50 protein-coding genes (2 of these 50 only partly in view) are annotated in these 56,313 nt (G+C 69.9%); 9 read left to right on the top strand and 41 right to left on the bottom strand.

Annotation, left to right across the window (positions count from 1 at the left end):
* Positions 1-1,123, top strand: partial view of an MFS transporter gene (locus tag P8934_RS06905; RefSeq protein ID WP_278033510.1) — the 3' portion only. 239 nt of this gene lie to the left of the window's left edge; 1,123 of the gene's 1,362 nt are visible here — the last part of the coding sequence; the start codon falls outside the window, past its left edge; it ends in the stop codon at positions 1,121-1,123.
* 7 nt (positions 1,124-1,130) lie between these two features.
* Here the strand turns inward: P8934_RS06905 and P8934_RS06900 are convergent, their stop codons facing one another.
* Both P8934_RS06900 and P8934_RS06895 read right to left on the bottom strand, forming a co-directional pair.
* The gene (locus P8934_RS06900) at positions 1,131-2,957 is read right to left on the bottom strand and encodes an SEC-C domain-containing protein (protein ID WP_278033509.1); all 1,827 of its coding nucleotides are present in this window, start codon (positions 2,955-2,957) and stop codon (positions 1,131-1,133) included.
* An 85-nt stretch (positions 2,958-3,042) separates the two neighbouring features.
* A complete protein-coding gene (locus P8934_RS06895; RefSeq protein WP_278033508.1) occupies positions 3,043-4,287 on the bottom strand; it encodes an AarF/ABC1/UbiB kinase family protein in 1,245 nt (414 codons plus the stop codon).
* A gap of 119 nt (positions 4,288-4,406) precedes the next feature.
* Between P8934_RS06895 and P8934_RS06890 the strand changes: the two genes are divergently transcribed.
* The 3 genes from P8934_RS06890 (at position 4,407) to P8934_RS06880 (ending at position 7,914) form a co-directional block, all read left to right on the top strand.
* Positions 4,407-6,326, top strand: coding sequence for a DNA topoisomerase III (locus P8934_RS06890; RefSeq protein ID WP_278033507.1), 1,920 nt, complete (start codon positions 4,407-4,409; stop codon positions 6,324-6,326).
* Between the two features lie 16 nt (positions 6,327-6,342).
* Entirely contained in the window at positions 6,343-7,278 is a 936-nt protein-coding gene (locus P8934_RS06885) for a 2-dehydropantoate 2-reductase (protein WP_278033506.1), read from the top strand.
* Positions 7,279-7,341: 63 nt separating this feature from the next.
* Entirely contained in the window at positions 7,342-7,914 is a 573-nt protein-coding gene (locus P8934_RS06880; RefSeq protein WP_278033505.1) for a hypothetical protein, read from the top strand.
* 101 nt (positions 7,915-8,015) lie between these two features.
* On the opposite strand, the gene ppc is transcribed toward P8934_RS06880, so the two are convergent.
* Genes ppc through cysM form a run of 5 tightly spaced genes read right to left on the bottom strand, consistent with a single transcriptional unit; the run spans position 8,016 to position 16,158 of the window.
* On the bottom strand, positions 8,016-10,664 hold the full coding sequence (ppc, locus tag P8934_RS06875) for a phosphoenolpyruvate carboxylase (protein ID WP_278033504.1): 2,649 nt from the start codon (positions 10,662-10,664) through the stop codon (positions 8,016-8,018).
* Entirely contained in the window at positions 10,661-11,545 is an 885-nt protein-coding gene (gene mazG, locus P8934_RS06870) for a nucleoside triphosphate pyrophosphohydrolase (protein WP_278033503.1), read from the bottom strand. Before mazG ends, ppc begins: the two co-directional genes overlap by 4 nt.
* Positions 11,542-13,827, bottom strand: coding sequence for a GTP diphosphokinase (gene relA / locus P8934_RS06865; RefSeq protein WP_278033502.1), 2,286 nt, complete (start codon positions 13,825-13,827; stop codon positions 11,542-11,544). The genes mazG and relA overlap by 4 nt, the downstream gene beginning before the upstream one ends.
* Positions 13,820-15,259: a TRAM domain-containing protein gene (locus P8934_RS06860; protein ID WP_278033501.1), complete on the bottom strand. Its 1,440-nt coding sequence runs from the start codon at positions 15,257-15,259 to the stop codon at positions 13,820-13,822. The genes relA and P8934_RS06860 overlap by 8 nt, the downstream gene beginning before the upstream one ends.
* Before the next feature lie 2 nt (positions 15,260-15,261).
* Complete coding sequence (gene cysM, locus P8934_RS06855) at positions 15,262-16,158, bottom strand: cysteine synthase CysM (protein ID WP_278033500.1); 897 nt, start codon at positions 16,156-16,158, stop codon at positions 15,262-15,264.
* A gap of 118 nt (positions 16,159-16,276) precedes the next feature.
* Here cysM and P8934_RS06850 point away from each other — a divergent pair, with 118 nt between their 5' ends.
* The gene (locus P8934_RS06850; protein WP_278033499.1) at positions 16,277-19,012 is read left to right on the top strand and encodes an ATP-binding protein; all 2,736 of its coding nucleotides are present in this window, start codon (positions 16,277-16,279) and stop codon (positions 19,010-19,012) included.
* On the opposite strand, the gene acpS is transcribed toward P8934_RS06850, so the two are convergent.
* The 11 genes from acpS to rpoE all read right to left on the bottom strand — a co-directional run bounded on the left by acpS (position 18,952) and on the right by rpoE (position 29,583).
* Positions 18,952-19,329 (bottom strand): holo-ACP synthase, encoded by a 378-nt coding sequence (gene acpS, locus P8934_RS06845; RefSeq protein ID WP_278033498.1) that lies wholly within the window; start codon positions 19,327-19,329, stop codon positions 18,952-18,954. The two genes, P8934_RS06850 and acpS, sit on opposite strands and share 61 nt — an antisense overlap.
* Positions 19,326-20,126: a pyridoxine 5'-phosphate synthase gene (gene pdxJ / locus P8934_RS06840; RefSeq protein WP_278033497.1), complete on the bottom strand. Its 801-nt coding sequence runs from the start codon at positions 20,124-20,126 to the stop codon at positions 19,326-19,328. Before pdxJ ends, acpS begins: the two co-directional genes overlap by 4 nt.
* 118 nt (positions 20,127-20,244) lie before the next feature.
* Complete coding sequence (gene recO / locus P8934_RS06835) at positions 20,245-20,961, bottom strand: DNA repair protein RecO (protein WP_278033496.1); 717 nt, start codon at positions 20,959-20,961, stop codon at positions 20,245-20,247.
* 99 nt (positions 20,962-21,060) lie between these two features.
* Positions 21,061-21,960 carry a GTPase Era gene (era, locus tag P8934_RS06830; protein ID WP_133635833.1) on the bottom strand — a complete coding sequence of 300 codons (900 nt, stop codon included), beginning with the start codon at positions 21,958-21,960 and terminating at the stop codon, positions 21,061-21,063.
* Positions 21,957-22,661: a ribonuclease III gene (rnc, locus tag P8934_RS06825; protein WP_106229244.1), complete on the bottom strand. Its 705-nt coding sequence runs from the start codon at positions 22,659-22,661 to the stop codon at positions 21,957-21,959. The genes era and rnc overlap by 4 nt, the downstream gene beginning before the upstream one ends.
* A gap of 98 nt (positions 22,662-22,759) precedes the next feature.
* A complete protein-coding gene (lepB, locus tag P8934_RS06820; RefSeq protein WP_278033495.1) occupies positions 22,760-23,563 on the bottom strand; it encodes a signal peptidase I in 804 nt (267 codons plus the stop codon).
* 14 nt (positions 23,564-23,577) lie between these two features.
* On the bottom strand, positions 23,578-25,395 hold the full coding sequence (gene lepA, locus P8934_RS06815) for a translation elongation factor 4 (RefSeq protein ID WP_278033494.1): 1,818 nt from the start codon (positions 25,393-25,395) through the stop codon (positions 23,578-23,580).
* A 181-nt stretch (positions 25,396-25,576) separates the two neighbouring features.
* On the bottom strand, positions 25,577-26,998 hold the full coding sequence (locus P8934_RS06810; protein ID WP_278033493.1) for a DegQ family serine endoprotease: 1,422 nt from the start codon (positions 26,996-26,998) through the stop codon (positions 25,577-25,579).
* Between the two features lie 72 nt (positions 26,999-27,070).
* Positions 27,071-28,069 carry a MucB/RseB C-terminal domain-containing protein gene (locus P8934_RS06805; protein WP_278033492.1) on the bottom strand — a complete coding sequence of 333 codons (999 nt, stop codon included), beginning with the start codon at positions 28,067-28,069 and terminating at the stop codon, positions 27,071-27,073.
* Entirely contained in the window at positions 28,069-28,776 is a 708-nt protein-coding gene (locus P8934_RS06800; protein WP_278033491.1) for a sigma-E factor negative regulatory protein, read from the bottom strand. Before P8934_RS06800 ends, P8934_RS06805 begins: the two co-directional genes overlap by 1 nt.
* 201 nt (positions 28,777-28,977) lie before the next feature.
* Positions 28,978-29,583 carry an RNA polymerase sigma factor RpoE gene (gene rpoE / locus P8934_RS06795; protein WP_278033490.1) on the bottom strand — a complete coding sequence of 202 codons (606 nt, stop codon included), beginning with the start codon at positions 29,581-29,583 and terminating at the stop codon, positions 28,978-28,980.
* 303 nt (positions 29,584-29,886) lie between these two features.
* On the opposite strand from rpoE, the gene P8934_RS06790 reads away from it, so the two are divergent.
* A complete protein-coding gene (locus P8934_RS06790; protein ID WP_278033489.1) occupies positions 29,887-30,966 on the top strand; it encodes a 3-deoxy-7-phosphoheptulonate synthase in 1,080 nt (359 codons plus the stop codon).
* Positions 30,967-31,079: 113 nt separating this feature from the next.
* Here P8934_RS06790 and dinG read toward each other — a convergent pair whose 3' ends face one another.
* Together dinG and rhlB are read right to left on the bottom strand one after the other, a co-directional pair.
* Positions 31,080-33,221 carry an ATP-dependent DNA helicase DinG gene (gene dinG / locus P8934_RS06785; RefSeq protein WP_278033488.1) on the bottom strand — a complete coding sequence of 714 codons (2,142 nt, stop codon included), beginning with the start codon at positions 33,219-33,221 and terminating at the stop codon, positions 31,080-31,082.
* A 6-nt stretch (positions 33,222-33,227) separates the two neighbouring features.
* On the bottom strand, positions 33,228-34,502 hold the full coding sequence (gene rhlB, locus P8934_RS06780) for an ATP-dependent RNA helicase RhlB (protein ID WP_278033487.1): 1,275 nt from the start codon (positions 34,500-34,502) through the stop codon (positions 33,228-33,230).
* A gap of 169 nt (positions 34,503-34,671) precedes the next feature.
* Between rhlB and P8934_RS06775 the strand changes: the two genes are divergently transcribed.
* Complete coding sequence (locus P8934_RS06775; RefSeq protein ID WP_133635842.1) at positions 34,672-34,923, top strand: hypothetical protein; 252 nt, start codon at positions 34,672-34,674, stop codon at positions 34,921-34,923.
* 2 nt (positions 34,924-34,925) lie between these two features.
* Positions 34,926-35,753 carry an exodeoxyribonuclease III gene (gene xthA, locus P8934_RS06770; protein WP_278033486.1) on the top strand — a complete coding sequence of 276 codons (828 nt, stop codon included), beginning with the start codon at positions 34,926-34,928 and terminating at the stop codon, positions 35,751-35,753.
* Between the two features lie 30 nt (positions 35,754-35,783).
* Here the strand turns inward: xthA and P8934_RS06765 are convergent, their stop codons facing one another.
* The 9 genes from P8934_RS06765 to P8934_RS06725 form a co-directional block, all read right to left on the bottom strand.
* Positions 35,784-36,878, bottom strand: coding sequence for a hypothetical protein (locus P8934_RS06765; RefSeq protein WP_278033485.1), 1,095 nt, complete (start codon positions 36,876-36,878; stop codon positions 35,784-35,786).
* A 19-nt stretch (positions 36,879-36,897) separates the two neighbouring features.
* On the bottom strand, positions 36,898-37,683 hold the full coding sequence (locus P8934_RS06760; protein WP_278033484.1) for an energy transducer TonB: 786 nt from the start codon (positions 37,681-37,683) through the stop codon (positions 36,898-36,900).
* Complete coding sequence (locus P8934_RS06755) at positions 37,680-38,090, bottom strand: biopolymer transporter ExbD (protein ID WP_278033483.1); 411 nt, start codon at positions 38,088-38,090, stop codon at positions 37,680-37,682. Before P8934_RS06755 ends, P8934_RS06760 begins: the two co-directional genes overlap by 4 nt.
* Complete coding sequence (locus P8934_RS06750) at positions 38,083-38,616, bottom strand: MotA/TolQ/ExbB proton channel family protein (protein WP_278034010.1); 534 nt, start codon at positions 38,614-38,616, stop codon at positions 38,083-38,085. The genes P8934_RS06755 and P8934_RS06750 overlap by 8 nt, the downstream gene beginning before the upstream one ends.
* A complete protein-coding gene (locus P8934_RS06745) occupies positions 38,600-39,988 on the bottom strand; it encodes a MotA/TolQ/ExbB proton channel family protein (protein ID WP_278033482.1) in 1,389 nt (462 codons plus the stop codon). Before P8934_RS06745 ends, P8934_RS06750 begins: the two co-directional genes overlap by 17 nt.
* Positions 39,985-40,791: a DUF3450 domain-containing protein gene (locus P8934_RS06740; protein WP_278033481.1), complete on the bottom strand. Its 807-nt coding sequence runs from the start codon at positions 40,789-40,791 to the stop codon at positions 39,985-39,987. The genes P8934_RS06745 and P8934_RS06740 overlap by 4 nt, the downstream gene beginning before the upstream one ends.
* 245 nt (positions 40,792-41,036) lie before the next feature.
* Complete coding sequence (locus P8934_RS06735) at positions 41,037-41,648, bottom strand: superoxide dismutase (protein WP_278033480.1); 612 nt, start codon at positions 41,646-41,648, stop codon at positions 41,037-41,039.
* A 193-nt stretch (positions 41,649-41,841) separates the two neighbouring features.
* Positions 41,842-42,768 (bottom strand): FAD-binding protein, encoded by a 927-nt coding sequence (locus P8934_RS06730; protein ID WP_278033479.1) that lies wholly within the window; start codon positions 42,766-42,768, stop codon positions 41,842-41,844.
* Positions 42,769-42,782: 14 nt separating this feature from the next.
* Positions 42,783-43,544: an electron transfer flavoprotein subunit beta/FixA family protein gene (locus tag P8934_RS06725; protein ID WP_278033478.1), complete on the bottom strand. Its 762-nt coding sequence runs from the start codon at positions 43,542-43,544 to the stop codon at positions 42,783-42,785.
* 394 nt (positions 43,545-43,938) lie between these two features.
* Here P8934_RS06725 and P8934_RS06720 point away from each other — a divergent pair, with 394 nt between their 5' ends.
* Entirely contained in the window at positions 43,939-45,582 is a 1,644-nt protein-coding gene (locus tag P8934_RS06720) for an electron transfer flavoprotein-ubiquinone oxidoreductase (RefSeq protein ID WP_278034009.1), read from the top strand.
* Between the two features lie 120 nt (positions 45,583-45,702).
* Here P8934_RS06720 and P8934_RS06715 read toward each other — a convergent pair whose 3' ends face one another.
* The 12 genes from P8934_RS06715 to fabG all read right to left on the bottom strand — a co-directional run.
* Positions 45,703-46,533, bottom strand: a complete 831-nt coding sequence (locus tag P8934_RS06715) for a sulfurtransferase (protein WP_278033477.1) — start codon at positions 46,531-46,533, stop codon at positions 45,703-45,705.
* Positions 46,530-48,752, bottom strand: coding sequence for an ATP-dependent helicase (locus P8934_RS06710; protein ID WP_278033476.1), 2,223 nt, complete (start codon positions 48,750-48,752; stop codon positions 46,530-46,532). Before P8934_RS06710 ends, P8934_RS06715 begins: the two co-directional genes overlap by 4 nt.
* Complete coding sequence (locus P8934_RS06705; RefSeq protein WP_278033475.1) at positions 48,749-49,321, bottom strand: DUF1285 domain-containing protein; 573 nt, start codon at positions 49,319-49,321, stop codon at positions 48,749-48,751. Before P8934_RS06705 ends, P8934_RS06710 begins: the two co-directional genes overlap by 4 nt.
* A gap of 46 nt (positions 49,322-49,367) precedes the next feature.
* Positions 49,368-50,213: a TatD family hydrolase gene (locus P8934_RS06700; protein ID WP_278033474.1), complete on the bottom strand. Its 846-nt coding sequence runs from the start codon at positions 50,211-50,213 to the stop codon at positions 49,368-49,370.
* 47 nt (positions 50,214-50,260) lie between these two features.
* Entirely contained in the window at positions 50,261-50,596 is a 336-nt protein-coding gene (locus P8934_RS06695) for a PilZ domain-containing protein (protein ID WP_106229220.1), read from the bottom strand.
* A 29-nt stretch (positions 50,597-50,625) separates the two neighbouring features.
* Positions 50,626-51,621 (bottom strand): DNA polymerase III subunit delta', encoded by a 996-nt coding sequence (locus tag P8934_RS06690; protein WP_278033473.1) that lies wholly within the window; start codon positions 51,619-51,621, stop codon positions 50,626-50,628.
* On the bottom strand, positions 51,618-52,250 hold the full coding sequence (tmk, locus tag P8934_RS06685; RefSeq protein WP_278034008.1) for a dTMP kinase: 633 nt from the start codon (positions 52,248-52,250) through the stop codon (positions 51,618-51,620). Before tmk ends, P8934_RS06690 begins: the two co-directional genes overlap by 4 nt.
* Positions 52,251-52,435: 185 nt before the next feature.
* The gene (mltG, locus tag P8934_RS06680) at positions 52,436-53,440 is read right to left on the bottom strand and encodes an endolytic transglycosylase MltG (RefSeq protein WP_278033472.1); all 1,005 of its coding nucleotides are present in this window, start codon (positions 53,438-53,440) and stop codon (positions 52,436-52,438) included.
* Positions 53,441-53,455: 15 nt separating this feature from the next.
* A complete protein-coding gene (gene pabC, locus P8934_RS06675) occupies positions 53,456-54,277 on the bottom strand; it encodes an aminodeoxychorismate lyase (protein ID WP_278033471.1) in 822 nt (273 codons plus the stop codon).
* 17 nt (positions 54,278-54,294) lie between these two features.
* A complete protein-coding gene (fabF, locus tag P8934_RS06670; protein ID WP_278033470.1) occupies positions 54,295-55,533 on the bottom strand; it encodes a beta-ketoacyl-ACP synthase II in 1,239 nt (412 codons plus the stop codon).
* A gap of 199 nt (positions 55,534-55,732) precedes the next feature.
* Positions 55,733-55,966, bottom strand: coding sequence for an acyl carrier protein (acpP, locus tag P8934_RS06665; protein ID WP_008956801.1), 234 nt, complete (start codon positions 55,964-55,966; stop codon positions 55,733-55,735).
* A gap of 132 nt (positions 55,967-56,098) precedes the next feature.
* A protein-coding gene (gene fabG / locus P8934_RS06660) for a 3-oxoacyl-ACP reductase FabG (protein WP_278033469.1) crosses the window boundary here: on the bottom strand, positions 56,099-56,313 show its 3' end. 529 nt of this gene lie beyond the right edge of the window; the window shows 215 of its 744 coding nt (coding positions 530-744); the start codon falls outside the window, past its right edge; its stop codon occupies positions 56,099-56,101.

Below are 56,313 nucleotides of genomic sequence, written 5' to 3'. Positions count from 1 at the left end.
GGCCCTGCCGCTGCTGACCCGTACCCTCGGCCAGCGCCGCGGCTGGATGCTGCTGGCCCAAGCCATGATCGCCGCCGGCCTGGTGGGCCTGGCCGGGGTCGACCCGGTGGGCCACCTGCCCCTGGTGGCCGCCTTCGCCCTGCTGGTGGCCTTCGGCAGCGCGACCCAGGACATCGCCATCGACGCCTTCCGCATCGAGTCCGCCCCGGACGATGTCCAGGCCGCCATGGCCTCGACCTACATCATCGGCTATCGCGGCGGGTTGCTGGCGGCCGGGGCGGGCGCCCTCTACGTGGCCTCGCTGGCCTCCTGGGAGGCGGCCTACCTGACCATGGCGGCGCTGGTGGGCATCGGCGTGATCACGGTGCTGCTGCGTCCGGAACCCGAGCGACTCTCGCTGACCACCCAGCTGATCCACGAACCGCGGGTGCGCGCCTTCCTGCGCGCCTCCCGCGGACGGGCGAAGCCGCTGCGGCGGCTGGGCGCCTGGGTGACCGGGGCGATCGTCTGTCCCTTCACCGACTTTTTCACCCGCCACCGCCGCAAGGCGCTGTGGCTGCTGCTGTTCGTGGCGGTGTTCCGGATCAGCGATCTGGCCATGGCCTCCATGGCCAACCCGCTCTACATCGACCTCGGCTTCACGCTGGCCACCATCGCCAATGTCACCAACGTCTTCGGCATCGCCATGAGCATCGGCGGCGGGATCCTGGGGGGGCTGCTGGTGGCCCGCTACGGCATCGGGCCGATCCTGGTGCTGGGGGCGGTGGCCGCGGCGCTGACCAACCTGCTGTTCGCGGCCCTGGCGCTGGCCGGCCAGAGCCTGCCGATGCTGGTGATGGCGATCATCGGCGACAACCTGGCCAATGGCCTGGCCAGCGCCGTCTTCATCGCCTTCCTCTCGAGCCTCACCTCGCGTGCCTACACGGCCACCCAGTACGCCCTCTTCTCGTCGCTGATGACCCTGCCGGGCAAGTTCCTCAGCGGCTTCGGCGGCCTGGTGGTCAGCGGCGAGGGCTATGCCACCTTCTTCCTGATCTCGACGCTGCTGGGGCTGCCGGCCGTGCTGCTGGCGATCTGGATCAGCCGCGACCGCGAGCTGGTGCCGGCGCCCGAGGTCGCCTGATCGCCGCTCAGCCGTCCAGCCGCGCCTGCAGCCAGTCAAGCGCCCCCGGCGTGGTCCGCCACTGGTCGCGCATCAGGGTGCGATACTGCCACGCCTCGGCACGGGAGCCGGGGTCGGCGACGCCCTCGCCGCCGCCGACCGGACGCGGGTTCTCGGCGCACAGCATGGCCATGGCGTGGGGGTTGTGGCGAGCCACCTCGCCCAGTGCCTCGGCGGCCTCGTCGCGGCGCTCCAGGCGGTAGAGCGCCAGCACCCGCCCCATCAGCAGTCCCAGTGGCGGTGTCTCGTCGTCGTCGCCTTCGAGCTCGCGCTCGCTCAGGGCCAGGGCCGCGCGGTCGCGGCCCTCCCGGAGCAGCTGGTCGAGGACCAGCTCGCGCAGGCCCAGGCTGTCCTGGTCGTCCAGGGTAAGCAGCCGTTCGGCGAGCTCACGGGAGCGCGCCCGGGCGCCGCGCTCCATGCCCACCACCAGCGCCAGGCCGGTACGCAGCAGCACGGCGTTGTCGGCGCTGTCCCACAGGAAGGCCCCCTCGCCCTCGGCGCGCACCTGCTCGAGCCAGCGCTCCAGGCGGCTCGCCAGGGGCTCGAACAGGCTCGGCGCCATCCACGGCAGGCTACCGAAGCGACTGGCCAGCGCCAGCGCTAGGGATTGCACCACGGCGGGCGCGTCCAGCCACTCGGGATGGGCGCAGAGCGCCGGCAGCCACTCCCCGGCATGCGGCCAGGGGTCCTCGTCGAAGCCCATCGGGGCGTCGCTCTCGACCCGCGCCCGGAAGACCTTCTGCCAGGCGGCGAACAGGGTGTCCTCGCGGGCGGTGGTGTGGTACTCGAGGCCGCCGTCGTCAGCGCGGTGGATCTCCAGGCGCGGGGCCACGGGCAGCGACTCCAGCAGCGCCTGCAGAGCCACCAGCGGCTCGGCCAGGTCCTCCTCGGCACTGAGCAGCTGGTCGGCGAGGGTCGCCCCGGGGTTCTCGGCCAGGTCGGCCAGGAACTGCAGCTGGTCGGGGTCCAGGTCACCCTGGCGGGCCAGGCGCCGAAACCAGAAGCGCGAGCGCTCGGCGGCCTCCTGCTCATGGCCCTCGTGGAGCAGCAGCATGGCCTCGATGTAGGCCAGGGTCGGCGAGTCGGGCAGGGCCTGCTGGGCGCGCACGAAGGCCGCCCGGGCGCTGTCCAGGTCGTCGTTGTCCAGGTGCATCAGGCAGAGCCGCTCCAGGGCCACGCCGCGCAGGAACAGCGGCCCGCGGTCGAGCACCGCATCGAGCAGCGCCTCGCGCTTGCGGTGGAAACCGCGCTCCTGGTAGAGGTCGATGAGGATCTCGAAGGCGGGCTCGGCCTGCTCGGGGAGGGTCAGCCAGTCGGCGCGCTCGAACAGCGACTCGAGTATCTGCTGGGCCCGCCCGCGCTGGCCGGACTCGGCGGCGATCAGGCCGGCCTCCAGCAGCGCCTGGGCCGGGGCCCGGCCGCTGGCCAGGGCGGCCTTGAGGGTCTCGCCCTTCCAGTCGCGCAGCGAGAGCATCCACATCAGGTGCGGCGGCACGTGGCCGGGCAGGCTGACCGCCCCGCAGCAGTGCTTGGTCTTGCGCCCGGAATCGCACCAGCAGGGCTCGTTGCGCCCGGGCCGGGCCAGCGGCTCGGCGGCGAAGTCAAGTCGCGCCAGCGGGGTCTGCGACCACAGCTCCGGGGCCAGCGCCTGGGCCAGCGCCAGGTTACCGCCGACCAGGGCCGGTCCCTCGTCACGGGCCCAGGCCATCAGCGTGGGGTAGCGCTCGTCCTGGCGAATGGCCGCCAGGGCACCCGAGGCAAAGCCCAGCAGCTGTTCTACCCATACTGCCAGCATCGCGCACTCCAACCTTTGGAAAACGGCATAGTCTACCAGTCCGGCGCCAGGCTGGGCAGGTGGGTCGGGCGCCTGTCCGGGAGGGTCAGGCGTGCCCCCTGGCAAACAGCGGCCGGGTGCGCCCGGCCATGTCGAGTCGCGCGCCGAGGCGCACCAGGTTCCAGTAGTGGCCGTTGAGGGTGCGCGACAGCAGCAGCGTGTCCGCCGGGGGCTGGAGGCGGTCCATGGCCGCCCAGACCTTCGGCGAGAGCTCGCGCAGGCGACGGTGCACCCGCACGTCGCCGAAGTCCTGCTCGCCGGGGCGGAAGAGCGGCTCCACCGCCTCGGCCGCCTCGCGGTAGAGGGCCAGGGGCGCACCCTGCCCCTGGCGGCCGCCCATCTTGAGCAGCGCCTCGTCCATGGCCATGGGGTCCTTCGCCAGGGTGGCCTCCAGCAGCTGCATCATCGCGGCCAGGCGTGCCTCGGGTACCGGGATCACCGCGCCCAGGTCGTAGACGACCAGCTGCCCCTGGTCGTTGACGGCAAAGTTGCCGGCGTGGGGGTCGGCATGCAGTTCGCCATGGGTGAAAAGCTCCTCGGTGATCCAGTCCGCCAGGGTCTGGGCCACGCGTTGACGCAGGGCGTCATTGCCGGCCTCCAGCTCACGTAGCGGCGTACCAGGCTCGTAGCGCATGGCGAGCACCCGCTCACCGGAGAGCTCCACCAGCGGCTCGGGGATCACCAGGCTGTCGAGATAGGCGTAGCGCGCGCGGTAGCGGGCCAGCGCCTCGGCCTCGGCGTGGTAGTCCAGCTCGCCGCGCAGGCTCACCGCCAGCTCCTCGAAGAGCGCATCCAGGCGTGCCTGGGGCACCTTGAACCAGCGCCCCAGGCGCATCAGGCGCCGCACCTGCGCCAGGTCGCTCTCCAGCACCTCGGCGAGGCCGGGATACTGCACCTTGAGCACCAGGGTCTCGCCGTCCCGGGTCGTGGCGCGGTGCACCTGGCCCATGGAGGCGCTGGCAAAGGGGGTCTCCTCGATACTTTCGAACACCGCCGCCAGGTCGCCGTACTGCGCGACCAGGGTACGGCGGATACCCGCCCAGGGCATCGGCTGCGCCTGGCGCTGAAGGCGGGCGAGTTCCTCGGCGAGATCCGGCGGCAGCAGGTCGTCCCACTGTGACATGATCTGGGCCAGCTTCATCGCCGGCCCCTTCAGCTCGGAGAGCCCCTCGAAGAGGGCCTCGCCCAGGGCCCGCCAGTCGGCCTGCCCGCCCATCCGGGTGCGGATCAGCGCCCCGCCGGTGCGGGCCCCGAGGCCCAGCAGGCGGCGGGTACGGCCACGTTCGCGCATGCGCTCTCTCCCGTGATCACTATTGTACAAGCATTGTACACATCCTGGTGCAGCTTACACCTGGCGAGGCGCGGAGAATACTGGAAGAATGTCCATGTCATTCACCGCGACGAGTCATCATGCGACTGATCATCGCCGAGAAACCGAGCCTGGCCCGGGCCATCGCCGAGGCCCTGCCCGGCTCGCCCCGCAAGCAGGAGGGCGCCCTGGCGGTGGGTGAGACCACGGTCACCTGGTGCCTGGGCCACCTGCTGGAACAGGCGCCGCCCGATGCCTATGACCCCGCCCTGAAGCAGTGGCGCCTCGACCAGCTGCCGATCCTGCCGAGTCGATGGAAGCTGATGCCTCGCCCCAAGGCCCGCGGCCAGCTGGCGGTGATCCGTCGGCTGCTGAAGTCCGCCCGCGAGGTGGTGCATGCCGGCGACCCCGACCGCGAGGGGCAGTTGCTGGTGCAGGAGGTGATCGAACACCTGGGCTGGAAGGGGTCGGTATCGCGGCTGCTGGTCAGCGACCTCAACCGCCCGGCGGTACAGCGCGCGCTCGCCCGGCTCGAGGACAACGGCCGTTTCGAGCCGCTCTATCGGGCGGCCCAGTGCCGCGCCCGGGCCGACTGGCTCTACGGCATCAACCTGACCCGCGCCTGGACGCTTACCGGCCGCCAGGCCGGCCATGACGGCGTGCTCTCGGTGGGCCGTGTCCAGACCCCGGTGCTCGGGCTGGTGGTGCGCCGCGACGCCGACATCCGCGACTTCGTCCCCAAGCCCTTCTTCGTGCTGTGGGCCGACCTCGCGGTGGCGCAGGGCCGCCTTCGCGCCTGGTGGGTACCCGGGGAGGCCCACCGTCTCGACGACCAGGGACGCCTGCTGGACCGGGAGCCGGCCGCCGCCCTGGCCGAGCGGCTGCCCGGTGCCGAGGGTCGGCTCACGGCACTCGAGCGCCGCGACAGGCGCCAGGCCGCCCCCCTGCCCTACTCGCTCTCGGCGCTGCAGGTGGACGCGGCACGGCGCCATGGCCTCTCCGCCAAGGCGACCCTGGACATCTGCCAGCGCCTCTACGAGCGCCACCAGCTGATCACCTACCCGCGCTCGGACTGCCGCTACCTCCCCGAGGAGCATTTCGCCGCGGCGCGGGCCACCCTGGAGGGCGCCTGCGGCCAGGACGAGACCCTGCGCCAGTGGCTTGCCGGGGCGGATTTCTCGCGGCGCTCCCGGGCCTGGGACGACCGCAAGGTCGGCGCCCACCACGCCCTGGCCCCCACCGGCAAGCCCGCCGACCTCGCGCGACTCGAGAAGGCCGAGGCCGATGTCTTCCGGCTGGTCACGCGCAATGTCCTGGCGCAGTTCTATCCCGCGCTTTCCACCCGCGAGGTGAAGGCGGAATTCACCATCGTCGGCGAAGGCTTCCGCGCCCGGGGCCAGGAGATCCTCGACCCCGGCTGGAAGCCGCTGTTCACCACCCGTGACGAGGCGCCACCGCTGCCGCCGCTCACCGAGGGCGAGGCGTGCCGGGTCCAGGAGGCCGGCGTCGAGGACCGCGAGACCCGACCGCCGGAGCCCTTCACCGACGCCAGCCTGATCAAGGCGATGATGAACATTGCCCGCTATGTCGAGGACCCGGCCGTGCGGCGCACCCTGCGCGAGCATGACGGCCTGGGCACCGAGGCGACCCGCGCCGGGATCATCGAGACGCTGGTGGAGCGCGGCTACCTGGTCCGCCAGGCCAAGGCGCTGCGTGCCACGCGGCTCGGCAGTGCGCTGATCGCCTCGCTGCCCGAGGCGGTGGGCCGACCCGAGCGTACCGCGCTCTGGGAGCAGCGCCTGGGTGCCATCGCCGAGCAGGGCGAGGCCCCGGCGCCCTTCCTCGCGGCCCTGGTCGAGGACCTGCATGGGCTGCTCGCTGCCGCCGATGCGGCCCGGATGCGCGAGGCGCTGCACAGTGCCCGGGGCGAGCAGGCCCCGGCAGCGCGCTCGCCCCGCGGCACCCGGCGCGGCGGGTCGCGCCGCAAGGCAGCCACGGCTCGGCGCCCTCGTCGCTCATGACCCCGGGAGGTGCCCCATGACCCGAGAGACGCACTGGATCGTCGGCCCCGGCGCCCTGGGGCGGCTGATCGCCCTGCGGCTGGCCGGCCGGGTCCCGGTGAGGCTGGTCGGCCGACGCCGGCTTCCCGGCCGCCAGACCCTGATCACCCCGGAGGGCGAGCCCCTGGTCCAGGCGCTTGCCATGTCACGGATCGATGCCCTGCCCCCGGAGACTCCGGCCGTGGTGCACCTCACTACCAAGGCCCACGGCGCCGAGGCGGCCCATGCCGCCCTGGCCGCCCGGCTGCCCGCCGGCGTGCCGCTGGTGCTGTGGCAGAACGGCTTCGCCTGTCAGCCTCGGCTCTCCGAACGCCATCACGGCCCGGTGCTCTGCGCCACCACCACCGAGGGCGCCCATGTGCAGGGCGACGATCGGGTGACCCATGCCGGCCATGGCCACACCTACCTCGGCGCCCTGGACGGGCGCCATGCGGAGCTGGCCGGGCCGCTGGCGCGGACCCTGGCCGACGCCGGGCTGCCGGCCGAGGCGGTCGCCGACATCCGCGTGCGGCTATGGCGCAAGCTCGCCGTCAATGCCGCCATCAACCCTCTGGTCGCCCGCTTCCTGATCCGCAACGGCCAGCTGCGCGACCGTCCCTTCCGGCCCATGGTCGAGAGGCTGATCGCCGAGGTCGCGGCGATCCTCGAGGCGGAGGGCGTCAACGCGCCCGGCGGAGACGGCCTGGAGGGGTGGCAGCAGCTGGTCTGGCAGGTCGTCGAGGCCACGGCGAGCAACAGGGCCTCCATGCTGCAGGACGTGCGGGCCGGCCGCCTCACCGAGCACGAGGCGATCCTTGCCCCGCTGCTGGACGCCGCCTCACGACACCGGCTGTCGGCCCCCTGCCTGGATGGGCATCTCCAGGCCCTGCGCCGCCGGGCGGCGGGATTGGCGGAACCTCCGGCGGCTTGCTAGGCTTGGATGACAATGATTCCGGGCCGGCAGCCCCCGCGTGCTGCCGACTCAAGGTCGGGGAACATGCATCCGGATTCACGCCTCGCCATCGCACTGGCCAGCGTCCTGGCGCTGGTGGCGCTGCCCGCGCAGGCTGACTCGGCCATGCCCGCCTACGGCGGCATGGCACGGGATCTGGTGCATCTCGACAACGGCATGATCGTCCAGGGCAGCGACGTCGAGACGCCCGACGGCTATACCTCGGGCTTCCGCCTTATCGCCGGCTTCACGCCACACCACCTGCCCCGCCTCGACCTCGGCGCCGAATTCAGCTATCGCGAGAGCGATAACGTGCCGGTGTCCCTCGCCGATGGCCAGCAGCTTCTCGACACCACCAGCCTCGGCGGCAGCCTGGTGGCCGGCATCCGCCTGGGGCCACTCGGGCTCTACGCCAAGTCGGGCCTGGCGGAGTGGCAGGGCGACCCTGTCGGCGGCGGCGACCAGCTGCGCGAGGGCGGCGGCACGGCCAGGGTGCAGGGCTTCGGGGCCCGCCTGCAGCTGCGCCACCTGGTGAGCCGGCTGGAGTTCGAGGAGATCGATGCACCGGCCATGAACCACCTCAACCTGATGACCGCCTCGCTGCACTTTCCCTTCTAGCGGCAAGCGGCAAGTCAGACCGAGACGCCTCCCTGACGAAAAGGAGCAAGCCAAGGGTTTCCTTGACGCTTGCTCCTCGTGGCTTGACGCTGGCCGACGGCCTAACCTGTATTGCGCAACCCGGCGGCGATCCCTGCCATGGTCACCATCAGCGCGCGGGAGAGGTCGGCGCTGATCGCCCCGTCGGCATCGCGATTACGCTGCAACAGCTCCGCCTGCAGGCCGTGCAGCGGATCGATGTAGGGGTTGCGCACCTCGATGGCCTGGCGGATCAGCGGCGTCTTCTCCAGCAGTTCCTGCTGGTCGAGCACCTCCAGCAGCGCCTCGTGAAGGCGGCCGAAGCGGGAGCGCAGCCGATCCCCGAGGGCCTTGAGGGCCGGCTCGTCGACCAGCCGGTGCTCGTAGTAGGCGGCGATGCCCACGTCGGCCTTGGCCAGCAGCATCTCCAGCATGTCCAGATAGGTCCCGAAGAAGGGCCACTGGTCACGCATCTCGCGCAGCACCTCGAGACCGCCCTCCTGCTCCAGCCGCTGGCTGAAGGCCTCGCCGCTGCCGAGCCAGGCCGGCAGCATGAGGCGGATCTGGGTCCAGGCGAAGATCCAGGGGATCGCCCTCAGGGTCTCCACGCCACCGTCCTGGCGGCGCTTGGTGGGGCGCGAGCCCAGCGGCAGCCGTCCGAGTGCGCCCTCCGGGGTCACCGCGCGGAAGTAGGGGACGAAATCGGGATCCTCGCGCACCACCCCCACATAGGCGCCGTGCGCCACCTCGGCCAGGCGGTCCATCTCCTCGCGCCATTCCGGCCTGGGTGCCGGCGGCGGCAGCAGGCTCGCCTCGAGGACCGCACAGGCGTAGATCTCCATGGAACGCAGGGCGATCTCCGGCTGGCCGAACTTGAAGCGGATCATCTCGCCCTGCTCGGTCACCCGCAGGCTGCCGTTCACCGAGCCCGGCGGCTGGGAGAGGATGGCCGCGTGGGCGGGCCCGCCGCCCCGGCCCACGGTGCCACCTCGGCCATGGAAGAGCGTGAGATCAACCCCGTGGCGATCGCAGACCTCCACCAGCGTCTCCTGGGCCCGGTACTGGGCCCAGGCGGCGGCCAGCTGGCCGGCGTCCTTGGCGGAATCCGAATAGCCGATCATCACCTCCTGGCTGTCGCCGGCCAGGGCACGATACCCCGGCAGCGCCAGCAGGTGGTCGATGACCTCGCCGGCGTGGTCGAGGTCGTCGAGGGTCTCGAACAGCGGCGCGATAGGCAGGCTGACCGTGCCGCCCACCTCCTTCATCAGCAGCGCCACCGCGAGCACGTCGGAAGGCTCGCCGGCCATGGAGATGATATAGGTCCCCAGCGCCTCACGGTGCTCGGAGGCGATCACCCGGAAGGTATCGATGACCTCGCGGGACTCGGCGGAGCACTCCCAGCGCCGCGGGATCAGCGGCCGCCGCGAGGCGAGCTCGGCGAGCAGGAATTCCTGGCGCTGCCCCTCGTTCCAGTCCCGGTAGTGGCCGAGCCCCAGGCCATGGGTGAGCTCCTCCATCACCTGGGCGTGGCGACTGGCCTCCTGGCGCAGGTCAAGCTTGGTCAGGGTCACCCCGAACACCGCCACGCGGCGCAGGGTGTCGAGCAGCACGCCGTTGGCGATGGTGTCGAGGCCCACGTCACACAGCGAGCGATAGCAGGCCAGCAGGGGGGCATAGAGCTGGTCGCGGGTCTCGATGATGGGGCCGCCCTCGTAGCTGCGCCCGTCGAGCTCGGCCTTGGCCCAGTCGCGGGTCGCCTCGACCCTCGCCAGCAGGCGCTTGATCAGTTCGCGGTAGGGTTCGGCGACATCCCCCACCTCGGCCTTGAGCGCGCTGTTGGCCTTCCACATGGAGAGCTCGGCCTTGAGCTGCTCCAGGTCGCGCAGGTAGAGGTCCGCCGCCATCCAGCGGCCCAGCAGCAGTACCTCCCGGGTCACCTTCGCGGTGACGTTGGGGTTGCCGTCGCGATCGCCGCCCATCCAGGAGGCGAAGCGGATCGGCGCGGAATCCAGCGGCAGTCGCTCGCCGGCGGTCTCCAGCAGCAGGTTGTCCAGATCGCGATGGAAATCGGGCACCGCCTGCCACAGGGAGTTCTCGATCACCGCGAAGCCCCACTTGGCCTCGTCCACCGGGGTCGGTCGCTCGTGGCGGATCTCGTCGGTGTGCCAGGCCTGGCTGATCAGCTCCTCCAGGCGGCCCTGGGCACGCGCCCCGCGCTCCGGGTAGTCCCCGGAGGACTCGATGGCCGTGAGGCAGTCGTCGATGGCGTCATACTTCTGTATCAGGGTGCGGCGGATGACCTCGGTGGGGTGCGCGGTGAGCACCAGCTCGACGCGCATGCCGGAGAGGGTCTCCACCAGCTTGCGCGGCGAATGGCCCTCGCCCCGGGCCCGCTCGAGCAGCTCGGAGAGCACCGGCTGGGAGCCGGGCTTGTAGTCCTCGACCCGGCGGAAGCGCGCCCGATAGTGCTGCTCGGCGATGTTGGCCAGGTTGAGGAACTGGTTGAAGGCCCGGGTCACCGGCAGCAGGTCGCGGTCGGGCAGCTTGCGCAGGTACTCGATCAGCGCGCGCTGGCTACCCTCCTCGCCCTGGCGGCCGCGCTTGGCGAAGCTGCGGATGGTCTCGATGCGGTCGACGAAGCCCGGGCCCAGGTCATCGGCGATGGTACGGCCCAGGCTGTCACCCAGGATTCGAACATTGTCGCGCAGCGATTCGTGCAGGTCGTGGCTCATGGCCGGGACTCTCCTTGCGGCGGTTCCTGAACGGGGGGGTCGAGCTGCTTGGCGGCCTGCCAGTGCCGCTCCATGGCCGCCAGGCCGGCCTCCTCCAGCGGTACCCGGGCGCTGGCCAGGGCCGCTTCGACGTGGCGGAAGCGCCGCTCGAACTTGGCATTGGTGGCGCGCAGGCACTGCTCGGGATCGGCCTTGAGCGTGCGCGCCAGGTTGGTCACCGCGAACAGCAGGTCGCCCACCTCCTCGGCGGCATGCGCACGGTCCCCCTCGGCCAGGGCCTGCTCCACCTCGTCGAGCTCCTCGCGGATCTTGGCCAGCACGCCGCGGGCATCGGGCCAGTCGAAGCCCACCCGGGCGGCGCGCTTGGAGAGCTTGGCGGCCCGGGAGAGGGCCGGCAGGGTACGGGGAACGTCGTCCAGCACCGACGCCGCGGCGATGTCGCGCGTGTCACCTGCCCGCTCGGCGCGCTCCTCGGCCTTCAGCGATTCCCAGCGGGAGTGGACCTGGGCCGTCTCGACCTCCTCGGCGGAAACGCCCGGCGCGCGGCGCGAGGCCAGGGTGCCGTCGGGGAAGACATGGGGATGGCGGCGCAGCATCTTGGCGGTGAGGACATGCACCACCTCATCAAAGTCGAAGCGCCCCTCCTCGGCCCCGAACTGGCTGTAGTAGACCACCTGGAAGAGCAGGTCGCCGAGCTCGCCGGGCAGCTCCTCCCAGGCGCGTCGCTCGATGGCGTCGGCGACCTCGTAGGCCTCCTCCAGGGTATGGGGCACGATGGAGTCCCAGTCCTGCTTCACGTCCCACGGGCAGCCCTGCTCGGGGTCGCGCAGCACGGCCATCAGCGCGAGCAGGTCGTCCAGGTCATGGCGGGGCTTGCTCATGTCATCCTCCTTCTGCGCTTGCCCGACTTGCCCTGGCCGCCCCCGCTGCGCAGCCGTCGTACCTCGATGACATTGGGCAGCTGCTGGATGCGCGAGAAGAGGCGCCCCAGGGTCTCCAGGCCGTCAACCTCGACGGTGATGGACATGCGCGCGATGCCGTCCTCGGTATCGGTGAGGGTGTTCACCGAGAGGACGTTGACGCGGTCGTTGCTGAGCACGCCGGTGACGTCGCGCAGCAGGCCCGAGCGGTCCCAGGCCTGGATCTCGATGTCCACCGGGTACTGGGTACGGGCACGCTCGCCCCACTCCACCTCGATGATGCGCTGGGGCTCGTCCAGGCGCAGCTGCAGGATGTTGGGGCAGTCCTGGCGGTGCACGGTAACGCCGCGCCCCTGGGTGATGAAGCCGACGATGGCGTCGCCGGGCACCGGGTGGCAGCAGTTGGCCATGCTGGTCTTGAGGTTGCCCACCCCGAGCACGGTGATGTCGCTGCCGCTGCCCTTGCCCGGGGCCTTGCGGGGCTTGGCCAGCAGGCGGTCAAGCTGTTCCTGGTCATCGCTCTCGCCGAACAGCTGCTGGGCCTGGTGGAGCACCTGGCCGATGCGCAGGTCCCCGGCACCCAGGGCGGCATACATGTCATCCGGGGTGGGGTAGTTGACCTTGTTGGCCAGGCGGGTCAGGTCCATGTTCTCGACGTCGAGGCGCTTCATCTCGCGCTCGAACAGCGCCCGGCCCTCCTCGAGGTTGCGGTCGCGGGCCTGCAGCTTGAACCAGGCCTGGATCTTGGCCCGCGCCCGGGAGGTGCGCACATAGCCCAGGTTGGGGTTGAGCCAGTCGCGGCTCGGCCCGCCCTTGCTGGCGGTAAGGATCTCCACCTGCTGGCCGGTCTTGAGCCGGTAGGTGAGCGGCACGATGCGGCCGTTGACCTTGGCCCCCCGGCAGCGATGGCCCACCTCGGTGTGCACCCGGTAGGCGAAGTCGATCGGCGTGGCGACCCGGGGCAGGTCGATGACGTGGCCGTCCGGCGTGAAGACGTAGATGCGGTCCGGGGCCACGTCGCTGGTCAGCCCCTCGCGCAGGTCGCCGAAGTCGCCCACCTCCTCGTGCCACTCCAGCACCTGGCGCAGCCAGGCGATCTTCTCCTCGTAGCTGGCGCTGCGTGCGCTGGTGTCGTGTCCCTTGTAGCGCCAGTGGGCGCAGACCCCGAGCTCGGCCTCCTCGTGCATGGCGAAGGTGCGGATCTGGATCTCGAGGACCTTGTTCTCGGGCCCGAGCACCGCGGTGTGCAGCGACTGGTAGCCGTTCTTCTTGGGGTTGGCGATGTAGTCGTCGAACTCGTTGGGGACGTGGTGCCAGCGCGAGTGGACGATGCCCAGCACCGTGTAGCAGTCGGTCACCTCGGGGACCAGGATGCGAACCGCCCGGATGTCGTGGACCTGGGAGAAGTCGATGCGCTTGCGCTTCATCTTCCGCCAGATCGAGTAGATGTGCTTGGCGCGCCCGTCGACCTGGTAGCGGCTGATCCCCTGGGCCGTCATCAGCGACTTGAGGGTCTCCACCACCTCGCTGATGTAGCGGTCACGGTCCAGGCGCTTCTCCGCGAGCTGGCGGGCGATCGCCTTGTACTCCGCCTCGTGCAGGTAGCGGAAGGAGAGGTCCTCCAGCTCCCACTTGAGCTGGCCGATGCCCAGGCGATGGGCCAGGGGCGCGTAGATGTCGAACACCTCCCGGGCCACCTGCAGGCGCTTCTCGCGCGGGGCATCGCGCACCTGGCGCAGGGCGCAGGTGCGCTCGGCGATCTTGATCAGGGCGACGCGGACGTCGTCGATCAGGTTGACCAGCATCTTGCGCAGGTTGTCCTGCTGGTCATGCTGGCTCAGGCCCTGGCTGGGTGCCTGGAAGGTGCTGATGGCGGCCATCTGCAGCACGCCGTCGATGAGGCCGGCGACCTCGTGGCCGAAGCGCTTGTCGACCTCCTCGAGGCCGATCAGCTTCTCGCGGACGGCCCGATAGAGCACCGCGGCTTCCAGCGCCGGCTGGTCGAGCTTGAGCTCGCCCAGGATATCGGCCATCTCCAGCCCCATGCGAAAGCTCGAGCCATCCTTCAGCCAGGCCTTGTGGGGGCGGTCGGAGGCCAGCTCCAGCTGCTGGGCCAGCTCGCAGGTACGGCGCATCTCGTCGACGTCACGCAGCTTGACGTCATCCTGCAGGCGCGTGAGCCACTGGTCGATAGCGACCCTGCCGTCCCGGGTCAGCGGCTGCTCTTCACGCACTTTAACCATCGCTTGTCGCTCCTTGGGCCTGCCGCCCCGAGCCGGGATACTCGAACAGCAGCATGCATTCCAGGTGTGAGGTATGCACGAACATGTCGGCCACGGCCGCATGCCGGATGCGATAGCCACCATGCACAAGGTGTGCCGCATCCCGGGCCAGAGTGGCCGGGTCACAGGAGATGTAGAGCAGGCGCGGCACCGGATGTTCCATCAGTGCCCGACTCGCCGCCTCGGCCCCTTCCCGGGGCGGGTCCAGCACCACCACCTCGGGGCCGACCTCCTGGAGCAGCTCGCGCACGGCCGTCGTTTCGGAGAGGTCCGCCTGGCGCGCCTCGAGGACCAGGCTGCGTCCCGGTGAATTGGCGCGGGCATTGTCACCGAGCCGCGCGACCATCGCCGGGTTGCCCTCCACCGCCGTCACCCGGGCACCGGCGGCGGCCAGCGGCAGGCTGAAGTTGCCCACGCCGGCGAACAGGTCCAGCACCCGCTCGCCGGCGGCCAAGGGGGAGAGCCAGGAGAGGGCCGAGCTCACCATCCGGCCATTGACCTCGGCATTGGCCTGCAGGAAGTCCCCGGGAGCGATGCCCAGGGTGAGCGCCCCGTCAGGCCCCGGCACCGGGCAGCTGAGCGCCGGCACGGGGGTCAGCCAGTCGAGCTCGGCCGCCTCGCGACCCAGCCAGCGGGCCAGGTGAATGCCGTGGGTCCTGGCGAAGGCCTGCCAGCGGCGGGCGTCCCCGGAATGGTCACGCAGCTGGCGCACGACCACCACGGCGCCCTGGTCGCTCTCGAGCAGCTCCAGGTGCCCTACCTGGCGCGGCGCCTCGAGCTCCGCCAGCAACTGGTGCAGCGGCACCAGCAGGGCATCCAGGGCCGGCACCAGCACGGTGCAGGCGTCAATGTCGACCAGGCGGTGGCTATGGCGGGCGCGAAAGCCCAGATGGACGCCGCCGTCGGCATCCACCTTGACGCCCAGGCGGGCGCGGCGGCGGTAGCCCTCCCCCGCGCCGGCAAGCAGCTCGGGCGACGCGGCCAGGGCGATGCCCTGGCGCCCCAGCAACTCCTCCAATACCGCCTGCTTGTGGCGGCGCTGCGCCGGCAGGGCGAGGTGCTGCAGGTCGCAGCCGCCGCAGCGCCCGAAGTGGGGACAGGGGGGGGCGACGCGCTCCGCCGAGGCCACCAGCAGTTCCCGCACATGAGCCTCGTCGAAGCGCTTGCGGGTGCGATGGACGGCGACCCTCACCCGCTCGCCCGGGAGGGCGCCCTCGACGAACACCGTCTTGCCTCGCGCGGTGCGCGCCACCCCGCGCCCGTCATGGGCCAATCCACGGATCTCCAGGGCGTCCTGCGCCCCGGTGGCCTCGCGCGGCTCTGCCTGGCGACCCTCAAGCCCCGAGCCCCCCGACGAGGCACGCCCGGGGCGACGCTTGCCCAGCATGGCCATGCTCAGCGCTCCGGGGCGAACAGGCCGGTGGAGAGATAGCGGTCGCCGCGGTCGCAGACGATGAAGACGATCACCGCGTTCTCGACCTCGGCAGCGATCCGCAGTGCCCCGGCGAGCGCCCCGCCGGACGACACGCCGGACAGGATGCCCTCCTCACGGGCCAGGCGACGCATGTGCTCCTCGGCCTCCTGCTGGCCGATATCCAGCACCCGGTCGACGCGGCTGGCGTCGAAGATGCTCGGCAGGTACTCCGGCGGCCAGCGGCGGATGCCGGCGATGCTGGCACCATCCTCGGGCTGCAGGCCGATGATCTGCACCTCGGGGTTGCGCTCCTTGAGGTAGCGCGACACGCCCATGATGGTGCCGGTGGTGCCCATGGAGCTGATGAAGTGGGTGATGGTGCCGCCGGTCTGCTCCCAGAGTTCCGGGCCGGTGGTGCGGTAGTGCGCCAGGGGGTTGTCCGGGTTGGCGAACTGGTTCAGCGGCTTGCCATCCCCGCGGGCGACCATCGCCTCGGCCAGGTCGCGGGCCTCCTCCATGCCCCCTGCCTTGCTGACCTCGATCAGCTCGGCGCCGTAGGCGGCCATCGCCTGCTTGCGCTCGGCGGAAGCACTCTCGGGCATGATCAGCACCATGCGATAGCCCATGATGGCGGCCGCCATGGCCAGAGCGATCCCGGTGTTGCCGGAGGTCGCCTCGACCAGCGTGTCGCCGGGCGATATCTCGCCGCGCGCCTCGGCCTCCTGGAGCATGGAAAGGGCCGGCCGGTCCTTGACCGACCCGGCGGGATTGTTGCCCTCCAGCTTGGCCAGCAGGGTATTGCCGCGTCCGGCGGTGATGCGCTTGAGACGGACCAGCGGCGTGTGGCCGACGGTCTCCTCGAGAGTGGGGAAATGCATGTAACCTTCCTGATGGAAACGCCTTTTCGGCATTATATCCCTGCGGCTGCACACTGGACAGGCATCTGCCCGGCCTGTGGCATACTGGATGCCGATTCACCGCCCGACGAGCCTGCCGATGTCCCTCAAGACCCGACTGATGCTGATGATCCTCGGCCTCCCCCTGCTGCTGCTGGCCCTGGTGGTCGGTGCGGCCCTGGCCCTCGAGGATCGCCAGCGCCACGCGGCGCTGCGTGACCAGCTGACCCACGCTGCCGAGCTGGTCGCGCCGGCCCTGGGCGAGGCCCTGGCGACGCAGGACGAGCGGGCGCTGATGCGCCTGACCGACGGCCTGCTGGCGCTGCCCCACGTCCAGGCGCTGAGCCTGCGGGATGGCCAGGGCGCGCCCCTGCTGGAGCGCGGCAGGATCCGCGACCTGCCGGGGCCGACCGACCCGGGCGCCCTGCGCCTGCTGGAACGCGATCGCCGCTGGCTGCTGCAGGCCCCCCTGCCCGACGGCTCGCCGATGCCGGCCTGGCTGGTGCTGGACATCGACACCACTCCCCTGCTGCTGACCCACTACCGCCACCTGGCCAGCGCCGGCCTGGCCCTGCTGCTCGCCGGCCTGCTGCTGTTCCTGGCGGCCTACGCCACCCTGCGGCGGCTGAGTCAGCCGCTGGAGGATGCCGGCCGCGCCCTGGACCGGCTGGCCCTCGGGGTCGTGCCCGAGCGGCTGGCCATCCCCCCGGCACCGGAACTAGCCGGGCTGGCCCATCGCGTCAACGACCTGGCCGACCACCTCGAGACGGCCAGGGAGGAGATGCAGGCCCAGATCGAGCAGGCCACCGACGAGCTTCAGGAATCCATGGAAACCATCGAGGTCCAGAACATCGAGCTCGATTTCGCCCACCGCCGGGCCCTGGAGGCCAACCGCGTCAAGTCGGAGTTCCTGGCCAACATGAGCCACGAGATCCGCACCCCCCTCAACGGCATCGTCGGCTTCTGTCGGCTGCTGGGCCGCTCGCGGCTGGAACCGCGCCAGCGGGAATGGCTGGACCACGTGCAGCGGGCCTGCGACAACCTGCTGATGCTGGTCAATGATGTCCTGGATTTCTCCAAGCTGGAGGCCGGCCGGGTGGAGCTCGAGACGCTGCCGCTGGACATGGTTGGCCTGGTCGACGAGGTGCTCGGCCTGCAGGCCCCGCTGGCCCAGCAGAAGGGATTGCAGCTGCTCGGTCTGGTCTACGATGACGTGCCGGCCGACCTCGAGGGGGACCCGCTGAGGATTCGCCAGGTGCTCACCAACCTGGTCAACAACGCCCTCAAGTTCACCGACCAGGGCGAGGTGATCGTGCGGGTCATGCTGGAGCAAGCCGAGGCGAGCCAGGTGGTCCTGCGCGTCAGCGTCAGCGACACCGGCATGGGCATGACCGACGAGGCCCGCCGACGCCTGTTTCAGGCCTTCCACCAGGCCGACATCAGCCACCCGAGGCAATTCGGCGGCACCGGCCTGGGGCTGGCCATCTGCCGGCAGCTGGTCGAGCAGATGGGCGGGGAGATCAACGCCGAGAGCCTGCGCGGCAAGGGCTCGACCTTCTCCTTCACTCTGCCGCTCTTGGGCAGCTCGGAGAACGAGCGCGCCCCGGAGCTCAGCCTGGACGGGGAAGTCATCGTCATCGAGGAGCCCCACCCGCCCACGCACCGTGCCCTCGCGCACCTGCTGGCGCGCTGGGGGGCCCGGGTCACCACACCGGCAACCGCCGGGAGTGGACCCGCAGCCTCGCTGGTCGTGGCGGGGCTGGGCCACGAGGACCTCGACGAGGCGCGCCTGGCGGGGTGGCGGCGCAGGCTGGATGGGCTGGGTTGCCCCGCCCTGCTGCTGGTCAATGCCAGCCCCCCCGACCTGCCGGCCCTGCCCCTGCCACATGGCGGCGAGGTGCTGGGCAAGCCGGTCTCCCGCACGGCCCTGGCCGATGCGGTGGTCCGACAGCTGGCGGGACGGCCGCCGGCCCTGCCCGTACCCGCGCCGCGCCGGCCGTCGGCGTCGCCGGTCCGGCTGCTGGTCGTCGATGATACCGAGTCCAACCGGCTGCTGCTGAGTGAGCTGCTGGCCGGCCCCGGCCTCACGGTGACCCAGGCGGCAAGTGGGGAGGAAGCCCTGGCCCTGGCGCATGACCGGGACTTCGACATGGTGTTGATGGACATCCGCATGGCGGGCATGGACGGCGTGGAGACGACCCGGGCCCTGCGGCGACTCGGCGGCGCCTGGCGGCGGGTGCCGATCATTGCCGTCACTGCCCATGTGCAGGGCGAGCAACACCGGGTGCTGCGCGAGGGCGGGCTCGACGACGTGCTGATCAAGCCGCTCCAGCCACAGCGCCTCGCTCGCCTGCTCGAGGAGCACCTGGGCATCGTGATGCCGCCGCCGCAGGCAGAGAATGGGGCATCGGCGCACGCCCCCACCCTGCAGGAGGGAGAGGAGGACCAGGAGCTGGCGGTGGTGGACCTGGAGCTGGGCGCCCGCCTGGCCGGGGGGCGCGAGCGCCTCGCCCGGGAACTGCTGGAGACGCTGGTCGACTCCCTGGCACACAGCGAGCAGGCCATTCGCGACGCCGTCGCTCGCGACGACGAGGTGGGCCTGCTCGACGCCCTGCATGCGCTCAACGGCGCCTGCCGCTATTGCGGCACGCCTCGCCTGGGGCTGCTGGCGGAGACCCTGGAGACCCGCCTGCGCTCACGGGGCCTGTCCGCGGTGGTGCCGCTGCTGCCCGACCTCTATGCCGCCATGGGCGAGTTGCGGGCCTGGCAGGCGGCTCAGCCCTCGAGCACCACGAAGGCCATGGCCAGCGCCTCCTCGTCGGAGAGCGACAGGTGAAGCGACCTGACGCCGGCCGCCTCGGCCAGCTCATGGGCCTTGCCGGAAAGCATCAGTGACGGGCGCCCCAGTGCATCGTTGACCACCTGGATCTCGGTCCAGCACATGCCCCGGCGCAGACCGGTGCCCAGCGCCTTGACGAAGGCCTCCTTGGCGGCGAACCGCTTGGCCAGGAAGGCCGCGGGCAGCACATGGTCACGGAACCGCTCTCGCTCCCGCTCACCGAGCAGGCGCTGCGCGAAGCGCTCGCCATGACGCTCCATGGCCCGCTCGAAACGGGCCACCCGGGCGATGTCGGTACCGATCCCGATGATCATCGGCAGCAGTCCGCCTCCTCGTCATGATCGTGCTCGTGCGCGTCGAGGGCGGCCACGAAGCCCGCCTCCTGGCCGGCGATGGCCAGCCGCTTCATCTCGGCCACGGCCTCCTTGAGGCCGACGAAGAGCGCCCGGGCGATGATCGCATGGCCGATGTTGAGCTCGTGGAGCCCGGGCAGCGCGGCGATCGCCTCGACGTTGTGGTAGTTGAGGCCGTGGCCGGCGTTCACGGTCAGGCCCAGCTCATGGGCCATCTCGGCAGCGGCAGCGAGCCGGGCATGCTCACGGCGGGCGGCCTCGCCCGTGACCTCGGCGTAGGCACCGGTATGCAGTTCGATCACCGGCGCGCCGGCCCTGGCGGCGGCCTCGATCTGGGCAGGCTCGGGATCGATGAACAGCGAGACCTCGCAGCCGGCCGCGGCGAGCCGACGACAGGCCGCGGCGATGGCCGCGAAGCCCCCCGCCACGTCGAGCCCGCCCTCGGTGGTCAGTTCCTCGCGCTTCTCGGGCACCAGGCAGACATGGGCCGGACGCAGCTCCTCGGCCAGGGCGATCATCTCCTCGGTGACCGCCATCTCCAGGTTCATGCGGGTATTGAGCACATCAACCAGCAGGCGCACGTCGCGCTCCTGGATATGGCGACGGTCCTCGCGCAGGTGCACGGTGATGCCGTCGGCGCCGGCCTCCTCGGCGAGCAGGGCTGCCTGGACCGGGTCCGGGTAGCGGGTGCCACGGGCCTGGCGCAGGGTGGCGATATGGTCGATGTTGACGCCGAGCAGGATACGCGGGGGGTGCATGGGGGTCTCCGGGAGTCGAGGGTCAAGGAATCAAGGAATCAAGGAATCAAGGAATCAAGGAATCAAGGGAGAAGGGTAAGCGCCAAGCAACCAAGCGGCCAAACGCCACGTCAGGCTCTCAGGGCTGCTGCCTGTCTTCCGTGTGGTCTCGGCGGCGCTGGGCAAGCTGGCGCATCAGCTCGCGGGAACGCAGCGGACGGCTGCCGAGCAGCGGGGCCAGCGCCGCCCGGGTGACCGCCTTGGCGGGACCGGCGAGTCCGGGCTCGGCCCAGTCACCGCGGGCCAGCAGGCGCAAGGTGCGCCCGTCGATGCCGCCCTCGCCGGCCACGAAGGCCCGTGAGGCCGGATCGAGCACGTAGCGACGCTGGGGGTCGAGCTCCCCCCCCTCGGGGTCGGTGAAGCGCGGCCAGGCGTCCAGCGCCTCGAGTGCCGCCGCCTCGAGCCGACGCAGCGCACCGGCGCGCCCCTCCGGCCTGGGCAGCACCTCGAGCATGGCGGTGTAGAAGGCGAAGACCTCGGGGACCGGCAACTCCACCGGCAGTACCCGCGCCAGCAGCTCGTTGGCATAGAGGCCACAGAGGAGTCCCTCGCCGGCGAGCAGCGCCGCACTGCCGCGCCCCTCCATCAGCCGCAGGCGCTTGAGCTCGCCCTCGCCGACCCAGGTGACATGCAGCGGGGCGAAAGGCTGCAGCCGGCCTCGAGAACGCGACCCGGGGCGCTGGACGCCCTGGGCCACGGCCCTGACGCGCCCGTGGTGCAGGGTCAGCAGGTCGACCAGGGCGCTGGTCTCGCGGTAGGGGCGCTTGTGCAGCAGGAATGCCGGTTCGGGGGTCATAGGGCCTTCGGCCAGTAGCAAGGAGCAAGGCAGAGTGATTTGCCTTCGCTGCGAGTCACGAGGGGTTATCCTTGCGGCTTGCCCCTCGTTCCTTGTGCCTCAATCAAGGTCGTAGCCGAGGCTCTTCAGTGCCCGCTCGTCGTCGGACCAGCCGCGCTTGACCTTGACCCAGAGGTTGAGCATCACCTTGGCGCCCAGGGCCCGCTCCATGTCGAGGCGCGCCTCGCGGCCGATGTTCTTGATGCGCTCGCCGTTCTCGCCGATCAGGATCTTCTTCTGGCCCTGGCGCTCAACCAGGATCAGGGCGCTGATATGCACCACCCGTCCCTCGTCGCGGAACTCCTCGATCTCCACGGTCATCTGGTAGGGCAATTCATCACCGAGCTGGCGCATCACCTTCTCGCGTACCAGCTCCGCGGCGAGGAAGCGCTGGCTCTTGTCGGTGATCTGGTCCTCGGGGAAGTAGTGAACGCTCTCCGGCAGATGCTTGGCGACCTCGGCCTCGAGCTCCGGGACATTAGTGCCATGCTTGGCGGAGATCGGCACGATGGCGGCGAAGTCGCGCCGCGCGCCGACCTCTTCCAGCCAGGGCAGCAGGCTGGCCTTGTCCTGCAGACGGTCGACCTTGTTGACGGCCAGGATCACCGGCGCCTCGACGTGCTCGAGGCGCTGCAGCACCACCTGGTCCTCGTCGCTCCAGCGGGTGCGGTCGATGATGAAGACCACGCAATCCACGTCACGCAGCGCCTGGACGGCGGCCTGGTTCATGAAGCGGTTGATCGCCTTGTTGCGATCCTTGGCCATGATGTGGATGCCGGGGGTATCGACGTAGATGAACTGGGCCTCCCCCTCGGTCTTGATGCCCATCACCTGGTGGCGGGTGGTCTGGGGACGCCGCGAGGTGATCGAGACCTTCTGGCCGAGGATCCGGTTCATCAGCGTCGACTTGCCGACATTGGGACGGCCGACGATGGCCACGAAACCGCAGGTGGTGGTCATGGGCGGCCCCCCGTGCTGTTGGACTTGACCGGCTCGAGGCGCGACAGCGCCTGGGCGGCGGCCTGCTGTTCGGCATGTCGCCGGCTCGAGCCGACCCCCAGGGTGTGCTCCTCGAGCACCTCGACGTGGCACTCGACGGTGAAGGTCTGGGCATGGGCCTCGCCCTCCACCGAGGTCACCTCGTAGCGCGGCAGCGGCACCTGGCGTGACTGCAGGAACTCCTGCAGGCGGGTCTTGGGATCCTTCTGGGTATCGTCGAGGCTGATGGCCTCCAGGCGCTCGGCGTACCAGGAGAGCACCCGGGCCCGGGCGACCTCCATGCCGGCATCCAGGTAGATCGCGCCGAGCACCGCCTCGACGGCATCGGCGAGGATCGACTCCCGGCGATGGCCACCGCTCTTCATCTCGCCGGAGCCCAGTCGCAGGCAGTCGCCGAAGGCCATCTCCCGGGCCAGCTCGGCCAGCGTCTGGCCCTTGACCAGGCGCGCGCGCAGCCGCGACAGCTGCCCTTCCCGGGCCTGGGGAAAGCGCTGGAAGAGCGCCTCGGCGATGATGAAGTTGACGATGGAATCACCGAGAAACTCGAGGCGTTCGTTGTTCTGGCCGCCGTAGCTGCGATGGGTCATGGCCAGCTCGAGCAGACCGGGGTCGTCGAACGTATGGCCGATGCGGCGGCTGAAGGCGTTGAGGGAGTTGCTCACGGAGCTCCTGACTTTTTGGATAAGAACATGGGTAATGGTGTGCCGGGCGCCGGCGCTCCGTGCAAGCCGCCGGGCCCGAGGGGGCGACAGGTGGCTCCCTACTGGATACGGCGCACGCTGGTGAAGCTCGGCAGTCCGCCGTCCCAGTGCATCCAGACGGCAAAGGCACGACCGACGATGTTCGCCTCCGGCACGAAGCCCCAGTAGCGGCTGTCGTTGGAGTGGTCACGGTTGTCACCCATGGTGAAGTAGTGCCCCTGCGGCACCACCAGCTCGCGCACCTGGGGACCGGGGTCCCGAGGATTATTGTAGATACGGTGCTCCAGCTCGCCCAGCTGCTCGGCCAGCAGCAGCTCCGTGGGCGCCGCGATGGGACCGGCCTCGAGCAGTCGCTTGGGCACTGCCTCGCCGTTGACGAAGAGCTGCTTGTCCTCGTAACGGATGCGGTCTCCCGGCAGGCCCACCACTCGCTTGATGAAGTTCACCGCCGGCTCGTCGGGAAAGCGGAACACCATGACGTCGCCCCGCTCGGGCTCGCCCAGGTCGACGATCTCGGTATGCACCACCGGCAGGCGCAGGCCATAGGCAAACTTGTTGACCAGGATGAAATCACCGATCTCCAGGGTCGGGCGCATCGAGCCGGACGGGATCTGGAAAGGCTCGACCACGAAGCTTCGCAGCACCAGCACCACCAACAGCACCGGGAAGAAGGAGCGGGCGTAGTCCACCGGCCAGGGCTCCTTGAGCGCCTTCTCGCGGGCCCGTTCGCCGAGCCCCTCGGTGGTGCCGGCCTCGGCCGTGGCCAGCCGCTGACGACGGGCAGGACGCCACCAGAGCAGGTCAAGCAGCCAGATCACGCCGGTGACGGCCACCGCCGCCACCAGCATCAGAGAGAAGTCCATGCGGTTATCCGTCCCTAGTCGTTGACCCTGAGCACGGCAAGGAAGGCGTCCTGGGGAATCTCCACCCGGCCGACCTGCTTCATGCGTTTCTTGCCCGCCTTCTGCTTCTCGAGCAGCTTCTTCTTGCGGCTGACGTCGCCGCCGTAGCACTTGGCGGTGACGTTCTTGCGCAGCGCCTTGACGGTGGAGCGCGCCACCACCTGGCCACCGATGGCGGCCTGGATCGCCACGTCGAACATCTGCCGCGGGATCAGCTCCTTCATCTTCTCGACCAGCAGGCGACCGCGGCTGTGGGCATGGTCGCGATGGATGATCACCGCCAGGGCATCGACCCGGTCACCGTTGATCAGCACGTCCAGGCGCACCAGCTTGGCGGCCTCGAAGCGCTCGAAGTTGTACTCCAGGGAGGCATAGCCCTTGGAGATGGACTTCAGGCGATCGAAGAAGTCCATCACCACCTCGCTCATCGGCAGTTCGTAGGTGAGCTGGATCTGGCTGCCGAGGAACTGCATGTCGAGCTGGGTGCCGCGGCGCTGCTCGCACTCGGTGATGACATTGCCGACGAAGTCCTGGGGCACCAGGATGCTGGCACGCACGATGGGCTCGCGCATCTCCTCCACGTCGGCCATGTCGGGCAGCTTGGAGGGGTTGGCGACGTAGATGACCTCACCGTTCTTCATGGCCAGCTCATAGACCACGGTGGGCGCCGTGGTGAGCAGGTCCAGGTCATACTCGCGCTCGAGGCGCTCCTGGACGATCTCCATGTGCAGGGTGCCGAGGAAGCCGACCCGGAAGCCGAAGCCCAGGGCGTCGGAGTTCTCCGGTTCGTAGTCCAGCGAGGCATCGTTGAGCGCCAGCTTCTCCAGGGCGTCGCGGAAGTCCTCGTAGTCGTCGGCACTGACCGGGAACATGCCTGCGTAGACCTGCGGCTTGACCTTCTGGAAGCCCGGCAGGCGGGGGACGTCCGGGGTCTTGGTATGGGTGATGGTATCGCCCACCGGCGCGCCATGGATGTCCTTGATGCCGGCGACCACGAAACCGACCTCGCCGGCGCGCAGGATGCCGGTTTCCTTGCGCAGTGGCGTGAAGATGCCCACCTCGCCGACCGGCCAGTCACGACCGGTGGATGTCATGCGAATCTTGTCGCCCTTCTTCAGGGTGCCGTCGAAGATCCGCACCAGCGAGACCACGCCCAGGTAGTTGTCGAACCAGGAGTCGATGATCAGCGCCTGCAGCGGTGCCTCGGGGTCCCCCTTCGGGGGCGGAATGTCGCGCACCAGCCGTTCGAGCAGCGCGTCGACACCCATCCCGCTCTTGGCCGAGACCTGGCAGGCATCGGTGGCGTCCAGCCCGATGATCTCCTCGATCTCGTGGGAAACCTTGTCGGGGTCGGCCTGGGGCAGGTCCATCTTGTTGAGCACCGGCAGCACCTCGAGGCCCTGCTCGATGGCGGTATAGCAGTTGGCCACCGACTGGGCCTCGACCCCCTGGCCGGCATCCACCACCAGCAGCGCGCCCTCGCAGGCGTAGAGCGAGCGGGACACCTCGTAGGAGAAGTCCACGTGACCGGGGGTGTCGATGAAGTTCAGCTGGTAGGTATTGCCGTCCTGTGCGTGGTAATCCAGCGTCACCGACTGCGCCTTGATGGTGATGCCACGCTCGCGCTCGAGGTCCATGGAGTCGAGCACCTGCTCCTTGAGCTCACGCTCGGTCAGCCCACCGCAGGTCTGGATCAGGCGATCGGCCAGGGTCGACTTGCCGTGGTCGATATGCGCGATGATCGAGAAGTTGCGGATGTGCTTGAGGGGGTCGGAGGTTGCGTCTTGGGACATCGAGTCGATTCTGCCTTGTGGGTGTCGGGCCACGGCCGACACGATGGATCGCGTTGCGGTCGGCTGGCGGGCTCTGATCGGATTGGGCGCCATTGTAGCGGGATGCGCCTGCCAGATACAGCGACCCGACGGCGGGGGCCGTCGGGTCGCGCGATCGTGGCCGCCTATTGCAGCGGCGAAATCAGCCGCGGGAGAGGCGCAGCGCCACGAACAGCGAGCGGCCATCGCGGTAGAGACGCACCGGAATGGCCCGGTCCTCGGGCAGCTCGGCGACCAGCTCGGCCAGCTGGTCGGGGTCCTGGACCGCTCGATGGTCGATGCTGACCAGGATGTCGCCGGCCCGGATACCCGCCTGGGCGGCCGCACCGCGCGGATCGACCTCGCCCACGCGCACGCCGCCCTCGATGCCGAGCTCACGCCGTTCGGCCTCCTCCAGCGGGCCCACGGCGATGCCCAGCCGCGCCGGCGCCGGATTTTCGCCCCGGCCATTCGCCGCCGCGCCCTGGCTGTCGGGCCAGTCGCCCACGGTGATGGTCTCCTCGCGACGCTTGCCGTCGCGCAGCAGCGTTAGCTCCACCTCGCTGCCCGGGCTGACCCGCCCGATCAGCCGCGGCAGGGTGCTGGAACTCTCCACCGCCTCGCCGTTCACCTCGAGGATGACGTCGCCGGCCTGGAGCCCGCCCTGGGCTGCCGGCCCCTCGGGGTCGAGATCGGCGATCAGCGCCCCTTCGGGGTTGTCCATGCCGAAGGACTCGGCCAGGTCTCGGGAGACCGGCTGGATCATCACCCCCAGCCAGCCGCGGCTGACGCGGCCGTCATCGCGCAGCTGATCGGCCACGTCCAGGGCCACGTTGATGGGGATCGCGAAGGAGAGCCCCATGAAGCCGCCGCTGCGGGTGAAGATCTGCGAGTTGATGCCGACCACCTCGCCATCCAGGTTGAACAGCGGACCGCCGGAATTGCCCGGATTGATCGCCACGTCGGTCTGGATGAAGGGGACATAGGCGTCCCGGGGCAGGGTGCGGTCGATGGCGCTGACGATGCCGGCCGTCACCGAGTGGTCGAACCCGAAGGGCGAGCCGATGGCGGCGACCCACTCGCCGACCCGCAGGTTATCGGAGTCCCCCAGGGTGAGGGTCGGCAGGCCGTCGGCGTCCACCTTGAGCAGGGCGACATCGGTCTTGGCATCGGCCCCGACCAGCTCGGCCTGGAGCTCGCGCCTGTCGTTGAGCCGCACCAGGATCTCGTCGGCCCCCTCCACCACATGGGCATTGGTCATGATGTAGCCGGCCTCGTCGATGATGAAGCCCGAGCCCAGCGACTGGCGCTCCTCGCTGCGCCCCGGCCCCCCGCCGGGGGGCATCGGGAAGCGGTCGCCGAAGAAGTGGCGAAAGATCTCGGGAATCTCCTGGCCGCCGAAGTCGTGGAAAGGCGATGCACTGCGCTCCACCATGCGCGAGGTGGAGATGTTCACCACCCCGGGCGCGGCCTGGTCGACCAGTTCGGTGAAGTCCGGCAGCTCACGGGCCACGGCCGTCTGCCACGCCAGCAGGGCGGTGGCGAGCAGCATCCAGAGGGAGAGATGTCGCGTCATGCGCTTCATGAAAGGCTCCTGCGTCGACAAGGGATAGGAAGAAGGGACGAATCTCTTGATACCGCCCCTGTCTCAAAAGGTTCAGGGCATGCCACCCTCATCGCCCTCCTGCCACTCCACAGAGTCGGCCACCCGCAGCAGGACACCGGGCGGCAGCTCCCCCATCACCACCACCTGGCGGGTCCGACCGCCGAGTTCGCGATGGCGCACGGCCGCATGGGAGACGCCGAGGCGATGCATGCCGGGGATCAGCTGGTCCGGCCCCTCCACGGGTTCCACGAACAGGCTGAGGGTGGCGAGCCCGTCACTGTAGACCCGGTGACCGATGTCATCGTCATGGCGGGCGCTGCGGGTCTCCACCGGCTGGGGGATGAAGCCCGCAGGCAGCCAGGCGGGGTGCCAGGGGTCCTGCGGGCGGGCACGGCGTCGGTCGAGGCTGATCTCCCCCTGGTGAAGCTGGGGCTGGCGCAGCTCGGTGATCTGGAAGGTCTCCACCACGCGCCCCTGCTCGTCCAGCAGGATATGCTTGAGCGGCAGGCCCGTGGCGCTGTCGAGCCAGAAGCGGTGGCCGTAGCGCATGCCATCCAGGGGTTCGATATCGAGGCGGGTGGTGTTGCGATTGGCAAGGCGCTCCTCGCCGCTCAGCTGGAGGCGGTAGAGGCCCTCGAGGTGTTCGGCGATGCCCGCCGGCGAGGCCGGCGCCGGGGCATCACCCTCGGCCCAGCTCAGCCGACCGATGCGTCCGCGTCGCTCGAAGACCACCGCGGGCCCATCCAGAAACCGGGCCACCTCGCGCTCGACGCCCTCCACGACATCATGGGACAGCGCCAGGGAGCGGACCCCGTCGCCGCCGATGCGGACCGCACGTGCCTGGAACTCGTAGCAGTGGTTGGCCCAGAGGCTGCGCTCCAGCCAGCCCAGCGCCGTCTCGGGTGGCTCACGCTCCGCCAGGGAGCGGCAGTCGAAGCGCTCTTCCTGGTCCGGGTCGGTGCCGGGCTGGGCCAAGACGCCCGACGAGAGGGTCAGCAGGGCCGCGGCCAGCATCCCGCCGAGCCGGCGGGTGGGACGACCCTGACGCATCAGTGCTGCCCCAGGGACTCGCTACCGGACGCGCGCAGCAGCGGCATCCAGGTGTCGCCGCTGCGGTAGGCGGCGCCCTCGGCATGGCGGTCTAGATAGGACTGCAACAACTGGGCCTGTTGCTGGTCAGCCCGGGCGGACTGGCGAGGGGAAAGGAACAGCGGCGAATCGAAGCCTGCCCCCACCGTCATGGCACCCCGGGCATCACCGGAAGGCGTCTGGAAGAGCGGCAGCCCCGGCAGCGACGGACGGCCGTCGGCGCCCGAAGCCGCCAGCTCCGACCCGCCGAGAGCGGCGGGGCTAGCCTGCAGCTCACTTGCCGGCTGGCCCTGGGAGGCCACCTCGGCGGGGGCCTGCCCCCCATCGAGGCTACCGTTGTAGAACTGCACGCCGCTGATGACCATCAGCGACACCGCGGCCGCGATGCCGGCGCCGCGCGCCAGCGACACGGGACGGCCGGCGGCCTCACCGGCGTCGACACGGGGCAGCGGCTCGTCCCGGAGGCGCGCCATGATGCCGGCCGAGAGGTCGGTGGCGACATCGACCTCCGGTTCCCGTCGCATCAGGCTGCGCATCAGGTGGTAGCGGCGCCAGGTCTCGGCCGCATCCGGGGAGTCGTCCAGTGACATCAGCACTCGACGCAGCTCCAGCTCATCCCCTTCGTTGTCCATCAGGGCAGAAAGCGATTCCCGTGCGTTCTGACTCATTCTTCACACCCTCACACTCGACAAGGCGACCCCGTCAGGGTCCTTTGACAGCCTGTTGATCCCGACATCGGCGCATGTCGCCTTGGCCATGTCGGCATGTTATTGCCCGCTGGTGGCGGGCCGGTCACCGCATATGACGTCGCAGATGCCGGACAGTTCAGCAAATCGTCAAAAAGCTTGCAGTTTCTCGTCCCCGGCGCCTCATTCGACCACCGACTCCTGGTTGCGGGAGGTGGTGACAAGCGGGCGGATGTGCTGGTCCACCGCCTCCCGGGCCCGGAAGATCCGCGAGCGCACGGTCCCCACGGGACACTGCATGATGGCGGCGATGTCCTCGTAGGAGAGGCCGTCGAGCTCACGCAGGGTGATCGCGGTCCGCAGGTCGTCGGGCAGGCCCTCGATCGCCTCGAAGATGGCCGCCTCCAGCTGGTCGCGGGCCATGGCGGCCTCGGGGGTCTCGGTATCGGCCAGCCGTCCGCTGTGATCGACGATCTCGGCATCGACGATGTCCAGGTCGCTGCCCGGCGGGCGTCGTCCCTTCGAGACGAGGTAGTTCTTCGCGGTATTGATGGCGATGCGGTACATCCAGGTATAGAAGGCGCTCTCGGCGCGGAACTTGCCCAGCGCCCGGTAGGCCTTGATGAAGGCCTCCTGGGCCACATCCTGCACCTCGGCGTGATCGTGCACGTAGCGGCCGATCAGCCCGATGATCTTGTGCTGGTACTTCTTCACCAGCAGGTCGAAGGCACGGGTATCCCCCTTCTGGGCACGCTCGACGAGCTGCTGGTCGGTCTCCCGGGTGCCCATTCAGGCCCTCCCCGAGCAGAGCGGCGCGAGTGGCGACCCGGCGGGTCGCGAACGGTCTGGCGTTGCTAGCATAGTGTCAACCTGGGCCTTGGAGCCGCTGAATGGTCAGGGTCATGTATCGCGAGAAGTACAAGTGTTCCTGTTTCTTGAACGTCCATCAAGCCGCATGCCTTGGCCCGGTGCCGGCGATGTGACCGGCCGCGGCCCGACGGGTTCCCGCGGCGATTGAATTTGCCGGCCCCGCGCGCGATAGTAGATGCCACTGGATACCGCCATCAGCGCAGACACGACACAGGAAGCACAATGTCAGAGCAGCAGGTCAACAACCTCAACGTTCTCGCCCAGGACGTCCTGATCACCCCCGAGGCCCTGAAGCGGGAGATTCCCCTCACCGAGGCCGCCGAGCGCACGGTGATCGAGGGTCGCGAGACGATCCAGGCCATCCTCGACGGCCGCGACCCTCGCCTGCTGATGGTGGTGGGGCCCTGCTCCATCCATGACGTGGACGCCGCCCTGGACTATGCCCGTCGCTTGCGCCGCCTGGCCGACGAGGTCAAGGACAGCCTCTACATCGTGATGCGCGTCTACTTCGAGAAGCCCCGCACCACGGTGGGCTGGAAGGGCCTGATCAACGACCCCCACCTCAACGGCTCCTTCGAGATCGAGGAGGGCCTGCACATCGCCCGCAAGCTGCTGGTCGAGCTCGCCGAGATGGGCCTGCCGCTGGCTACCGAGGCGCTGGATCCCATCTCCCCGCAGTACATCCAGGACTGCATCAGCTGGTCGGCGATCGGGGCACGCACCACCGAGTCCCAGACCCACCGCGAGATGTCCTCGGGCCTCTCCTGCCCGGTGGGCTTCAAGAACGGCACCGATGGCAGCCTGGACGTCGCGGTCAATGCCCTGCAGTCCGTCTCTCACCCCCACAACTTCCTGGGCATCGACCAGGCGGGCCAGGTGGCGATCATCCGCACCCGCGGCAACGCCTACGGCCATGTGGTGCTGCGTGGCGGCAACGGCAAGCCCAACTACGACAGCGTGAGCGTGGCGCTGGCCGAGCAGGAGCTGAAGAAGGCCGGGATCAAGCCCAACATCATGATCGACTGTTCCCACGCCAACTCCAACAAGGATGCGGCCCTGCAGCCGCTGGTACTGGAGAACGTCACCAACCAGATCCTCGAGGGCAACCGCTCGATCATCGGCCTGATGGTCGAGTCCAATATCGGCTGGGGTAACCAGAAGCTGACCGAGGATCTCAGCCAGCTCAAGTACGGCGTCTCCATCACCGACGCCTGCATCGACTGGGACACCACCGTCGAATCCTTCAGGCGCATGAACGAGAAGCTCGCACCGGTGCTGGCCGAGCGACGCCAGGCCGCCTGACCCCTGTGTCACGCCACCACACTCACGGGCCCGCCTGACGGCGGGCCCGTTCGTTGCGGGTGACGCCGCCACTGACGGGGGGCGCGCCCTCCCCTCGTCCCTGGTCCTGACGCTCAGACCTCGCGCACGCCGTCGATCTCGCGCACGAAGGGGGGCAGGGCATCGAGCAGTGCCCGGCCGTAGCGGCGGGTCAGCACCCGACGATCGAGCAGGGTGATGCGCCCGCTGTCGGCTTCCTTTCGGATCAGCCGACCACAGGCCTGGACCAGCTTGATCGAGGCGTCCGGCACGCTGATGCGCATGAAGGCATTGCCGCCGCGGCTCTCGATCCACTCGGCCAGTGTCGCCCCCACCGGGTCGTCCGGCACCGAGAAGGGCAGCCGGGTGATCACCACATGGGTGAGATAGTCCCCGGGCAGGTCGATCCCCTCGGCAAAGCTCGCCAGGCCGAAGATGATGCTGCCCTCCCCCGCGTCCACCCGCGCCCGGTGGCGGGTGATCAGCTCGCGCTTGGGCAGGCGATCCTGGGCCAGCACCCGCTCGCGCCGCCCCCGGGAGAGCGCCTTCTCGACCCCCCGCAGCTGAGCCCGGGACGAGAAGAGCATCAGCACCGCCTCCCGGTCACCGAGCGCTTCCACGAAGTCGACAATGGCCCGCTCGTGTCCCTCGCGATCGGCGGGATCGACCGCCTCGCGGGGCACGCTGAGCACCGCCCGGGAGTAGTCGAAGGGACTGGGGAGACGCTGGTAGCGATAGCGGTTGGCCAGCCCGGCACGCTCCTGCAGCCGCTCGAAGCGCCCCAGGGCGGTGAGCGTCGCCGAGGTCACCACGGCCCCGAAGGTGCTGCCCCACAGACTCTTCGCCAGGGTATGGGCCGCCGAGACCGGGCTCGCGGAGAAGGTCAACTCGGGCTCGCCATGGAAGCGCTCCAGGGTCAGCCAGCGCGCGCGAGGAGGCTCACCCTCGGGGTCCGTCTCGGCGAAGGCGAGCCACAGGGCATGGGCCTCCAGGGCACGCCCATGCAGCAGCGCCACCAGCGGCAGCCAGGCCTCGGCCTGCTCCCGCGGCAGGCCGGTGTGCTTGTCCGGGTCGAGGCTCTCGCGGAGGATGTCGGCCATCTCTTCAAGGGTGCGCGAGAGTTGGGCGAAGATCACCACCAGCCCCCCGGCCTGCTCGCGCAGCGTCTCGGGGGCCCGCCCCATCTCCAGTCGGTGGTGCCGGCCCTCCTCGCCGTCGGCCAGCCCCTGGGGGCGCCCGGCCAGCTGGTGACCGAGGGCGAAGGCCTCGCCGAGCCGGGGCTCCAGGGCATTGATCGCCTCCGGCAGCCCCGCCAGCAGCCGCGCCAGGGTCGGCTGCACGGCCAGCGCCTGGTTGAGCTCGGTGAGCGAGCTCTTCAGGGTCTTCAGCCAGCGCAACGCCCCGCCCACGGCGAAGCGGTACGTGAAGTGCTGGAGGGCCTTGTCGGGCAGGTGATGCCCCTCGTCGAAGACGTGGATGCAGTCGCCCGGCGCCGGCAGCACCACCCCGCCTCCCAGCGCCAGGTCGGCCAGTACCAGGTCGTGGTTGGCGACGATGACGTCGGCGCTCTCGAGGTGGCGGCGGGCACGGAAGAAGGCGCAGGCCCCGAAATGACCGCAGCGGCGGTTGGTGCACTGGCGGTGGTCCACGGTGAGGCGTCGCCAGTGGCTGTCCTCGATGGCCTCGGGCCAGCTGTCGCGGTCGCCCTCCCAGCGGCCGTTGCCGTAGGCCTCGCCCAGTTCCTTGGCCAGCGCCTGGAAGTCGTCGCCGCCACTGGCCAGGGACTGCTCGAAGAGCGACAGGGTGGCGTTCTCCTCTCCGCCGTCCAGCGCCTGGTCGAGGCGCGCCACGCAGACATAGCGCCCGCGCCCCTTCGCCAGGGCATAGTCGAAGTCGAGCCCGCTGTGGGCCTTGAGCGCCGGCAGGTCCTGATGGAGCACCTGCTCCTGCAGGGCCACGGTGGCGGTGGCGATGACCAGCCGCTTGCCGCGGGCCTTGGCCACCGGCAGCGCGGCCAGCAGGTAGGCCAGGGTCTTGCCGGTCCCGGTGCCGGCCTCGAGCACGCAGACGTGCTCGTCGCTGACGCGCTTGCCGGCCTCGTCGGCCTCGATGCCCGCCAGGGTGCGGGCGATCTCGGCGATCATCAGCCGCTGGCCGTAGCGCGGCGTCAGCTCGAGGCCCTCCAGCACCCGTCGATAGGCGTCCTGGATCTCGGCCTTCAGCGCGTCTTCAAGCATGGGCCGTCAGAGCAGGCCTTCCGGCGGGTGCTCGCAGGGCAGCTTGTCGTTGATGTAGCGCTCGATCTCGGGCAGCGAGAAGGCGTCCTCCTCGCCCACGAAGCTGATCGAGACGCCCTTGGCCCCGGCGCGGCCGGTGCGCCCGATGCGGTGCACGTAGTCCTCGGGGTCTTCCGGCAGGGTGTAGTTGATCACGTGGCTGACATCCTCGATGTGGATGCCGCGCCCCGCCACGTCGGTGGCGACCAGCACCTGGATCTGGCCCTCGCGGAACTTCTCGAGGGTCTCGATGCGCTGGTTCTGGGGCACGTCGCCGGAGAGCATGGCGGCATTGATGCCGGCCTTCTCGAGCAGGTCGTCGAGCTTGCGCACCAGGTCGCGACGGTTGCCGAACACCATGACGCGGTCGAAGCTCTCCTGCTGGAGCAGGTTGACCAGCAGCCGCTGCTTGTCGTCATCGCCGACCAGGTAGACGCGCTGGTCGATGTCGGCGGCGTTGTCGACGGTGACCTCGATCTCCACATGGGCCGGCTCATGGGTCCACTGGCTGGCCAGGTTGAGGATGTCCTGGCTGAAGGTGGCCGAAAAGAGGAAGGTCTGGCGCTGCTCCTTGTTCGGCGTATGGCGGATGATGCGCTTGACGTCGGGAATGAAGCCCATGGAGAGCATGCGGTCCGCCTCGTCCAGCACCAGCACTTCCACCTGGGTGAGGTCGACGTCGCGCTTCTCGTGGAAGTCCAGCAGCCGGCCGGGGGTGGCGACCAGGATGTCGAGCTTGCCGCCCAGCGCCTCGCGCTGCTTCTGGTAGTCCATGCCGCCCACTACGCTTGCCACCTTGAGATCGGTGAAGCGGGCCAGGGCCTTGGCGTCCTTCTCGATCTGCAGCGCCAGCTCACGGGTCGGGGCCACGATCAGCGCCCTCGGTGCGCCCGGCTTCTGGCCGTTGGGCGCCTCCTCCTCGAGGAAGTAGGCCAGGATCGAGATCAGGAAGGCAGCGGTCTTGCCGGTGCCGGTCTGGGCCTTGCCCACCACGTCACCGCCCAGCAGGGTCTGGGCCAGGGCCTCGGCCTGGATGGGCGTGCAGTATTCGAAGCCCAGGGCATGGATGGCCCGCATCAATGGCAGCGGCAAGTCGAAGTCATGGAAGCGCCACTTGCCCGCCACGACGGGGACCTGGAACTGGCGCAGGTCCCAGTTCGACTGACGACGGCGCGGCTTGCGCCGGCGACGCTTGGGCTTGCGGTTCTGGGCCGGTGCTGTGGTCTGTTCCGACTCGCTCATAGGCTGTGCTGTCTTGTCCATATCGGTGGATGGGGTGCATGACGCAAACCGGCATTGTACCAGTCTCCGGCGACGAGGGCGCGCCCCGGACACCTGCCGCCGCCTCGCCGCTGTCGGCCGGGCCGCCGCGGCTGGTAGAATGGCGCCCATTCATGCAAGGAGTTGCATCATGACACGCCGAAAGAAGACCCGTTCGCTGGCCGACAAGGTGCAGATCCGCACCGGCAAGCGCAAGGATTTCAAGAAGTGGCGCCACGAGAACCCCGACCAGGTCACCTCGACGACCCGCTTCACCCAGAAGAAGCGCCAGCAGCGCAAGCTGCAGGCGGCCCGCCGGCTGGCCCGCCAGGAGTCGGGGCAGCCGATCGCCATCCACCCCGAGGCATCGGACCATGACACGCCCGACGGGAGGGATGACTGAGGATGCGCCTGGTCTCCTTCAACATCAACGGCATCCGCGCCCGCCTGCACCAGCTCGCCGCCCTGGTCGAGACGCATAGCCCGGCAGTGATCGGCCTGCAGGAAACCAAGGTCCAGGACAGCGAGTTCCCCGTGGCGGCGGTGGAAGCACTGGGCTATCGCGTCTTCTACCACGGCCAGAAAGGCCACTACGGTGTGGCGCTGCTGGTCGACCCCGCCCAGTGCGGCGAGCCGGAGGCGGTCTTCCACGGCTTCCCCGATGACGGCGAGCAGGCCCAGCGGCGCATGATCGGGGTGCGCCTGCGCCCGGGCGGTGGCACTCCCATCACGGTGTGGAACGGCTACTTTCCCCAGGGCGAGAACGTCGCGCACCCGGTGAAGTTTCCCCACAAGCGCGCCTTCTATGCCCAGCTCCAGCACCTGCTGGAGACCCAGCATCGGCCCGACGAGCGCCTGGCGGTGATGGGCGACTTCAACATCTCCCCCGAGGAGAGCGACATCGGCATCGGCGAGGCCAACCGCAAACGCTGGCTGCGCGAGGGCAAGACCAGCTTCCAGCCAGTGGAGCGCGAATGGCTGGAGGGCATCAAGGCATGGGGGCTGACCGACAGCTACCGGCTTCGCTACCCGACGGCTGACGACCGCTTCAGCTGGTTCGACTATCGCTCCCGCGGCTTCGAGCGCGAGCCCCGGCGCGGGCTGCGCATCGACCATATCCTGGTCAGCGCGCCGCTGGCCGAGGGGGTGATGGATGCCGGTATCGACTACGACCTGCGCGGCATGGAGAAGCCCTCCGACCATGCGCCGGTCTGGACGGAGCTGGCACTGTAGGCGAGTGTCCCTTCCTTTCAGGGCAATGCCCTATGAGGGTGCTGTCGAGGCCATGGCCTCGAGCCAGCGCCCGGCGTCGTCCTCGCCCAGTTCGTGGGCCCGGGTCAGCGCCCGCTCGGCCAGGCCCTGCCGCCCCCAGGCGTGGGCGAGCTGGCCGAGCCTCAGCCAGTCCTTGCCGGCCTCGCTGCGCTCGGCCAGCGCCTCCCAGGCAGCCAGGGCGCGATCTCGGTCACGCGCCGCCTCCCAGGCCTGGGCCAGCAGGCGGCGGTGCGCCTCGCTGTCTTCCAGCTTCTCCTCCTCCAGCGCCTCGGCAAGGTACTCGGCAGCCCGCGCCGGGGTGCCGCCGGCCAGGTGCAGCTCGATCAGGCGGCGCAGGTCGTCCTGGCCTTCCAGCACCCCGCGCCGCCAGCCGGCTTCCCAGATCGCCACGGCCTGGCCGGTATCGCCCAGCCGATGGGCCAGGGCCGCGGCCTGACGCCAACGCTCGGCGTCGCGACTCTCCCCCAGGCCATCGGCCAGGAGCATAAGGGCGGCGTCATCGCGGCCGGCGCGGCGCAACACCGCCGTGGCCAGCCGGCGCTGATCCTCGCTCGGCTCGGGGCTGACAGCCAGGGCGCGCTCCACCCAGTCGGCGGCGCTATCCCATTGCCCGCGCTCGGCCATTACCCGCGCCAGTCGCCAGCGATCCCGCGGCTCGCCCTCATGGCGCTCCAGCCAGTCGGCCAGCAGCCTGGCCCCCTCTTCGCTATCCCCCGCGGCCAGGCGCAGCCGCGCCTCGTCGCGCTGCCACCGGTCGCGCTGCACCGCCTCCACGCCGCCCGTCTCTCGCGCGGCGAGAAGGTGGTCGGCGGCCGATGCCGGATCGCCGGCGCGCGCCGCCGCGCCGGCGGCCAGTTGCAGGTAGAGGGCTCGCGCCCAGCGGTCGGCGGCGTTGCCCCCTGCCAGACGCCCGGCCTGGGCCAGGGCCCGCTCGCTTACCGCCTCGACCTCGCCGGCCGCGAGACGCTGCTGCAGGCGCTCCAGGTCGGCGATGAAGGCGCCCGATAGCGCCGGCGCCGCCAGGGCCACGGGCGCCACCAGCAGCCAGCCGGCAGTGACCAGGAAAAGAAGGTGAAGACGCGACATGGAAACTCCCTGCGGCAGGCTATCTCAGCTGGAATTCCAGGCGTTGCCGAGCGCGACGCAGGCCCTCGGCCGGTGCGAAGCGCCACTGCGCCACCGCCTGGCGCGCAGCGTCGTCGAAGACGTTGCGTGGCCGGGCGGAGAGCACGCGGAGGCTCTCGGGGTCGACGCGGCCGTCGGCGCGGATCACGAACTCCAGCTCCACATGGCCCTCCAGGCCGCGGCGCTGGGCGCGAGCCGGGTACGCGGGCGGTACCCGCTCTGTGGGTGCCACCTGCCCCACGTCCACCGGCTCGCGGCTGGCCGGCGCGGCACTGGCTGTCTCGCCGGACGACTCGGTGGGCGGTGCCTCCTGGGTGGACGACGAGGCGTCCGTACGGGGCTCAGCCACCGGTTGCGGCTCGGGCTCAGGTTCAGGCTGTGGCTCCGGTACGGACCGTGGCTCCGATTCTGGCCGCGCTTCGGTGAGCTCCGGCAGTTCGCTGTCCAGCTCCGGTGTCTCGGGCAACTCCGGCGGGAGTTCCGGTTCCGGATCGGGCAGGGCCATCTCGCTCTGCGCCAGTGGCGCGGGCTCGGGCATCGGCGGCGGTACCACGGCCTCCGGAGGTGCCGGGGGTGTGGCCTCGACGGGTGGCTCGGCCGCCTCGGCTTCCGGCTCGGGCTGGGGCGCCTCGACGCGGGTCAGCGACATGCGCATCTCCCGTACCTCGATCTCCGGCTCGGGCGGCGAGACCAGCAACGCCAGCAGCCAGAACAGCAGCACCGCCATGGCCGACCCGGCCAGGACGGAGACGGTCACTCGAATCATGGCGCGCTACGAGTCGCGGCGACCGCGACCTGCTCCACGCCGGCCTCGCGGATTCGGTCCATCACCTCGATCAGCAGGCCGGTGGTGGCCTCGCGATCGGCCTGGATCACCACCCCGCCATCGCCGCTGACGAGTGCCGCCACCCTGTCGCCGACGCGATGGGCATCAACCGGCTGGCCGTCCACCCAGACGGCACCCTCGGGGGTAATCGCCACCATCAGCTGGGCATCGGGCTGCGGGCTGGCGGCACTGGACTCGGGCCGCTCGATCTCCACCCCGCTCTCCTTGATGAAGCTGGTGGTGACGATGAAGAAGATCAGCATGATGAAGACCACGTCCAGCATCGGGGTCAGGTTGATCTCGCCGGCATCGCCTCCCTCGGCGGCCAGGCTGCGGCGTCTACGCATGGGACTCCTCCACGGCGCGGGCCAGGCGGTCATGAAGCCGCTGGTCCTCGCGCCGGATGATCTGTTCGAGTCGGCTGGTGAACAGCAGGCCCACCACCGCCACCGCCATGCCGGCCAGCGTCGGCAGGGTGGCGCGTGCCACGCCGTCGGCCATGGCCCGCGCCTGGCCGGTGTCACTCAGCGCCAGGCTGTCGAAGACGGCGATCATGCCGGTGACGGTGCCCAGCAGCCCCAGCAGCGGGCAGAGCGCCACCAGCAGCTTCAGCCAGGGCAGCGGGCGCCGCAGCCGTGAAATCAGTTCACGGGTCCAGGCCTCGCGCAGCGTCAGGGCGCTCCAGCTGTGGTGGTCGGGGCGCACCGTCCAGCGCGCGATCAGGGCACGACGGGCGCGACGATAGGTGAGGCGGAAGAACAGCACCCGCTCCAGGGCCAGGCTGAACAGCAGTCCCGCCACCCCGGCGATGCCGACCAGGATGATCCCGCCGGCATCGACCAGCCGCGCCAGGGGCTCAAGCCAGAGCGGCAGCACGACGCTCGCTCCCGGAGGCTGTGGGGGTGGCCCGGCGATGCTCGAGTTGCGTGGCCAGGGCCGCGCTCGCCTGGCCCTCCATCACCCCGGCCAGGTGGCGGCTGCGTCCCGCCAGCGCGGTATGGGCAAACAGCAACGGCACGGCGGTGATCAGGCCCAGCACGGTGGTCACCAGCGCCTGGCTGATGCCGCCGGCCATCAGCTGGGGGTCGCCGGTGCCGAACACGGTGATCGCCTGGAAGGTGACGATCATCCCGGTGACGGTGCCCAGCAGGCCCAGCAGGGGCGCCACGGCGGCGAGCAGCTTGACCAGCGGCTGGCCGCGCTCGAGGCGCGGCAGCTCGGCCAGCACCGCTTCGTCGAGGCGTGCCTCCAGAGCCTCGGGCACGGGGTCGTCGGCGAGCGCCCGGAAGCGCAGCAGCACGCGACCCAGGGGGTTGTCCTCGCGCAGCCGGCTGAGGTCGTGCAGCTGGCGGCGCGTCGCCACGCTCACCCTGAGCAGGTAGGCGTACTGGGCCAGGGCCACCAGCAGGCCGATGGCCCCCAGCCCCACCACCACATAGCCCACGGCTCCCCCCTGCCGGAAGCGTTCCATGAGGCTCGGCCGCTGGGCCAGGGCCTCGATGACCTGGCCGCCGGTGGGGTCCAGTGCCAGGCGGTCGCCCTCCCCGGCCTGGAAGTCAGCGAGCAGCTCGCTTAGCTCCCCCGGCGTGCGCGGCGCCGTGGCGAGCAGGCCCTCCTCGGCGCCACGCTCCAGCAGCTGCCCCTCGCTGAAGGCCGCCAGGTCGCCCAGGCGCACCACCTCACGGGTGGCGACCTGGCCGTCGCTGCCCGCCACGGGCGCGTCGAAGGCGACCACCCGGCCGGTCTCGGCGGTCAGCGCCATCAGCGTATCGCCCAGGGTCTCCAGATGCTCGGGCCGCAGCACCTCGGCGTCATCGAGGCGCGGTGGCAACTCGGCGCCGCCCACCGTGATCCAGCTTTCCGCCAGCGCATCGCGCAGCTCGCCGCTGTGACGCGCCAGGGTGTCCAGCACCGCGTCCAGGTCCTCACCCTGCTCGGCCTGGCGTTCGTCGAGCGCGCCACGACGCGCCTGCTGGGCCTGCTCCTGTTCCGACAGGGCCGCGAAGCGTGTCTCGGCCTCCTCGTGGCGTTCCCGGGCCTCCTCGAGGGCCGCCTGCAGGGCATCGCGATCCTCGACCAGCTCGGCCAGCCTCGCCGCATCGCGGGCCTCGGCCGCCTCGCGCTCCGCGCGCAGGCCGGTCAGGGGCTCGTCTTGGGCCTGGGCGGGCAATAGGGCAGCCATCAGCACAGTCATCACCAGCCCTGCCAGCGCGCGACGCGCGGCATGCGTCCAGGAATGACTCATGAGCTCGCCTCCGCGGGGGTGGTCGTCTCTGCTCGTTCGAGGGGTCGGGAGATCGGCAGGGTCAGCAGCTCCGGGGCCCGCTGGTCACGGGCAATGCGCAGGCCGTGGCGCAGTTCGACGCGTCCGGCCTCGTCCAGTGCCTCCCAGCGATCGGCCTCGGCGCGCCAGACACCGCCCTTGCGCCCATCGGGGGTCAGGTAGTAGAGCCCCACCCGCCCCAGGCGCAGGAAGTCCACCTCACGGCGGGCGTCGCCCTCGTCTTTCCCCTCATTCAGGATGCCGCGCCAGGCATCCAGTTCACGACCATAGTCGAGCTCGGTGCGCCAGGCAGCGAGGAGTCGATCCAGGCGCTCCGCGGCCGAGGCGTCGGGGTCGTCCAGGCCGGCTTCGAGGCCCTGGGCGCGGGCCAGGCGCTCTGCCTTCAGGAATGGCAGGTCGCGCTCCACCCAGGCCTGCAGGCGGGACACCAGCGACTGCTCGAGCTGCGGCAACGCCTCGCGGGTCTCGGCCAGGGTATCCAGCGCCGCCTCGCGGCTCTCCAGCCGTTCATCCTGGCGCTCGAGGCGTGGCGCCAGGGCATCGCTGCGCGCCTCCAGGCGGCGGGTCTCGGCCTCCACCCGGCGCAGCTCACGCAGCAACTCGCGGGTCTCGTCGTCGGCCGCGTCGATGCGCGACTGGAGCTCGGCCTGGGCGCGCTGGGCCTGGCTGGCCTCCTCGACAATGGGCTCCTGCGCCTGGAGCAGGCCGAAGGACAACAGTCCGAGGGCGATACCGGCCGGCAGTTGTAAGCGAAAGGTCCTCACCATGGTTCTCCGTCGTGGTCCCGGGCAGGGCAGCCACCATGCCACCAATACGAACGATTATCAATGCGCAATCATGGTCGCCTGTACCGATAGGATGGTGCCACCCTCGGGCCAAGGATGCCGTGGAATGGCGCGACTGACCTGCCGGACACTGACCTGCGACAACCCTGGAGATCCCTGTCGCCTGCGCAACAAAAAGCCGCACCCCCAGGGGTGCGGCTCAACGATGGTAGAGGGAGCCGGCATCAGGCCGTGGCGTTGCGGTAGCGACGCTCGACATCCTCCCAGTTGATCACGTTAAAGAAGGCCGCCACATAGTCCGGACGCTTGTTCTGGTATTTCAGGTAGTAGGCGTGCTCCCAGACATCCAGCCCCAGGACGGGCGTATTGCCGTCCATGATGGGGCTGTCCTGGTTGAGGGTATTCTCCACCACCAGTTTGCCCTGCGGTGTCACGCTGAGCCAGGCCCAGCCGCTGCCGAAGCGGCCCAGCGCCGCCTTGGTGAAGGCCTCCTTGAAGGCGTCGAAGCCGCCCAGTTCGCTGTCGATCGCCTGTGCCACCTGACCCTGCGGATGACCACCGCCATCTGGCGACATCATCTGCCAGAACATCGAATGGTTGGCATGGCCACCGCCGTTGTTGATCACGGCCTGGCGCTTGCCTTCCGGCACGTGGTCGAGGTTGGCAATCAGCTCCTCGACGTGCACATCCTCGAGGCCGGTCCCCTCGAGGGCCGCATTGAGGTTGTTGACATAGGTCTGATGGTGACGGGAATGGTGGATTTCCATGGTCAACGCATCGATATGCGGTTCCAGGGCATCGTAGGCATAGGGAAGGTTTGGAAGGGTATGCGCCATGATCATTCCTCCTCGTTGGTGTCCATCGGGATCCGTGGTCCCGTGTCACTCCCAAGGATGGCAGGTATGCGCAGTTGTTGCTAATGATTCCTGTTATCCCTTGTATAGAAGATGTTAATCGACACCCCTGAACGACGCGAGCCGGCCCTCGAGGGGCCGGCTCGCGCGCTGGCGCAACCTGGAAGCTCTCTCCCTACAGCTTGCTTTCCAGTTCCGGCAGCGCCTCGAAGAGGTCCGCCACCAGGCCGTAATCGGCGACCTGGAAGATCGGCGCCTCCTCGTCCTTGTTGATGGCGACGATCACCTTGGAGTCCTTCATGCCCGCCAGGTGCTGGATGGCGCCACTGATGCCCACGGCGATGTAGAGGTCCGGGGCGACGATCTTGCCGGTCTGGCCCACCTGCATGTCGTTGGGCACGAAGCCGGCGTCGACCGCAGCGCGGGACGCGCCGATGGCGGCACCCAGCTTGTCGGCGATGCCGTCGAGGAGCTTGAAGTTGTCGCCGCTGCCCATGCCGCGGCCGCCGGAGACGACCACCTTGGCCGCGCCCAACTCGGGGCGGTCGGACTGGGCCAGCTCCTCCTTGACGAAGGTGGACTGGGTGTTGTCGGCGACGAAGTCGACCGCCTCCACGCTGGCGTTCCCCCCCTCGCCCACGGCATCGAAGCCGGTGGCGCGCACGGTGATCACCTTCAGCGCGTCCTCGCTCTGCACGGTGGCGATGGCGTTGCCGGCATAGATCGGGCGCTTGAAGGTGTCGGCAGACTCGACGGCGATGATCTCGGAGATCTGCGCCACGTCCTTGAGCGCGGCCACGCGCGGCAGCACGTTCTTGCCGGTGGTGGAGGCACAGGCCAGCACGTGGCTGTAGTCGCCGGCAAGCTCCGCGATCAGCGCCGCGGTGGGCTCGGCGAGCAGGTGAGCGTAGGCGGCGTGGTCGGCCACGCGGACCCTGCTGACGCCGTCGAGCTTGGCCGCGGCCTCGGCGATGGCGGAAACGCCCTCGCCGGCCACCAGCACGTCGATATCGCCGCCGATGGCCTTGGCCGCGGCGACCACATGGGCGGTGGCGCCGGCCAGGGCGCCGTCGTGATGTTCTGCCAGAACCAGAATGCTCATGGGATCCGCTCCTTTCAAAGCACTTTGGCTTCGTTCTTGAGTTTGTCGACCAGCTCGTCCACCGAGCCCACCTTGACGCCGCCCTGGCGCTCGGCCGGTGGCTCGACCTTGAGCAGCTTGACCTTCGAGGCCACCTCGATGCCGAGATCCGCCGGGCTCTTGACGTCCATCGGCTTCTTCTTGGCCTTCATGATGTCGGGCAGCTTGGCGTAGCGCGGCTCGTTAAGGCGCAGGTCGGTGGTGACGATGGCGGGCAGCGAAAGCTCGACGGTCTGCAGGCCGCCGTCGATCTCGCGGGTCACCTGAAGCCGCTTTTCATCACCTTCGCCCTCGACACTGATTTCGGAGGCGAAGGTGCCCTGGGGCAGGCCGGTCAGCGCGGCGAGCATCTGGCCAGTCTGGTTGTTGTCGGTGTCGATGGCCTGCTTGCCGAGGATCACCAGGCCGGGCTGCTCCTCCTCGACCAGCTTGGCCAGCGCCTTGGCCGCGCCCAGCGACTCGACGCGCTCGTCGGTCTCGACGTGGATGGCACGGTCGGCGCCCAGCGCCAGCGCGGTGCGCAGCTGCTCCTGGGCGGCCTTGGGGCCGACGGTGACGGCGACGATCTCGGTGGCCACCCCGCGCTCCTTCAGGCGCACCGCCTCTTCCACGGCGATCTCGCAGAAGGGGTTCATGGCCATCTTGACGTTGGTGAGGTCGACGTCGCTGTTGTCCGGCTTGACCCGGATCTTGACGTTGTAGTCGATGACGCGTTTGACCGCGACGAGTACCTTCATAGTGTCCTCGCTTGGTTCACACTGGGAACCTGATGGTTGGCGAAGCGGACCCTGTTCCCGGGTCGATGCGGGAGGAGACCTGCCTCCTTGGAAACCGGCTGGCATACCCTTATGCGTTTCATGCAAGCGTTTGATAGGCGCAGCACCGTAAAAACCCTCTCAATGTGCCATAGCCGCATCCTGATCAACAATCCCCGGGCATCCGGGCACATGCCGGGCCATGACGCACTGCACCATCGCAGGGGGTGACCCTTTACCGCTATTATGCCTATCATGGGTCATGGCTAGAAGCAAACGACCGTTTTAAATCCTTTCGACGTTGGTCGCATCCAGCGGCCACGTTCCCGGGACAGCAAGGAGAGAGCAGGTGGAAGAACAAGTCGAACGCGATTCCATGGATTTCGATGTGGTCATCGTCGGCGCCGGACCCTCAGGCCTCTCGGCGGCGGCTCGCCTGATGCAGCAGGCCAATGAGGCCGGCCAGGAGCTCACGGTGTGCGTGGTGGAGAAGGGCTCCGAGGTGGGCGCCCATATCCTCTCCGGGGCGGTCTTCGAACCCCGGGCCCTGGCCGAGCTCTTCCCCGACTGGGAGGAGCGTGGCGCGCCGCTGACCACGCCGGCGACCCGCGACGAGGTCTACCTGCTCAAGGATGCCGAGAAGGGCCAGAAGCTGCCCAACGCCCTGGTGCCGCCCTCCATGCACAACACCGGCGGCGACATGACCCGCTACGTGATCAGCGCCGGCAACCTGTGCCGCTGGCTGGCCGAGCAGGCCGAGTCGCTGGGCGTGGAGATCTTCCCCGGCTTCGCGGCCCAGGAGGTGATCCAGGACGAGGACGGCACCGTGCGCGGCATCCTGATCGGCGACATGGGGGTGGGTGCCGACGGCCAGCCCAAGGATGGCCATATGCCGGGCATGGAGCTGCGCGCCAAGTACACCCTGTTCGCCGAGGGGGCCCGCGGCCACCTGGGCAAGCGGCTGATCGAGCGCTTCGAACTCGACGCGGGCAAGGACCCGCAGCACTACGGCATCGGCCTGAAGGAGCTGTGGGACATCCCCGCCGAGCAGCATGAACCCGGGCTGGTGCTTCACGGGTCCGGCTGGCCGCTGGACAGGCACACCCACGGCGGCTGGTTCCTCTACCACGCCGAGAACCAGCAGGTGGTGGTGGGCCTGATCATGGACCTCTCCTACCAGAACCCCTGGCTGTCGCCCTTCGACGAGTTCCAGCGCATGAAGCACCATCCGGTGCTGGCGAAACATCTCGAGGGCGGCAAGCGCGTCGCCTACGGGGCCCGGGCGATCGCCAAGGGCGGCTTGAACTGCCTGCCGAAGATGACCTTCCCCGGTGGGCTGCTGATCGGCTGCGATGCCGGCACGCTCAACTTCGCCAAGATCAAGGGCCTGCACACCGCCATGAAGTCCGGCCTGGTGGCCGCGGAAAGCATCTTCGAGGCGATCGCCTCGGGCGATGAGGGCGGCCAGGAGCTGACCGCCTTCACCGAGAAGTGGGAAGCCAGCTGGGCCTATGCCGAGCTCAAGGAGAGCGCCAGCTTCGGCCCGGCGATCCACAAGTACGGCACCTTCCTGGGCGGCGCCTACAACTTCACCGACCAGCTGCTCGGCGGCAGGCTGCCCAGCCTCCATGACACCACGCCGGACCATGCTGCGCTCAAGCCCGCCGAGGAGTGCGAGAAGATCGACTACCCGAAGCCCGACGGCAAGCTCTCCTTCGACAAGCCCTCCTCGGTGTTCCTGTCGAACACCAACCACGAGGAGGACCAGCCCTGCCACCTGAAGCTGGCCGACCCCGAGCTGCCGATCCGTGACAACCTGCCCAGGTACGCCGAGCCGGCCCAGCGCTACTGCCCGGTGGGCGTGTATGAGGTGATCGAAGACGACGCCGGTAACCCAAGGTTCCAGATCAACTTCCAGAACTGCGTGCACTGCAAGACCTGTGACATCAAGGACCCGGCCCAGAACATCACCTGGGTGGCGCCGGAGGGCGGCGGCGGGCCCAACTATCCGAATATGTAGGCTGCAAGAAGAGAGGATGATGTACTCCAGGGGCAGACCACCAAAGGCCTGCCCCTTTTTTCCTGTCCGAAAGCGACGGGCTGCCCTGTCGCTTGCTCCTTTTGGCTTGCAGCTCCCGGCTCAGTCGCCGGTGGCGATGGGCCGGGCGGGGTCGCGGATCCACTCGCTCCAGGAGCCGGGATAGAGCCTGGGCAGGGGACGGCCGGCGATCGCATAGGCGAGGATGGTATGGCATGCGGTGACCCCGGAGCCGCAGTAGGCAATCGGCGATTCGCCCTCGGGCAGCTCGCTCCCCAGCGCCCCGGCGGGCTTGAAGTGGCCGTCAGCGGTGAGGTTGTCGGCACTGGGCCGGCACACGGCACCCGGGACATGGCCCGCCACCGGATCGATGGGTTCCGCCTCGCCGCGGAAGCGCTCCCTGGCGCGGGCGTCGATAGGGGTCGCCGAGCCCACCAGCAGCTCCCCCGCCGTGACGTGGCTCTGGTCATGGAAGGCCGGTTGCCAGTCGGAGCCTGCCGGCATGGCCTCGGGGTCGCCATCCTCGAGCAGCTCGCCGCCCGCCGCCAGCCATGCCCTGAGGCCACCGTCGAGGAGCCGGACCTCGGGATGTCCCGCCCAGCAGGCGAGCATCCACCAGGCCCGCGCCGCCGCAAGCTGGCCGCCCATGTCGTCATAGACCACCACCGGCTGTCCCGGCCTGATCCCCAGGCGCTGCACCACCGCAGTGAAGGCCGCTGGCGTGGGCAGCGGATGCCGGCCGCCCTCCCCCGGCGGCCCGGCCAGGTCACGGTCCAGGTCGAGGTGGTGGCTGCCCGGCAGGTGGGCCTCCCACCACAGCCGGCGGCCCGCATCGGGCTCGCCCAGGCGGGCACGACAGTCCAGCACCCGGGGCGGGTTGGTGCCCTCGAGGGCCTCGGCCAGCGCGGTGGCCGTGATCAGCGGGGTGGTCATGCGTTGACTCCCTCCAGCAGTTCGATGGGGGCCCGGCGGGCGATCAGGCGGCGCCGGCCGGCATTGTGGAACTGTACCTCGATGACCGGGTTGTCCGGGTCGCCCTCCACCACGCTGATCCGGCCCTCGCCGAACACCGCATGGCGCAGGGCCTGGCCGACCCGGAAACGGGCTGACGGCGCCTCCGCGGCGCCCGCCTTCGCGTCCGGACGCGCCGCCACCAGCGGCAGCGAGTGGCCCAGCGAGACCAGGTAGCGCCGCACCAGGTCGGGGTCGGACACCGCCAGCGGGCCCTGCGCCTCTTCTGCCTGGGTGCCGTCGAGCCGGCGGGCGACCCGCTGGCCGTCCTCCCAGGCGGACTCGGCGATGAAGCGGCTGGGTCGGTGGTCACCGCCATCATGGAGCAGCACGAGGCGCTCCCGGGCCCGGGTGATGGCCACATAGAAGAGCCGCCGCTCCTCCTCCAGGCGCCCCGGCGTCAGGGGATTGTCGCGGGTATAGTGGGGAAAGTCCTCCTCGTTGACCCCCGCCACCAGCACCAGCGGCCACTCCAGGCCCTTGGCGCCATGCACGGTGCTGATCAGCACCCCGTCGTCGCGGTTCTCCACCGGCCGGGAGAGCAACTCGATGAAGGCCTCCGTGTCGCTGCCCAGCTCGCCGGCCTGCTCGACCAGCACGTCGAGCAGGCGCACGTCCTCCTCGCCCTTGTCGCGTCGGGCGGCGGCACGCTTGAGCACCTTCTCGGCGTCGACCTCGGAGACCACATGCTCGAGCAGACGCGCCGGCGGCCAGGCCGACAAACGCGGCAGCTCGCAGAGCAGCGCCCAGCGCTTCTTCAGGGTGCGTCGCTGGTGGGGCCTGAGCCCATCGAGCAGCGGATCGTGGCGCTCCGGCCAGCGCTGGGTCTCGGCCAGCCGGTTGGCCAGGGCAAGGAGCCGCTCCCGGGCCACGAAGGGGGTGGGCTGAGCCAGCAGCATCGCCAGGTGCCCCGGATCCTGGAGCCGCCGGGGCTCGACGGCGAGACGCAGGTAGCCGGCCAGGGCCTCGACCAGCGGCAGGCGGAAGACGAAGCGATCCTCCCGGGCCAGGCGGAAGGGGATGCCCTCGCGGAGCAGCGCCAGCTGCAGCGGCACCGACAGCGCCCAGCTGCGCACCAGCAGGCAGGCCTCGGCCAGCCCACGTCCCGCGTGGCGCCAGCCGTCGAGCTCGGCGAGCAGCCCCTGGCTGCCCTGCCCCACGGCCAGGCCGGTGGCGGGATTGTCCGGCGCGGCCAGGCAGAGCTGGTCGGGACGCCGCCGGTTGGCGGCGATGGCATGGTTGGCGGTGAGGGCCAGCGCATGGCCATGCCGGAAGGTGGTCGAGAGCGGGTAGTCGCGGGCTGCCCCGAAGGTGGCGGTGAAGTTCTCCAGCATGGTGTCGGGATGGGCGCCCCGCCACTCGTAGATGCACTGGTTGGCATCGCCCACCGCCATGACCTCGGCATCGCGGCCGGCGAGCAGCGCCAGCAGCCGCTGCTGGGCGGTGTTGATGTCCTGGTACTCGTCGATGACCACGTGGTCGAGGAAGCCCTGGACCCTGCCTCGCAGGCCGGCATCCGCCTCCAGCGCCAACAGCGGACGGTAGAGCAGGTCGGCGAAGGTCATCAGCCCCTGGTCGGCCAGCAGCCGCTCGGCATGCTCGAAGGCGGCCACGAAGTGGTCCGTCTGCTCCCCGAAGTCGAGCTGGCGGTGCAGCTCGGCCGGCGCGGCCATCTCGGCCTTCACCAACCCGCAGAAGTGGGCCAGCGCCTCGAGGCGCTCGGCCTCCAGGGCCGTCTCGCGCGCCTCGGGGGCCTCGCCCAGCGCGGCCAGCGTGGCCTGGCGCAGCAGCCTCTCGAGCTGCCAGTCGGCGGTGAGCAGCTGACGCGGCGCCAGTGCCCCCCAGCGGGTCAGGCTCGCGGTCAGCCGATGGCCAAGGGAGTGGAAGGTGCGCACGTCGGGCAATGCCTGGCCGGCCGGCGCCATCTCGGCCAGGCGGGCCTGGAAGTCTTCCCGGGCCGAGCGGTTGAACATCAGCACCAGGATCCGCGCCGGGGGCACCCCCTCCGCGAGCAGGTGCAGCACCCGGGCGACCATGGTCGTGGTCTTGCCGGCACCGGCCACCGCCGCGACCCGGGCGTGCCCCCGCCCATGGGCAACCACGGCGCGCTGCTCGGGGGTCAGCTGGCGGATCACCGTCATGGCACCTCGCCCACGGGGTCCGCGCCCGCGTCCAGCCGCCCCAGGGGCTGCCAGGTGCCGCGGCTGGTCATGCCCAGCTCGAGGAGGCCCCCGCCGAGCTCCCGGGTCTCGGCCTGTTCCACCAGGCGGTAGTAGACGTTGCGACCCAACCGTGCGGCGAGCCCGAAGCGCACCGCGACCTCCGGCACCGTCTCGCCGGCCGGCGTCTCGCTGAGCACCAGCCGATGCGCCTCGCCAAGCGCCAGGCGGTCGCCGACGTTGGTGGTCAGCCACCACCGGCCTTCCTCGTCACGCTCGGCATCCACCACCAGAAAGGGACGGTCCTCGACCCGGATACGCTGCCGCTCGGCCGGCGTCACCAGCACGTAGTCGCCGTCGGGTTCGCGGCGCAGGATGGTCGAGAGCAGGCGAACCAGCCGCGGTCGGGCGATGGGCGTGCCCTCATGGATCCAGCGACCGTCGGCGGCGATGGTGAGGTCCATCTCGCCGAGGTGGTCGGGATGCCAGCGATCCACGGGCGGGATCTCGCCCTCGGGATCGATCTGGGCCAGCAGCGGATCGAGTTGCATGGTGCGCCCTCCCCCGGGCCACGGATGACAGGGTGATGACGGTAGCCTAGACCAGTCCGGCGGCGCGCAGCGCCTCGCGTACCTCGGCAGGAGCCTCGGGCGCCGCGGCGCGGAACAGCCGGTAGAAGTTGCTCGTGGTCTGGGCGGCGACCTCCTCGATGCTGATGCCTCGCTCGCCAGCGATGCATTCGGCGACCTCGACCACCCAGGCCGGCTCGTTGGGCTTGCCACGATGCGGTACCGGGGACAGGTAGGGGCTGTCGGTCTCGATCAGCAACCGGTCCAGCGGCAGCCTGCGGGCCAGCTCGCGCAGCGATTCGGCGCTGCGGAAGGTCACGATGCCGGACAGCGAGATGTAGAAGCCGTGCCGCACCGCCTCGCGGGCCATGTCCAGGTCCTCGGTGAAGCAGTGCAGCACGCCGCCCACCGCCGGGTCGGTATGTTCGCGGATCAGGGCCAGGGTATCGTCGCGCGCCTCACGGGTGTGGATGATCACCGGCAGCTCGAGTTCACGGGCGGCGACCAGCTGGCGGCGGAACCGCTCTAGCTGCACCTCCCGGGAGGGCACCCTGTCGGGCGTCCTGTCGAGGTAGTGGTAGTCCAGGCCACACTCGCCGATGGCCACGGCACCGACGCGTTCGGCCGCCTCCTTGATCGCCGCGACGCTCGGCTCCTCGGCGACGCTGTGCAGCGGATGGAGGCCGGCGGAGATCACCACGTCGTCATGGTCCCGGGCAAGCTCGGCCAGGGCCGGCAGGTCCTCGAGGGTCACGGCGATGGCCAGGAACTGGCGCACGTCCCGGGCGCGGGCGGCATCGAGGGCGGCGGCCAGGTCGCCGCCGTGGGTCCCGGGGTCGAGACGATCGAGATGGCAGTGGGAATCGACGAACATTCAGACAACAACCGATGTGAAGGGGTGGACAGTGGAGGCGCGGGCACTCAGAGCGTATAGGTCGGGGCACCCTTGTCGAGATGACCGGCCAGCAGGGTCTCGATGCGATCCCTAACGGCCTGGTCCTCGGCGCTGAAGTGGATGCCGATGCCCGGGACGCGGCGCCCGGCCACGCCCTCGGGCGAGACCCAGACCACCTGGCCGGTGACCGGGACCCGCTCGGCATCCCCGGGAAGCATGAGCAGCAGGAAGACCTCCTGGCCCAGCTCGTAGCGCTCGCGGGTGGGCACGAAGATGCCGCCGCGCTCCAGCACCGGCATGTAGGCCGAGAGCAGGGTCGGGACGTCCTGGATCGTCAGGGAGAGCGCTTTCTGTGCGGCCATGGAGCCTCCTCAGTCAAGGGCACAACAGGTCAAGAGCGCAGCAGCGTGGACCAGCGGACCAGCCAGGCCTCGAGGGCCAGCTGGGGGTTGGGGTTGCCCCCCTCGGCCAGGAGGCGACGCTGCTCGCGGGCATAGTCCAGCAGGCGGAACCAGTCACGTACCCGAGCATTCTTGACCGCCTGGCGATAGAGTACCAGCAGATCGGGGTTGCGCAGTTCGCTGGTGTCGCCCGACAGCCCCAGACGAATCAGGTCCTCGAGCCAGGCGATACCGTACCACAGGATGGCGTCGATGGACTGGCGCTCCAGGCGGGCCGCCTCGGCCACCGGCTCGGCGCCCCTGACCAGCGCCTCGAAGGTCTCCAGGAGCTGCTGGCGCAGGGCTCGGGACTCCGGCTCGGCGAGCTCCAGCGCCCGCAACGGCAGCCCCCCCGCGGCCCGGAACCAGAAGCGGGCCTCCTCCTCGCCGCCCAGGCGCTCGGCCAGCCACGCCTGGCAGTCGGCCTCGGCCGGCACCGCCAGGCTCCAGTGCTGGCAGCGCGAGCGGATGGTGGGCAGCAGCCGCGAGGGAATGTCCGACAGCAGCACGAACAGCGTCCGCCCGCCGGGCTCCTCCAGGCTCTTGAGCAGCGCATTGGAGGCCGCCACGTTCATGGCCTCGGCAGGCGAGATCACGATCACGCGGTAGCCGCCCTGCTGGGCGGTCTGGGCGACGAAGGCATTGACCTCGCGGACCGGGCCGATGCGGATCTGCCGCTTGCCCTCCTCCGGGGCCACGCGCAGCAGATCGGGGTGATAGCCCGAGGCCAGCATGTGACAGGCATGGCAGCGGCCGCAGGCGTGCTCGCCCGGCGAGGCGCAGAGGGTGCGTGCCACCAGCGCCTCGGCCAGGGAGTGCTTGCCGAGGCCGTGGGCGCCGGAGATCAGCAGCGCGTGGGGCAGTCGCGCGGCATCGGCCAGACGCACCAGTTCCTGCCACCGCGCCTGCAGCCAGGGCAAGGGGCGGGGGACCTCGGCCTCGCTCATGACCAGGCCTCCAGCCGCTCGTCCAGCCGCGCCAGCAGTTCGGCCTGGACCTCCGCCAGGCCGGCCCCGGCATCGATCACCACCATGCGACCGGGCGCCGCCTCGGCACGCGCGAGGTAGGCCTCGCGCACCGCCTCGAAGAAGGCGCCGCGCTCCCGCTCGAAGCGGTCGCGCTCGCCGCCCTGCCCCTTCAGGCGCCCCTCGAGGCGCTGCTGGGCCGCGGCCATGGGCATGTCCAGCAGCAGCGTCAGGTCGGGCGTGAGGCCCCGCTGGACGAAGGCCTCGAGCTCGGCGATGCGAGCCACCTCGATGCCGCGCCCGCCCCCCTGGTAGGCATAGGTGGCATCGGTGAAGCGGTCGCAGACCACCCAGGCGCCGCGCTCGAGCGCCGGGCGGATCACCCGCGCCAGGTGCTGGGCCCGGGCGGCGAACACCAGCAGCAGTTCGGCATCCGGGTCCAGGGGCTCCTCGCCGGCGGGGTCGAGCAGCAGGCCGCGCATCGCCTCGGCCCGCGGCGTGCCGCCGGGCTCGCGGGTGGCCACCACCTCGTGGCCACGGGCCCGCAGATGGTCGACCACCAGGGCCAGGTTGGTGGACTTGCCCACTCCCTCCCCGCCTTCCAGGGTAATGAAGCGTCCCTTGCCTTGATTGCCATTGCGCTCGAGACTTTCCCGGCGACCGGCCTGCGAGGAGGCGCTGTGAATACCTCCGTGTACGCTACCGACGCCATCCCTGGCGTAGGACCTCCTCTGCGGCCTGTCCCCGGCGTCCCTCGCTGGCCGATCCGGGTCGTTATTGCACATGCCTGCTCCAGTCAGCGATTGCGGATATACCGGTTCACCGCATTATTGTGCTCGCGCAGGGTGCGCGAGAAGTGATGGGTGCCGTCCCCCTTGGCGACGAAGTAGAGCGTCTCGCCCTCCTCGGGCTGCACGGCGGCTTCCAGCGCGGCTCGCCCGGGCAGGGCGATCGGCGTGGGCGGCAGGCCATCGATCACATAGGTGTTGTAGGGCGTGGCCTCGCGCAGGTCGGCGCGGGTGATGTTGCCCTGGTAGCGCTCTCCCATGCCGTAGATCACGGTGGGGTCGGTCTGCAGTCGCATGCCCCGTTCCAGGCGGCGCTTGAACACACCGGCGATCTCGGGGCGCTCCTCGGGGGCGCCGGTCTCGCGCTCGATCAGCGAGGCCATGATCAGTGCCTCATAGGGGCTCTCCAGGGGCAGGTCGTCGTCACGCCCCGCCCATACCTCATCGAGGGTGGCCTCCATGCGCTCCAGGGCCTGGCGCAGGATCTCCAGGTCGCTGAGCCCCTTGTGATAGCGGTAGGTGTCAGGGAAGAACCAGCCCTCGGGGTGGCGCCCCTCGCGGTCGAGTCGGGCCATCACCTCCTCGTCGGAGAGGCCCTCGGTGTGGTGCTCGAGCTTCGGTGCGGCATCGAGCAGTTCGCGCATCTGGCGGAAGGTCCAGCCCTCGAGAACGGTCAACGGGTAGGTCACCACCTCGTCGCTGCCCAGCAGGGCGAGCAGCTCGCGGCCGCTCATGCCAGGCTCCAGGCGGTACTCCCCTGGGCGCAGGCGTGGCAGGGCCTCGGGGTCCAGCCAGGCGAGCAGCCGGAAGGCCCACGCATCGGCGAGGACCTCCCGTTCGTCCAGCTCCCTCACCACCCGGTGGTAGCCGGCGCCAGCGGGAACCTCGTAGAGGGCCGGTTCCTCGAGGGCGATGGGCGCCTCCAGTCGCGACTGCCAATAGCGGTACCCGGCAAATGCCGCCAGGGCTGCCAGGATGATCAGAACCAGCAAAATCTTCAGCACACGCCCCATGCGGGTCGTCCTCGTTCAGTCGTCAAGACGCGTCGGGTGACCCAGCGCCTCGTGGGCCACCGCCTGCAGGCGGCGATGCACCGCGCCGAGGGTCCAGCGCCGCAGGAGCCCTCCTCCGGCCCCGTCCAGCCGGGTCACCGGCCAGACCCCCTGTACCGAGTTGCCAAGCCAGACCGCCTCGGTACTGGCCAGCACCCCGGGGGCGGCATCGACCTCGGCAATGGGCAGCCGCTCGAGCAGAACTGCCCGCAGCGTGCCGGCCACGCCACAGCGGTCCAGGCGCGGGGTCTCGAGCCGTCCTCCGCGCTGCCAGAAGAGGTTCATGCAGGTCGCTTCCACCAGCCGGTCATCGCCGTCGCAGAGCAGCCCCTCGGCGGTGTCGGCATCCGACCACTCGGACCGCGCCAGCACGTTCTCCAGGCGATTGAGGTGCTTGAGCCCGGCGAGCACCGGCTGGTGGCCCAGCCGCAGGCGACAGTGGCGAACCCTCACGCCCGCCCTCCAGCGGGTGGCATCGGGGACGAAGGCCGACAGCTGCCAGCGAAGCCGGGGAGCGGGTACCGCGGGAGGGGCATAGCCGCGACCTCCGCTGCCCCGGCTAACGATCAGCTTGAGGACCACAAGCCCCTGTCCGGCCTGGGCCAGCGGGCGCTCCAGGTCCTGCGCGGCGGGCATGGGGATCCCCAGCACCCGACAGCCACGCGCCAGGCGAGCCAGGTGGTACGCCCAGAGGTGCGGGACACCATCACGCACAAGCACGGTCTCGAAGAGGCCATCGCCATAGGCGACGCCGCGATCGTCCAGCGGCCAGCCCTTCGGCGAGGCCTCGGCTCCCACCTGATGCTCCTCGGGCCTCACACCCTGGTGAAGACCAGGGTGCCGTTGGTGCCACCGAAGCCGAAGGAGTTCGACAGGCTGACGTCGATCTTCATCTCGCGAGCGGTGTGGGGCACGTAGTCGAGGTTGCAGCCTTCCTGGGGGTTGTCCAGGTTGATGGTCGGCGGCGCCACCTGATCACGGATGGCCAGCACGCTGAACACCGCCTCGACGGCACCGGCGGCGCCCAGCAGGTGGCCGATCATCGACTTGGTGGAGCTGACGGCCACCGATCTTGCGGCCGCGCCCATCACCTGCTCGACGGCACGGCTCTCGGCCAGGTCACCGTGCGCGGTCGAGGTACCGTGGGCATTGATGTAGTCGACGGCCGAGGGGTCGATGCCGGCATCGCGGATGGCATTGCGCATGGAGCGGGCGGCACCGTGGCCATCCTCCGGCGGCGCGGTCATGTGGTAGGCGTCGTCGCTCATGCCGAAACCGGTGAGCTCGGCATAGATGGTCGCCCCGCGGGCCTTGGCCTGCTCATACTCCTCGAGCACCACCACACCGGCGCCATCGGAGAGCACGAAGCCGTCGCGGTCCCGGTCCCAGGGGCGGCTCGCCGCGGCCGGGTCATCGTTGCGGGTGGAGAGCGCTCGGGCCGCCGAGAAGCCCCCCAGGCCCAGCGGCGTGGTCGCCATCTCGGCACCGCCGCAGACCATCACGTCGGCATCGCCGTAGGCGATGGTGCGGGCGCTGTAGCCGATGTTGTGGGTCCCGGTGGTACAGGCCGTGGTGATGGCGATGTTGGGCCCCCGGAACCCGTGCTGGATCGCCAGGTTGCCGGAGATCATGTTGATGATCGACCCCGGGACGAAGAAGGGGGAAATCCGCCGCGCCCCGCCCTTGAGCAGGGCACTGTGGTTATGCTCGATCATCGGCAGGCCACCGATCCCCGAGCCGATGGCCACGCCGATGCGATCGGCATTGCCATCGTGACACTCGATCCCGGCATCCTGGATCGCCTGGGCACCGGCGGCCATCCCGTACTGGATGAAGAGGTCCATCTTGCGGGCCTCCTTGGGATTGAGGTACGGGCTGATGTCGAAGTCCTTCACCGACCCGCCGAAGCGCGTGTTGAAGGCGCTGACATCGAAGTGTTCGATGGGCGCGACACCGCTCTTGCCGGCCAGGATGCTGGCCCAGCTCTCCTCCACGGTATTCCCCACCGGCGTGACCAGACCGAGCCCGGTCACCACAACCCTTCTACGAGCCATCAGCTTTCCTCCAGACAACCTTGGTGACACGACCCCGCGGCGGGGCCGTCATTGCGCGCATTATACCCGAGTCTCCCCGACCTGTGCGGCCCCGGCAAGTTCCTGTCGCGCATAGCACGAGAGCCGTCCTGACAGGGCAGGACGGCTCTCCACGGGGCACTGGCCCCGGACGCCTCAGCAAGCGGTATCGACCGCCACCTTACTGGTGGGCGTTGACGTAGTCGATGGCTTCCTGAACGGTCGTGATCTTCTCGGCTTCCTCGTCGGGAATCTCGGTGTCGAACTCCTCTTCGAGCGCCATCACCAGCTCGACGGTATCCAGGGAATCGGCGCCGAGGTCCTCGGTGAAGGAAGAGGAGTTCTGGATGTCTTCTTCCTTGACGTTCAGACGCTCGGCCACAACCTTCTTCACGCGCTCTTCGATGGTGCTCATTATGACGTACTCCAGTCGTTCACATTGGCCGTTCGGAAAACCAGCCGTTAAAGATCCAGATCCGCTAGCCGGAAGCTGCGGGGTAGTTTATAGACGCCCCCGGGTCGGCGCAACCGCCGCCCCACGGAGGCTTCAACGCATGTTCATGCCGCCGTTGACATGCAGGGTCTCGCCGGTGATGTAGCCCGCCGTGTCGCCGGTCAGGAAGCCCACCGCCGCAGCGATCTCCTCGGGCTCGCCGAGCCGCGCCAGCGGGATCTGGCCAAGCAGCGCCTTGTGCTGCTCCTCCGGCAGGGATTCGGTCATGTCGGTAGCGATGAAGCCGGGTGCCACCGCATTGACGGTGA

The organism is Halomonas sp. CKK8 (genome assembly GCF_029625235.1).
Taxonomy (GTDB): domain Bacteria; phylum Pseudomonadota; class Gammaproteobacteria; order Pseudomonadales; family Halomonadaceae; genus Halomonas; species Halomonas ventosae.
Note: the sequence above shows the minus strand (reverse complement) of the source record. Positions and strands in the feature narration are given on the sequence as shown.

What these genes read in the sequence shown, in the direction of transcription:
- P8934_RS06900 (WP_278033509.1), bottom strand. Translation starts at nt 2,957, where the DNA reads ATGCTGGCAGTATGGGTAGAACAGCTGCTGGGCTTTGCCTCGGGTGCC.
- P8934_RS06895 (WP_278033508.1), bottom strand. Translation starts at nt 4,287, where the DNA reads ATGCGCGAACGTGGCCGTACCCGCCGCCTGCTGGGCCTCGGGGCCCGC.
- P8934_RS06890 (WP_278033507.1), top strand. Translation starts at nt 4,407, where the DNA reads ATGCGACTGATCATCGCCGAGAAACCGAGCCTGGCCCGGGCCATCGCC.
- P8934_RS06885 (WP_278033506.1), top strand. Translation starts at nt 6,343, where the DNA reads ATGACCCGAGAGACGCACTGGATCGTCGGCCCCGGCGCCCTGGGGCGG.
- P8934_RS06880 (WP_278033505.1), top strand. Translation starts at nt 7,342, where the DNA reads ATGCATCCGGATTCACGCCTCGCCATCGCACTGGCCAGCGTCCTGGCG.
- ppc (WP_278033504.1), bottom strand. Translation starts at nt 10,664, where the DNA reads ATGAGCCACGACCTGCACGAATCGCTGCGCGACAATGTTCGAATCCTG.
- mazG (WP_278033503.1), bottom strand. Translation starts at nt 11,545, where the DNA reads ATGAGCAAGCCCCGCCATGACCTGGACGACCTGCTCGCGCTGATGGCC.
- relA (WP_278033502.1), bottom strand. Translation starts at nt 13,827, where the DNA reads ATGGTTAAAGTGCGTGAAGAGCAGCCGCTGACCCGGGACGGCAGGGTC.
- P8934_RS06860 (WP_278033501.1), bottom strand. Translation starts at nt 15,259, where the DNA reads ATGGCCATGCTGGGCAAGCGTCGCCCCGGGCGTGCCTCGTCGGGGGGC.
- cysM (WP_278033500.1), bottom strand. Translation starts at nt 16,158, where the DNA reads ATGCATTTCCCCACTCTCGAGGAGACCGTCGGCCACACGCCGCTGGTC.
- P8934_RS06850 (WP_278033499.1), top strand. Translation starts at nt 16,277, where the DNA reads ATGTCCCTCAAGACCCGACTGATGCTGATGATCCTCGGCCTCCCCCTG.
- acpS (WP_278033498.1), bottom strand. Translation starts at nt 19,329, where the DNA reads ATGATCATCGGGATCGGTACCGACATCGCCCGGGTGGCCCGTTTCGAG.
- pdxJ (WP_278033497.1), bottom strand. Translation starts at nt 20,126, where the DNA reads ATGCACCCCCCGCGTATCCTGCTCGGCGTCAACATCGACCATATCGCC.
- recO (WP_278033496.1), bottom strand. Translation starts at nt 20,961, where the DNA reads ATGACCCCCGAACCGGCATTCCTGCTGCACAAGCGCCCCTACCGCGAG.
- era (WP_133635833.1), bottom strand. Translation starts at nt 21,960, where the DNA reads ATGACCACCACCTGCGGTTTCGTGGCCATCGTCGGCCGTCCCAATGTC.
- lepB (WP_278033495.1), bottom strand. Translation starts at nt 23,563, where the DNA reads ATGGACTTCTCTCTGATGCTGGTGGCGGCGGTGGCCGTCACCGGCGTG.
- lepA (WP_278033494.1), bottom strand. Translation starts at nt 25,395, where the DNA reads ATGTCCCAAGACGCAACCTCCGACCCCCTCAAGCACATCCGCAACTTC.
- P8934_RS06810 (WP_278033493.1), bottom strand. Translation starts at nt 26,998, where the DNA reads ATGAAGCGCATGACGCGACATCTCTCCCTCTGGATGCTGCTCGCCACC.
- P8934_RS06805 (WP_278033492.1), bottom strand. Translation starts at nt 28,069, where the DNA reads ATGCGTCAGGGTCGTCCCACCCGCCGGCTCGGCGGGATGCTGGCCGCG.
- P8934_RS06800 (WP_278033491.1), bottom strand. Translation starts at nt 28,776, where the DNA reads ATGAGTCAGAACGCACGGGAATCGCTTTCTGCCCTGATGGACAACGAA.
- rpoE (WP_278033490.1), bottom strand. Translation starts at nt 29,583, where the DNA reads ATGGGCACCCGGGAGACCGACCAGCAGCTCGTCGAGCGTGCCCAGAAG.
- P8934_RS06790 (WP_278033489.1), top strand. Translation starts at nt 29,887, where the DNA reads ATGTCAGAGCAGCAGGTCAACAACCTCAACGTTCTCGCCCAGGACGTC.
- dinG (WP_278033488.1), bottom strand. Translation starts at nt 33,221, where the DNA reads ATGCTTGAAGACGCGCTGAAGGCCGAGATCCAGGACGCCTATCGACGG.
- rhlB (WP_278033487.1), bottom strand. Translation starts at nt 34,502, where the DNA reads ATGAGCGAGTCGGAACAGACCACAGCACCGGCCCAGAACCGCAAGCCC.
- P8934_RS06775 (WP_133635842.1), top strand. Translation starts at nt 34,672, where the DNA reads ATGACACGCCGAAAGAAGACCCGTTCGCTGGCCGACAAGGTGCAGATC.
- xthA (WP_278033486.1), top strand. Translation starts at nt 34,926, where the DNA reads ATGCGCCTGGTCTCCTTCAACATCAACGGCATCCGCGCCCGCCTGCAC.
- P8934_RS06765 (WP_278033485.1), bottom strand. Translation starts at nt 36,878, where the DNA reads ATGTCGCGTCTTCACCTTCTTTTCCTGGTCACTGCCGGCTGGCTGCTG.
- P8934_RS06760 (WP_278033484.1), bottom strand. Translation starts at nt 37,683, where the DNA reads ATGATTCGAGTGACCGTCTCCGTCCTGGCCGGGTCGGCCATGGCGGTG.
- P8934_RS06755 (WP_278033483.1), bottom strand. Translation starts at nt 38,090, where the DNA reads ATGCGTAGACGCCGCAGCCTGGCCGCCGAGGGAGGCGATGCCGGCGAG.
- P8934_RS06745 (WP_278033482.1), bottom strand. Translation starts at nt 39,988, where the DNA reads ATGAGTCATTCCTGGACGCATGCCGCGCGTCGCGCGCTGGCAGGGCTG.
- P8934_RS06735 (WP_278033480.1), bottom strand. Translation starts at nt 41,648, where the DNA reads ATGGCGCATACCCTTCCAAACCTTCCCTATGCCTACGATGCCCTGGAA.
- P8934_RS06730 (WP_278033479.1), bottom strand. Translation starts at nt 42,768, where the DNA reads ATGAGCATTCTGGTTCTGGCAGAACATCACGACGGCGCCCTGGCCGGC.
- P8934_RS06725 (WP_278033478.1), bottom strand. Translation starts at nt 43,544, where the DNA reads ATGAAGGTACTCGTCGCGGTCAAACGCGTCATCGACTACAACGTCAAG.
- P8934_RS06720 (WP_278034009.1), top strand. Translation starts at nt 43,939, where the DNA reads ATGGATTTCGATGTGGTCATCGTCGGCGCCGGACCCTCAGGCCTCTCG.
- P8934_RS06715 (WP_278033477.1), bottom strand. Translation starts at nt 46,533, where the DNA reads ATGACCACCCCGCTGATCACGGCCACCGCGCTGGCCGAGGCCCTCGAG.
- P8934_RS06710 (WP_278033476.1), bottom strand. Translation starts at nt 48,752, where the DNA reads ATGACGGTGATCCGCCAGCTGACCCCCGAGCAGCGCGCCGTGGTTGCC.
- P8934_RS06705 (WP_278033475.1), bottom strand. Translation starts at nt 49,321, where the DNA reads ATGCAACTCGATCCGCTGCTGGCCCAGATCGATCCCGAGGGCGAGATC.
- P8934_RS06700 (WP_278033474.1), bottom strand. Translation starts at nt 50,213, where the DNA reads ATGTTCGTCGATTCCCACTGCCATCTCGATCGTCTCGACCCCGGGACC.
- P8934_RS06695 (WP_106229220.1), bottom strand. Translation starts at nt 50,596, where the DNA reads ATGGCCGCACAGAAAGCGCTCTCCCTGACGATCCAGGACGTCCCGACC.
- P8934_RS06690 (WP_278033473.1), bottom strand. Translation starts at nt 51,621, where the DNA reads ATGAGCGAGGCCGAGGTCCCCCGCCCCTTGCCCTGGCTGCAGGCGCGG.
- mltG (WP_278033472.1), bottom strand. Translation starts at nt 53,440, where the DNA reads ATGGGGCGTGTGCTGAAGATTTTGCTGGTTCTGATCATCCTGGCAGCC.
- fabF (WP_278033470.1), bottom strand. Translation starts at nt 55,533, where the DNA reads ATGGCTCGTAGAAGGGTTGTGGTGACCGGGCTCGGTCTGGTCACGCCG.
- acpP (WP_008956801.1), bottom strand. Translation starts at nt 55,966, where the DNA reads ATGAGCACCATCGAAGAGCGCGTGAAGAAGGTTGTGGCCGAGCGTCTG.